We start from the raw sequence: 57,671 nt of genomic DNA, 5'->3' as shown, positions 1-57,671 counted from the left end.
GCGCCACCGGGCTTGCGATAGACCCACAGGCTGACATCGGTCAGCCAGCGCAGCGGGCGGCGCAGCGAGAATCGGGTGCACAGTGCCATCAGGCGCTGGCTGAGGCGGATGGCCCGCCGTTCCCCGAACAGCTTGTGGCCGGCGATGCGGAAGGGGCCGAAGCCGATGCCGAAAAAGTCGCGGTAGCGGAAGCCGCGCGCCTCGAGTTTGGCGGTGACGGTACGGAAATCGAGAAAGCGGCCGATGGCGAAGCTTTCGCGGCGCGGGCCGAGCAGCGGCGTGAGCAGGCTGCGCAGGGCGCGCCGGGCAAGCGCCACGGGGTCGGAAAAGACCGGGTTCCAGGCGTTGCGGAAGCTGATCAGCAGCGTGCCGCCGGGCTTGAGCAGGCGGTCGATCTCGGCCAGCACCGGGTCGTAGTCTTCGAGATAGCTGATCACGCCGAGGCAGACCACGGTATCGAAACTCGCTGCCGGCCACGGCGTATTGCGGCAATCGCCCTGCTCCAGGCCGGAGGCGTCGAGGCCCTGCGAGCGCAGCCGGGTCCGGGCGTGCGCCAGCATGTCCTGCGAATAGTCGAGGCCGACCGCGTCGAGGCCGCTGCGGCGCAATTCGCAGAGCACCGGCGCCGTGCCGCAGCCGAGGTCGAGAATGCGGTCGCCGGGGCGGGAGTTGATCAGCACGTAGGCGACGGCGAAGTCGCGGCGGGTGCGGAAATTCTCGTCCTCCAGGCATTCGGTTTCGGTCGCGTACATCGCATTCCAGCGGTCGGCCGCGTCGGCACGCGAAAAACGCCGGCGAACCGGGGCCATGGCGAGATCGCTATCCGGCATCACCGTCCGGCTCCCGGTACGTTGGTTGACAATGGCATGGCGACGATCATGGCGCTCCCGCAGGCGGTTCGGCCCGGGCGTTCGCCCGGAACGGAGGGGTTCAGTCTGCCTCGGCGCATGCATTACAGTTGGGATGGCCGTTGATCCGAATGGGCCAGCGGCCCGTCTGTCGATGCTTCAGGCATGTTCCAGCGTCATCCAGAAACCCAGCCAGGAAAACTCTTCCGGCGAGATATTGCCGAAATGGCGCGCCGCTTCGGGGTAGATGTGCTCGACCTTGTCGGCGGCCAGGCGGCCGGTCGGGGTCAGCGTCTTGAGGCGCAAGCCGACCTTCTCGGCCAGTTCGCGGTACTTGTTGACCCGCCAGCGGTTGGGGCAGCCCTTGTGGCTGTACATCAACCGGTACACCAGCGGCCGGCGGGTCAGGAAGTCGAAGTCGGCGTGGCGGTCCAGGCCGTGGCTCTTCAGATCAACCTTGTGGATGGAGAGGCCGCCCGGCTTCAGGTTGCGTTTGATGTCGCGCATCGTTTCCTCGAGGTCGTTGACGTGTTCGAGCACGGCGCGGGACAGGATCAGGTCGTAGCTGCCGCCATTGCCGGCCAGTCCGTCCGGGGTGACGCGATAGGCGATGGCCGCCGGATCGAAGCCGCTGCTCACCAGGTTCTTGTGCTTGAAGGCCGACTGCGCCCGCTCGCGCGGCCCGGCCGGCAGCGTGTTGAGCAGATGGTAGTAGGCGCCGATGTTGTTGGCCGTCAGCCGGGAGAGCGGGAAGCGGTCCACGCAATCGACCTGGCCGGCGCCGTGGGCATAGAACAGCAACGCCATGCACAGCGTGTCGCCCGGCCCGTATTCGAGGATCTTTTTGCCCTGCAGGTAATCGGCCACCGCGTCGCCGGGCAGATCGAGCTGTTCCTGGTAATCGCGGAAGCACTCCAGGAAGTAGTAGACCACCTGCAGCGGCTCGGTGACGGCGTCGCCGCGGCCCGTCCGGCGGGTCAGGCGGGTATAGATTCCCGGCGCGAAGTGGGCGACCTGATTCGACAGGACCTGCCTGGCGAAATGCAGCGCTTCCGTGCTGAGGTTTCCGGTATTCACGAGGCTTCTCCTGGCGGGATGCGGCGAACAGGGAAGATGCTTCCGCAGGCAGTATCCCGCCCTTCCCCATGGTGCATTCGGCACGCTGCATGGACCGCTTGGCGCAGTCCCCGGCACTCAAGTCCTCAGCGCGTATCGATATCCAGGCAGCGGCGGAGGAATCCGGCAAATGGCGCCACCTGTGGCGCGAGCAGCATCTCGTCGTTCTCGCAGTCGCCCGTGCCGCAGTATTCCTCGGTGTGCGCTGCTAGATCGGGCGGCCAGCCCAGCCAGCGGTCGTGGGCGTGGCGCCAGCGGTGGTTGGGCAGGATCAGGCACAGCCGGCCGGCCAGGTAGCCCGGCCGGTAGCGCCGTACGGCCTGCAGGGTGGCTGTTTCGACGGCGGCGCGCCGGACCATGACCGGATCGGCAGCGCGCTGGCGGGCCTCGCTGCGCCGTGCTTCCCGGCGTTGCCGCCCGTCGTCGATATAGGCCCGCAGTTCCGGCCAGGGCAGGGCGAGCAGCGCCCGGGCATGGCGGGCGAGCCGCGTCGATTGCTCGATGGCTTGCAGGCGCAGCTGCGGCAGCGGGTGATACCACGTTGGGCTGGGGCTGCCGAAGAGCACGGTGCGGAGCACTTCGACGTTCTGGGCGATCAACTGGCGGGCGAGTTCGAAGGCGATGGCGCCGCCGGCGCAGTAGCCGGCGATGACGCACGGGCCGGTGGGCTGGAAGGCGCGGATCTGTTCGGCGAAATAAGTGGCCAGTTCGTCGATCGAAGTGAGCGGGGTCGAGTGCCCGCTGAGGCCCGGCGGTTGCAGGCCGAAAAACGGTTGGTCGCCGTCCAGGTGCCCGACCAGGGCTCGGTAGCAGAACACGTCGCCGTTATGGCCGGCCGCCCCGAAGATCGGCGGCCGCCAGCCGTTCGCCTGCAAGGGAACAATAGCCGGCGGATGGGCGGCCTGGCTTTGTGCGGCGGTGAGGAAAGCGAGGATGTCCTGCTTGCGGTCGCGCAGCAGGGCCTGCAGCTCAGGCCCGAGGGCGCCGGGCGGGGCCGAGCAGAACAGGCGCGTGCCGCTGACGCGCAGTTCGATGTCGCGGCGGTGCAGCTCCTCGAGCAGTGCGGCGACGCCGTTCATGCAAGACTCCCCTTTGGCGCAGGGCGTTCACAGTTCGATTTCATCGCGATCACGGGTGGTGTCGGCCGGGTTGTCCCGGCGCGCCAGCCAGACCAGGCCATCCACCGTCTCGGCCAGTCCGGCCACGGTCGGCCGCTCGAACAGGTGGCGCAACAGCAGGTCGAGGCCGGTCGCCTGCTGCAGGCGGTTGACCAGTTGCGCCGCCATGATCGAATGGCCGCCGAGATCGAAGAAGCTGTCGAGCACGCCGAAATCGCTGCGCTCGAGCACCGCATGGAAGTTTTCCAGGATCAGCTCCTCGGTGGCGGTGCGCGGCGCCATGGCGCGCGCCTGGCGGGCCGTGTCGGCGGCCGGGGCGGGCAGGGCCTGGCGGTCGATCTTGCCGGCGACGGTGAGCGGCAGCTCGGCAAGCTGCACGAATTCGGCCGGCAGCATGTATTCCGGCAGCACGGCGCGGATGGTCGCCCGCAGCTGGTCGGCGAGGTCGTCCGGGGCCTGGTCGGCGACCACATAGGCGACCAGTTGCCGGCGGCCCGGCGTGTCCTCGCGGGCGACGACGCAGGCGGCGCTGACCGCCGGATGGCTGGCGATGCAACGCTCGATTTCGCCGGGTTCGATGCGGTGGCCGTGCAGCTTGACCTGTTCGTCGAGGCGGCCGAGGAATTCGAGATTGCCGTCGGGCAGCCAGCGGGCGAGGTCGCCGCTGCGGTAGAGGCGGGCGCCGGGCTCGCTGGAGAAGGGATCGTCGATGAAGCGCCCGGCGTCCGGCCCGGGCGGCCCAAGGTAGCCGCGCGCCAGGCCGCTGCCGCCGATGACCAGCTCGCCGGGGACGCCCGGCGGCTGCAATTGCAGCTGCGGGTTGACGATATGGATGCGCACGTTATCGATCGGCCGGCCGATGGGGATGGTGGCCGGTACGCCGTCGTCCGGGCAATCCCAGCAGGTGGCGTCGATGGTCGCCTCGCTCGGCCCGTAGAGGTTGCTGAGGCCGACCTGCGGCAGGCTGCGGCGGAAGGCGCCGGCCAGTTCCGGCGTCAGCGGCTCGCCGCCGCAGAAGACGTGGCGCAGCGGTGACACGCCGTGCACGAAGGACGGCTCGGCGAGCAGCATGCGCAACTGGGTGGGCACCAGCTGCAGGACGGAGATGCGTTCGCGCCGGACGGTCGCCGTCAGGTAGGTGGGATCGCGATGGCCGCCGGGCCGGGCCATGACCAGCCGGGCGCCGACCAGCAGCGGGGCGAAGAACTCCCAGACCGCGGCATCGAAGACGAAGGGGGTTTTCTGCAATACGGCGTCGGACGGCAGCAGGGGGTGCGTGCGCTGCAGCCAGAACATGTGGTTGGCCAGCGCCGAGTGCGGGATCAGCACGCCCTTGGGGTGGCCGGTTGATCCTGAGGTATGGATGACGTAGGCCAGATGGTGGGCTGCCACCGGGCTGCTCACCGCCGTTGCCGGCTGGGTGGCGATGTCCGGCCAGTCTTCGTCGAGCCAGAAGGTAGCCGGGAGCGTGTCGGGCAGGCGCTGGCGCAGGTCGGCCTGGCCGAGCAGGACGACCGGCTGCGCCTGGTCGAGGATGTCGGCGATGCGTGGCGGCGGGCAGTCCGGGTCGATGGGCAGCCAGGCGCCGCCGGCCTTGAGGATGCCGAGCAGGGCGACCACCATGTCGAGCGAACGCTCGGCGTGCACGGCGACCAGGCGGTCGGGGCCGACGCCGTGCTGCTGCAGGTGGCGGGCCAGGCGGTTGCTGCGCATATCGAGTTCGCGGTAGCTCAGGCGCTGCTCGTCGGCGACCACCGCCACGGCCTCGGGGCGCTGTTCGGCCTGGGCCTCGAACAGCCGGTGCAGCAGGGCGCCGCTCGGGTAGGGAACGGTCGTCGCATTCCAGTCGCCGAGCAGGCGCCGGCGTTCGTCGGCGGTGAGCAGCGGCAGCGCGTCGATGGCCCGGTCGGGGTCGGTGACCGCTGCATCGACCATGATCAGCCAGTGGCCGATCAGGCGCCGGATGGTGTCGCGTTCGAACAGGTCGGTGCTGTATTCGACCGCACATTCCAGACTATCTTCGTTTTCGGAGAAGAGCAGCGTCAGGTCGAACTTGGCGGTATCGCCGGTCAGCTCCTGGTGGCCGGAATAGACGGCCGGCAGCACTTCGCCGGCGAATTCGCGCAACACGCACATGACCTGGAACAGCGGGCTGCAGGCCGGATCGCGTTGCGGCGCGAATTCGGCGACCAGGTGCTGGAAGGGCAGTTCGCCATGGGCGTAGGCGTCGAGCGCCGTCTGCCGCTGCTGGCGGAGCAGCCGGCGAAAGCTCATGCCCGGCACGAAGCGGCCGCGCAGGACGAGGATGTTCAGGAAGTAGCCGATCAGCGCTTCGGTTTCGCTGCGCGCCCGGCCGGAGAAAGGTGTGCCGACCAGGATGTCGTCCTGCCCGGTGTAGCGGCGCAGCAGGGCCATGAAGGCGGTGTCGAGGACCATGAACAGCGTCGCCTGCTCCTGGCGGCCGAGGGCTCTCAGGCGCTCGGCCAGCTCGCCGGGGACGACGAAGTGTTCGGTGGCGCCGCGGAAACTCTGCACGGCCGGGTGTGGATGGTCGGTGGGCAGGGCCAGCCGGGTCGGCGCGCCGGCCAGGGCGATCTTCCAGTAGGCGAGCTGGCTGCGCAGGAAATCGCCTTGCAGGCGCTCGCGCTGCCAGCAGGCGAAATCGCCGTACTGGATGGGCAGCGCGTCGAGCGCCGGCTGCCGGCCGGCGGCATGGGCGGCGTAGAGCTGGCGGACTTCCTGTTGCAGGCGCTCGAGGCCCCATTCGTCGGCCAGGATATGGTGCATGACCAGCAGCAGGCGGTGTTCGAGGTCGCCCATATGGACCACCGTCCACCGTAGCAGCGGCGGTCGGGCCAGGGTGAAGACATGATGGCCGGCCAGCTCGGCGATGCGGCGCCATTCGGCTTCGCGTTCGTCCGGCGGCAGCGCCGACAGGTCGCGCTCGGCCAGTGCGATGCCGACCTTGGGCAGCGCGATCTGGACGGCATGGCCGGCGCGTTCGGAAAACGCCGTGCGCAGGATTTCGTGGCGATGCACCACGTCGTGCAGCGCGGCGGCCAGCGCCCGGCCGTCGTAGGGGCCGCGCAGGCGGATCATGTCGACGATGTTGTAGGCCGGGTTGCCCGGTGCCAGCTGCTCCATGAACCACAGGTGTTCCTGGGCGTAGGACAGCGGCAGCGGCCCGTCGCCCTGCCGCCGCGGGATGGGCGGCGGGCCGGACGCCTCGGGGTTGGCTGCGAGCAACGTGGCGAGTTGGGCGATGGTCGGGTGGTCGAACAGCATCTCGATGCGCAGATCGACCCCGAAGGCGTCGCGCAGCCGTGAGACAGCCTTCAGGGCGAGCAGCGAATGGCCGCCCAGGTCGAAGAAATCGTCGTCGATGCCGATAGTGGCGACGCCGAGCAGCTCGCTCCAGATGCTGGCCAGGGTCCGTTCGACGGCGTCGCGCGGGGTGCGCCGCGTGTCGTCGGCCGGGACGGTAACGGGTGGGGCGGGCAGGGCGCTGCGGTCGAGCTTGCCGTTGCGGGTCAGCGGCAGTTGGTCGAGGCGCACGAAACGGGCCGGCAGCATGTGCTCGGGCAGCCGCTGGGCGAGGAATTCACGCAGCGCCTCGGCCGCCGGTTCGGCCGTCGGATGGGGCACGAACCAGGCGACCAGGCAGTACTCGCCGGCCCCGGTTTCGCGCACCGCCACGGCGCCGGCGGCGATGTCGGGATGGGCGACGAGATGGGCCTCGACTTCGCCGGGTTCGATGCGGAAGCCGAGCAGCTTGATCTGGTCGTCGCAGCGCCCGACGTACTCGAGAACGCCGTCGGCACGGTAGCGGGCGAGGTCGCCGGTACGGTAGAGGCGGGCTTCGGGCTGGCCGGAAAAGAGGTCGGCGATGAAGCGTTCGCGGCTCAGTTCCGGCTGGTTCAGGTAGCCGCGCGCCACGCCGACGCCGCCGATGTACAGCTCGCCGGTGATGCCCGGCGGCAGCGGATGGAAGGCGGCGTCGAGGACGTAGAGACGGGTGTTGGCGATCGGCCGGCCGATGGGGACCGGGCCGCTGTCGGGATCGTCGGGGCGCAGTTCGTAGGTGCAGCAGCCGACGACGGTTTCGGTCGGGCCGTATTCGTTGATCAGGCGGGCATGCGGGGCGTGACGGCGCCACGGCCGCAGGTGCTCGGCGAACAGTTGCTCGCCGCCGATGACCACGGTGTGCGCCACCTGCGCCATTTCGGCCGGGCCGAGCTGGTGGGCGAGCAGGTCGAGGTGGGCCGGGGTGATCTTGAGCAGGCTGCGCCCCTTGCCCTGGCGCAGGGCGGCGACCAGATGGCGGGTGCCGTCGCCTTCGGGGAGCAGCTCGACTTGGCCGCCGACGAGCAGCGGCGGATAGAGACTGGTCACCGTCAGGTCGAAGGCGATCGACGAATGGACGATGGCCGAGGCGCCGGCTTCCAGGCTGTAGGCGCCGATCGCCCAGCACAGGTAATTGACCAGGCCGGCATGGACGATCATGGCGCCTTTGGGCTGGCCGGTGGAACCCGAGGTGTACATCACGTAGGCCAGGTTGGCCGGGGTCGCCGTGGCCGGCAGGTTGCCGATCTTTTCCTGGGCGATGCTTGCCCAGTCGGCGTCGAGGCAGACCGCTTCCACCGCAGTGGCGGCGAACAGCGGCCGACAGCGGCGCTCGGTGAGCAGCAGGCGCAACTCGGCGTCGCGCACCATGAAGGCCAGGCGCTCTGCCGGGTAGGCGGGGTCGAGCGGGACGTAGGCGGCGCCGGCCTTCCATACGGCGAGCAGGGCGATCAGCAGGTCCGGCGAGCGGCCCAGGCAGACGCCGACCAGGTTTTCCGGCCCGATGCCGCGCCGCCACAGGCTGTGTGCCAGCTGGTTGGCGCGGGCGTTGAGTTCGCGGTAGGTCGTCGCCTGTCCGGCATGGACGACCGCGATGGCGTCGGGCGTGCGCGCCGCCTGCTGTTCGAACAGCTCATGCACGCAGCGATTGGGGAATTCCGTCGGCGTGGCGGGCCAGTCGTGGGCGGCGGTGTCGCCGCCCTCTCTTTCCGTTATCACAGCGACCATCCGATGATCTCCTTCATGATTTCGTTGCTGCCGGCATAGATGCGCTGGACGCGGCTGTCGGCCCACATCCGGGCGATCGGGTATTCGGTCATGTAGCCGTAGCCGCCATGCAGTTGAAGGCACTTGTCGACGACGCGGCACTGGCAGTCGGTAAGCCACAGCTTGGCCATCGCTGCCGTCACGTCGTCGAGCCGGCCGGCCAGGAAGCGGCCGATGCAGTAATCGAGGAAGACGCGGCCGATCATGGCCTCGGTGCGGCATTCGGCGAGTTCGAAGCGGGTGTTCTGGAATTCGATCAGCGCCTTGCCGAAGGCCATCCGCTCCAGCACGTAATGGGTGGTGATGGCGACCGCCCGCTCGGCGGTGGCGACCGCGTCGACGGCGATGCCCAGCCGCTCGTAGGGCAATTGCGCCAGCATCTGCGCGAAGCCGTGGCCTTCCTCGCCGCCGAGCAGGTTGGCGGCCGGCACCCGCACGTCGTCGAAGTACAGCGGGCAGGTGTCCTGGCCGTGCATGCCGATCTTTTCGAGCGGCCGGCCGCGCCGGTAGCCGGTCAGGCCGGTGGTCTCGGCGACGATCAGCGCCATGCCGCGGCTGCCCGGCGCGGCCGTATCGGTCTTCACCGCCACACAGACCAGGCCGGCGTGGCGGCCGTTGGTGACGAAGGCCTTGCTGCCGTTGATGACGTATTCGTCACCGACGCGACGGGCGGTGGTGGCGATGCCCTGCAGGTCGGAGCCGGCTGCCGGTTCGCTCATGGCGATGGCGCCGACCAGGTCGCCGCGGGCCATGGCCGGTAGCCAGTGCCGTTTCTGCGCCTCGCTGCCGTAGGCCAGCAGGTAGTGGGCGACGATGCCGTGTACGCCGCAACCGAACTGCACGCCGGCGCCGAGCAGTTCCTCGCGGACCACCGCCTGGTGGGTGAAGTCGCCGCCGCCGCCGCCGTATTCGGCCGGGATGTCCGGCAGCAGCAGGCCGGCCCGCCCGGCCGCCGGCCAGGCCTCGGGATCGGGCCCGTTCTGCCGTTGCCAGCGCGCCTGGCGCGGGACGAACTCGTTCTCGACGAAGCGGCGGACGCTGTCCCGGAAGATACGCTGGTCCTCGCGCATCCAGGCCGATTGGTAGGGGGCACCCATCGTCAATGGACCCATGCCGCCGGTGGCGTCGCCTGGCCGCCGACGACCAGCGCGCCGACGAAACCGGGACCGGGCTGGAAGCTGTGCAAGGCCCAGCCGCAGACTTCGCCGCCGAGCCGGCCGACGCGCTGCAGGCGGGCCGGCGTGCCGGGTGCCAGACTGACGTCGAAGGCGTCGAGCGGATGGCGCAAGCCGTCGCCTGTGGCCTTGACGAAGGCTTCCTTGCGCGTCCAGGCGTTGAAGAAACCGAGCAGCTTGTGGCGCGCCGGCAGGGCGCGGTAAGCGGCCTGCTCGCGGCGCGAGAAGAAGCTGGCGACAAGGTGGTCGGCCATCGGCATCGGCCGCAGGCGTTCGATGTCGACGCCGACCTCGGCTCCTTCGGCGAAAGCGAAGACGGCCAGGCCGTCACAATGGGACAGGTTGAAATGCAGGTCGGCGGCGGCACACGCGCCGGCCAGGGCCGGCTTGCCGTAGCGGCCGCAGGCCAGTTCGACCGCCTGCGGCGGCAGGCCGAGACGGCTGCCGAGCAGGCAGCGCAGGGTGGCGTGGGTGGCGACGTAGCGCCGGCGCAGGCCGGCCGTGGCCAGGCGTGCCGCCTTCTGCCGTTCTGCCGTATTGAGTGTGGCGACGGCCGCCGCCAGTGCCGCGCCGTCGATGTCTAGCTGCCGGGTGACCAGTTCGACCGCCGCTGGCCGCAGCATGCTCCGCGAACCGCTCGTTTCGCCTTGCGCCATGTCGTTCTCCTGTTGCCTGCAGACGGGCTGCCTCCTGGCCCGTTCCGAAGGGGAAGTTTCGCGTACCGGATGCCCGGCGACGACGGTGCCCCGGGTGAGCCATCCGGCCTAGCGCTGTTTATTTCACTTCAACGGCGCGGCGTTGCTGGCCGGGACGCTTGGGCAGGATGATTTCCAGGATGCCGTCATGCAACGTGGCGCTGATCGCGCTGGTGTCGATGCCGGCCGGCATGGGCAGGCTGCGCGAGAAATTGCCGGAGGTGATTTCGCAGCGCACGAAGTCCTTGCGCCGCTCGACCTGCTCCCGGTTCACCGTGCCGTGGATGTTGAGCGTCTGTTCGCTGGCCGAGACGCGGATGTCCTTTTTCTCGACTCCCGGCAATTCGGTGCGCACCAGGATTTCCTTGTCGCGGTCGATGATGTCGAGCTGCGGCGTCCGGGTGATTTCGTCGTGCCCCGCGAGGGTGCCCCAGAACGGCCAGTTCATCGGGCGCATCCAGCCGTTCGCCACGAAACGTTCGAAAAGGCGTTCCATCTCTTCCAGTGGGTTGAACATCGGCACCCTGGCGGGGCCTGCTCCTTCGCCGGCTACAGGCGACGGAGTCTGGGCGATGGCGATGTCGTTGCGGGTTTCGCTTGCCATGCTGTTTCTCCTCGGATAAGTCGCAGAGATCGGACCAATTGCAGAGCATGATCCGGGCGGGCTGCGCTTTCCGTATGCTGTCCCACACAGCCGCGCACGGAAGCCGGTGGGTTCAGCGCGGCGCCGATGCGCTGACTGTCATTGGTGAAATACGTTTTTCCTACATTGATCGGGAGATCGACACCCGACGATTTCCCTTTTGCCCATGTCGACATTTTTTGCAGGGTTTTTGGTCATGCGGCAGGGCATCGCATCTTTCGGCACCGTCTCGAACGTCTTCCGCCATCCTGGTAGCAGAGGGTATGGCGGACCATCGATGCGCCCGCTATCCATACTCCACGCGAAAGTGCCGGATAGCTTGGTGGCCGTGCATCTCGGTGAAATCGGGCGACCGTGTTTTGGCAACTGAACCGGTGTCGTCGACTGTCGGTCGAGCGTGTATTTGTCGCTGATCATCCGGCAGGTGAACGTTCGGATGTCCTTGATGCAGTACGTTTTTTCTTACATCGGTCAAGACATCGTCAGCAGACGATTTCCTCTTTTCCCATGTCGACAATGTTTGCAGAGTCTGCGCAGTAAACCAGCGCTCGGCGGAGTCTTTCACGCAGAACAAGGCCTTCTTCGACGTGGCATGGTTAATGCCATGAAGGAGCCAATCCGCCGGGATCCAATGCACATGTCACAGTGTTCCGGGGCGTCTGAGGGAGTCGCAAAATGCCCGTTCTTCATTCAATTATTGATGTGTTTCCGAGGCTGTATGCTCCCGCCACGGGAACAAAGCGATTTGCGGCAGCCGCTTGTATCGGGGCTTTCATGTTGGCACTGGCCGTTGCTAGCCCAGCCAGTGCGCAAATGACCGATACGGCGGAACGATGGGTGCCCGGCAGGCTCCTGGTGCAACCCCGCCCCGGCCTCTCGGACGAGGAATTCGCCAAGATACTGAAAGTCCATGGCGCCAAATCGGTTGGCCGTATCCCCGGGATCAACGTGCATATCGTGCAACTGCCGCCCAATGCTTCGGAAAAGGCCGTTGCGGCACAGCTGGCCCATAACCCCCATATCAAGTTCGCCGAGCGGGACATGCTTCTTAAGCCCGAGTTGACCGCCAACGACACTTATTACTTCAGCGAATGGCATCTCACCACGATCGGGGCTCCGAGTGCCTGGGATATCAGCAACGGCAACAGCATCACCATTGCCATTGTGGACACCGGCGTCGAGGCCAGCCATCCCGATCTGGCCGGCAAGCTGGTAGCGGGCTGGAACTATGCCGACAACAATTCAGACACCAGCGACGTGTTCGGTCATGGCACCAAGGTGGCCGGCACAGCAGCCGCTATCACCAACAATGGTATCGGGGTCGCGGGCGTGGCGGGTGGCGCCAAGATCATGCCGATCCGCGTCACCAACACGTCCGGCCTGGGCTCCCTCAGTTACATGGCCTCCGGCATCGTCTGGGCCGCCGACCGCGGCGCCCGGGTTGCCAACCTCAGCTTCGAGGCCGTTGGTGGTTACTCCACCACGCAAAGCGCAGCCCAGTACATGAAGAACAAGGGCGGGCTGGTGACCACGGCTGCAGGCAATGGCGGCACGCAACAGACTTTTGCCTACAGCGACACCAACATTGTTGTCGCAGCCACCGACGGCGTCGACAACCGGGCCAGTTGGTCCAACTACGGCGATTTCATCAGCCTGGCTGCGCCCGGAGTGTCCATCTATACCACCGCTCCCGGCGCCGGTTACGGCGCAGTGAGCGGTACGTCATTTTCGGCGCCGATTACAGCCGGAGTGGTCGCACTGATGATGGCTGCCAATCCGACGCTTCCTGCCGCCAAAATTCAGAGCCTGCTCTATTCCACGGCCCTTGACCTCGGTAGCGCCGGAAAGGACATCTATTTCGGCTATGGTCGGGTAAATGCCGGAGCCGCTGTGCTCGCCGCCAGGAACACCTCCATCAGCGATACCGTCGCCCCGACGGTCAGCCTGACTGCGCCCGCTTCCGGCGCGACTGTTGCGGGGCTGGTGTCCGTCAATGTCAGTGCCAGCGACAACGTCGGCGTGAGCGGTGTCGATCTGCTCGTCAATGGCACCAAGCTGGCCAGCGATTCGGCTTCGCCCTACGGGTTCACATGGGACAGCAGCAAGGTCCCCGATGGCAATGTCACATTGACGGCGGATGCCTACGATGCGGCCGGCAACCGGGCATCGAGCTCGATCACCGTCAAGGTAGCCAATACCGCCGATGCGGTACCCCCCGTCGTCGTTATCAGCCAGCCTGGCGATGGCGCGAAGGTGAGCGGCAACGTCAATATCGTCGCCACCGCCAGTGACAACGTCGCAGTGGCCCGCATGACGCTCTACATCGATGGCGAGAGCAGGGTCACCGCCAGCGGCGCCAGTCTGTCCTACAACTGGAAGACACGTAGAGACTCGATGGGCACGCACACCATCAGGGTCGACGCAACAGACCCCAGCGGCAACACCGGTAGCCGGATCATTCAGGTCGTGAAGTAGATGACCCCCAAGAATTTAAATAAAAAATAGTTCATTCCCCCGTTACGCAATTCAAGGGGCTCCAAAACGGAGCATCAGGGAGGTTGCGTCTATCCAATTTTCCTATCAGGAGCAGCACCATGACTTCATGCTTGAAAGTGAAACCCGTTGTCGCATTGCTGGGCGCGGCAACCCTTAGCCTTGCGGCACCGGCGGTCTTCGCCGAGACTTGCAATTTGACCAGCCAGATAGGGGCTACCCCGTGTGCGCTGGGGGCAGCCATTTATGAAAATCCGGATAATTCGGTCATCGTCGGCTCCGGAGTCGTCAATCCTTTCCTGACCGTGCAGCAAAACGGCACGGAGTCGGGATTCAGTACCGACGCCCTCACGAATAACCTGCCCCTCAACGTCAAGCGGGCAGAAGGTAATGGCCAGTTCACGCGAACCTTCTCCACGTCGGATCTGGGTACCGTTGTCCGGAACGGCATCACCTATTACCAATTCTTTCTCGACATTAACGAGCCGTCCGGCGGGGCCTCGAGCCTGCTCTCCCTGGATTTGCTGAAAATCTATAACGCTGGGAATGTCGGTTCGATCAACCTTGGAACGGGCACCACATTTACTACTCTGGAAAACCTCTACGGACCTGCGCTGTATAGCCTTGGCTCCGACAACGTATTGCTCAACTACGACGTATTCGGCAAAGGCAGTGGCGCCGGAATTGACATGGACGTACTGATCAACGCCAGCCTCTTTCAAGGCGCGGGGCGATTGGTATTTGCCACCGCCTTCGGGGGGAGTGCAGCGAGCGGGGATGGCTACGAGGAATGGTGGTACCGGGCTGGCAGCGTCCCGGATACTTGCCCGCCGGGAACGACCGGCGATCCACCGTTCTGCGTGCCGGTCTCACAAGTACCGGAGCCGGGTAGCCTGGCCTTGCTTGGTCTTGGATTGATGAGTTTCGTTGCCGTCCGGCGCCGCCGGGGCATTTAACGGGGTAGCGGCTAAGGGCCGGAATGACCGCACATCGTTTCAATTTCTTGTTGCGGGCATTCCAGCCTTCTTCATTTCACCATTGCGAGCGGTGCTGAAATGCGTACCGATTAGCTGCGAATGGAAATTGGCGGCTCAGCGCGGCGTGATGGTGCCGGCCGGCGCCGGCAGGTACACGAATTTCCAGTCGGCAAAGCTGGCGAGGTTGGGTGCCCACTCGAGAACGGCGGGGAAATTGGCCTGCTTGATCGGTTTTCCCGGCGACAGGCTATAGACGCCCATGATGCCGCCCTGCGGCGCCTGGACCAGGCCCCATTGCGCCGAGCCGGTCAGCGGGTCGCGGTAGGGGCGGCGCAGGTAGCGGCGGATGGCGGGCGAGCGCGGGTCGACCAGCAGCGCCTCCAGGCTCGGTGGGTAGACGCCGCCGGGCGGTGCTTCGTAATACTGGCGAATGGCGTTGCGGTACTGCAGGCCGACGAAGAGCAGTTCGGCTTCGAGGCTGCGCTGCCGGCTCTGGTGCCAGAAAGTCCCTGCCGCGGCCAGCCCGGCCCCGAGCGCGGCGATGGCGATGAGCAGGGCGAGCAGGACGACGCCGCCCTGGCCGCCGGCAAGGCTACCAGCTGTTGTAGAGCGTGCCATCCCTGGCCTTGCCCGGCGCGCCGCTCCGTATGTCGAAGACGCCGCCCTGCTGGGTGCCGGTGGGCGCCACGATCACCCAGCCGGTGTTGCTGTCGGTGAGCGGATCGGGCGGAATGCGCCGCAGGTATTTGCGGGCGACCAGTTCCTGCAGCGACGCCGGGTAGCGGCCGTTGTCGCCGTAGAACTTGTCGATGGCGTCGCGCATCTGGTGCAGGTTTTCACGGAGCACGGTTTCCTTGGCCTGCTCGACGCGGCCGAAGTAGCGCGGCACGGCCAGCGCCAGCAGCAGGGCGACGATGGCCATGCTGACCAGCAACTCGATCAGCGTGAAGCCGGCGCGCCGCCGGCCGGCGCGAAGGTTACCAGTCATGGTACGGAATGCCGTTGATGCCGGTGTCGGGGCTCAGCGAATAGACGTCGTAGACATCGTCGCCGGGTTGCGGCCGATCGTAGGGGCTCTTGTAGCTGCGCTTGCCCCAGCTGTCCTCGGCGCGTACGCCGGGCGCGGCGAAGGGATCGCGCGGCAGGCGGCGCAGGAAATGGATGGTCCGCCGCTCCGGGCTCTTGTTGTCGATGGCGCCGTCGACCAGCAGGCCGAGCGTGCGCGGATAACCTGCGTCGCCGGGGCGCACCGTGACCCGGCCGTCGTCGGCGGCCTGTTTGTAGGCGTCGAGTGCCTCGCGGATCTGGCGCAGGGCGGTGCGCAACTCGATCTCCTGGTTGCGCTTGACCGCCAGTTCGGCCAGCGGCAGGGCCATGGTGGCGAACAGGCCGACCAGGGCGAGGACCACCATCAGTTCGATCAGCGAAAAACCTTGCCTGCGTTCCATACTTCACTCAAGGCGTTACGGTGACGCCGGCGGTGGCCGGCGCAAAGTCCGGCCCCGGCGCCTCGCCGGGCAGGGCGGTGATCGGGCTGTCCTGGGCCGGGCCGAGGGCGCGGAATTCCAGTTCGAGCACGTCGCCCGAACCCTTGGCGCCGCCTTTGCCCGCCCGGGTCTGGGTCACGAACAGGCTGCCCGATTCGGCCTCGACGCGCTGCCCGCTTTCGACCACGGCATTGCCCTGGGCCATGAAACGGCCGGGCCGGGCGCTGAGCAGCTCGAAGACGTCGGTGTTGTAGACAACCTGCACCGGCAGCCGGTTCACGGGCTGGGCGCTGGCCACCTTGAGCGTCATCCGGAAGCGGCTGCCGGCCTTGGCCGCCGGCGGCCCGCTCCAGTGCAGCACGGGCGGCCCGGGCGGCGCCGGCGCAGCGGTCGGCGGGGCGACGCTTTTTTCCGCCGGCGCTGCCAGCTCGGCCGCCGTCAGGGTCAGGGCCGGCGATTTCAGGCGCGGGTCGTTCTCGGTGCCCGACCAGAATTCGGCCGGCACCTGCGGCGGCGGCGCCAGGCCGCGCACCAGGCGCGGGGTGATGACCAGCAGCAGCTCGGTCTTGTCGTTGCTGTCGCGCTGGCTGGAGAAGATGCGGCCGAGCACGGGCAGGTCGCCGAGGCCGGGGAAGCGGTTGGCGGCGGTGACATCCTGGGCGTTGATCAGGCCGCCCAGCACCTGCGTCTCGCCATCCTTGAGGCGGAGCACGGTCGAGGCGTTGCGGCCGCCGATCTGGTAGGCCGAGGTGCCCGAGCGGCTGACCACTTCCTTGGTTACCGAACTGACTTCCAGGGCCAGCTTGATCGAGATTTCGTCGTTGGGGAAAATGACGGGTTCGACTTCGAGCTTGAGGCCGACGTCGATGTACTGGACGTTTTCGGAGACGAAGCCGGTGGCGGTGGCGGTGGTGGTGATCACCGGCACCCGGTCGCCGATGCGGATCAGCGCCTTCTCCCGGTTATGGGTGCGGATGCGCGGATTGGCCAGCAGGTTGGTATCACTGACCACGCGCTGCAGGTTGAGCACGGTGTCCGAGATGGTCGCCCCGGTGTTGCCCGGGCCGAGATGCTGCAGGTCGGCCAGCGTGAGCACCGTGCCGGAACGGGGCAGCGGCGACAGCACGAGCTGCTCGGGGAACTTGACGCCGAGGTTGAGCAGGCGCGACCGCTGGATTTCCAGCACCTCGAGTTCGAGCATCACTTCCGGTTCGCCGACATCCTGGATGCTGACCATGCGCTCGACCAGGCGGATCATTTCCGGCGTGTCGCGCACGATGAGCAGGTTCAGCTTGTCGTCGGCGAAGACGTTGCGCGCCTTGAGCACGGTCTTCAGCATGGTCACCATCTGCTTGGCCTCGGTGTTGGCGAGGAAGATGTTCTTGACGATCAGGTCCTGGTGGTCGCCCTGCTTGGCCGTGGTGTCCGGGTAGATGAGCAGGGTGGTGTCGTTGAGGATGCGCCGGCGCAGCTGGTTGGTGCTCAGCATCACGTCGAGCGCCTCCTCGATCGAGACCTGGTGCAGGAAGACGGTGACCGGCAGGCTGGGCGGCATGTCCTTGTCGAGGACGAAATTGAGCCCGGCATAGCGCGAGATCGCCTCCAGCACCTGCTTCAGTTCGGCGCCGCGGAATTCCAGCGACACCTGCTTGGCGAAGCTGCGGCGCAGGGCCGGATTGACCGGGTCGTAGCGCTGGCTGCGCTCGTCGATCTGCCGGCGCAGGGCCAGGGCTTCGGCATGGCGCGGCTTTTCGCGCAGCACCAGATCGGTCTTCTCCCCGGCGCCGGCCAGGTCGCCGGCGGCGAACAGCGTCTGCGCCTCGGCCAGTTGCTCGGCCAGGCTGCGTTCCTGGACGACGGCGGCGAGGCCGCTCATGGCCTGGGTATTGTTGCGGTCCAGGGCGAGGACGCGGCGGTAGAGTCCGACGGCCTCGTCGAAGCGGCCGTTCTGCCGCGCGTACTGGGCGTCGGCAAGCAGGCGGCCGATCAGGCGGGTCTGGGCGTTGAAATAGTGGATGCGGTATTCGCGATTGCCCGGCGCTTCCCGGGTGGCGGCCTCGAAGTAGGCGAGGGCCTCTTCCAGCCGCCCCTGTTCGAGCAGCGTGACGCCCTCCTGGTGCGTGCTCTGGCCGGCGCAGCCGGCGACCAGCAGCAAAGCGGGCAAGGCCCGCCAGCGCCAGCTGACGGGCGAAATTTCCGTGGTCATCATGTAGCGGCCCCCATGGGAAGTGCCTGCTCGATTTTCAGGGGCCGATAGAGAAAAAATACCTCATCGTTCTTGAGCCGGACGACCCGGTAGACGCGGTCAATGGTGTCGCCCGGCCGTACTGCCAATACCTCGTTGTCGCGCAGCAGGAAGACGACTGTGGCCTTACCCGGTTCGTCGACCTTGCCCAGGTAGCGGAAGGGCAGCGGCGGCGCTTCCGGCGGCGGCGGGGGTGCCGGCGTTTCGGCGGCGGCCGGGGCTGCGGGAGTGGCTTCCGGCGGCGGTTCCCAGGTGCGCTGGGCGAAGATGTCGGGCGCTTCGGTCGCCGCCTTGGGAGGGGCCGGTGCGGCCGGCCCGGTGTCGGCTGGCGGCGGGCGGTTCGCCGCCGGCGGCGGCCGGTCGGGGCCGGCGGACGGCTGGGCAAGCCACCAGGCCACGCCGGCGGCGATGACGGCGAGGAGGACCGGGATCAGCAACAGCCAGCGGCGGCGCCGGCCGGGCGGCAACGTGATCTTCATCCCAGCGGCGCGAAATAGAAGGACAGGCGCAGGCTGGCCTCGACCTGCGGCTCGCCGGCCTGCTGGCGTTGCAGGGTCAGCTCGTCGAGCACCGGCGCCGCGGGCAGCGCCAGGACATCGCGCAGATAGCCGCGCAGCGTGGGATAGGCGGCCTTGAGCGGCAGGCTGACCTCGAGCCGGCGCTGGCCCTCCTTGTCGCTGAGCTGGTAGGTGGCCTGCTCGATGCTCAGGCCGTGCTGCTGGGCGATGGCGGCCAGCGCCTTGAGCGAGGCGGTGGCCGAGGTGAAGCCCGGCAGGGTTTGTCCGGGAGCCGCTTCCGCTGCGGCCGGCGCCGCCCTCTCGGCTGCCGACAACTGCGCCTTCTCGCTCTCCAGGCGGGCCAGTTCGTCGGCGCCGGGGGCCACGCTGCCGGTGTAGTACGACAGGCAGAAGAGCAGCAGGCCGATGCCGGCGATGCCGGGGCGGCCCAGCCGGTCGAGCGCCGCGCGGTTCATGGCGGCGCCTCGCGCAGGCGGGCGAGCACCGTGAAGCGCACCGGTTGCCGGGGATGCTCGCGCACCACCTCGTATTTGGCCAGGTAGGCTTCGCTGAAGGCCGGCGCCGTCTGCAGGCGCTGCGCGTAGTCGAGTGCCGCCGGCAGGTCGCGGGCTTCGCCGGTGACGGTCACTTCGCGCAGACCCGGGGTCAGGCCGAGCAGGGTCACCGTCTCGTCGGCGGCGCCTTCGAGCGAGGCGAACAGCGTCTCCCAGCGCGCCGCCGAAGCGGAAGCCGGCGGTGCCGGGGCGGCGCTTTCGGTGGCCGGCTTGGCCGCTTCGGCGAACAGGCGCCGGCGTTCGGCCGCCTGGCGCAGCTTGGCGACCTGGGAATCGGTGGCCTCGATGTCCCGGCCGAGGTCGGCCGACATGCTGAGCAGCACGCCGCTGAGCAGCAGGCTGCCGACCAGCAGCGCGATGCCGGGCAGCTGGCGGCCGGGTGGCGGGCGCTGGTAGTCCAGCCAGAGCGGCGCCCGGGCGGCCATCAGTTCAGCCCCCAGGCGTGCAGGGCAGGGCCGGACAGCAGGCGTTCGACCCGCCAGGCTGGCGGTTCCGGCGCCACCGCCTGGCCGCTCAGGTCGCACAGCCACAGGCGGCCGCCCGCCGGGCCGTCGGCCAGTGCCTCGGCCTCGGCGAGCAGACCGGGCAGGGCGGCGGGTTCCCAGGCCCGGCTGCTCACCGCCTGCCAGCCGCCGTCGCCGAGTGTGGCCAGCGTGATGCGACCGGGCTCGACCAGGGCCAGCGTCCCGTCTTGCCCGCCGATGGCCGGCCGGACCCGGTTGAAGATGCTCATCAGGCCGGGCTGCACCGAGCCGAGCATGGCCCGCCCCTCGCAGGCGGTGCGCAGCGCGGCGAGCAGGGCGGTCGGCACGGCGCTGGCCAGGGCGAGGTCGCCGTCGCCCGGGCTGATGCGGAATTCCCAGGCGCTGGCCAACTCGCCGAACAGCTTGCGGAAAATGACGCGAGCCAGGTCGTCCTGCTCGCCGAGGGCCAGCTGCTTGCCGCGCGGCAGCACGGCGTAGCGCACGTAGTGGCTGGACAGCGCAACGCTCAGCGTGCGCGCCTGCCAGTCCGGCTCGTCGAGCAGCAGTTCGAGGGCTTCGATGCCGGCCTGCCACGGCGGGCCGGCCGCGGACGGGGCGAGCGGCACGCTCCGTTCGGCCAGCCGGCGGCGGCGCCAGAAGCCGAGACGCACGGCGTCCAGGCGGTCCGGGGCGAGGCCGACAACGAGGCGTTCACGCGACAAAGGTGACACGATTGATCTCCTCGAGCGTGGACAGGCCGTCCCGGACGAGGTCGAGGGCCGCCGCCCGGATGTCGCGCATGCCGCTGCGTTCCGCTTCCTCGCGCAATTGGCGTAGCGGCGCCTCGGCGACGATCAGCTCGCGCATGTCGTCGTCCAGGCGCAGCAACTCGACCACCGCCCGCCGTCCCTTGTAGCCGCTGCCCCGGCAATGGGGGCAACCGCTGCCCTGGCGGAAGTCGAAGCCTGCAACATCGCTCTCCGTCAGCCCCGAATCGGCAATCAGTGCGGCATCGGGGTGGGCCGGCACCGTGCATTGCGGACAGTTGAGGCGGACCAGGCGCTGGGCGAGGATGCCGTTGATCGCCGAGACGAAGCTCTGCGGCGCCACCGCCATGTGGCGGAAGCGGCTGATCACGTCGAAGGCGTTGTTGGCGTGCACGGTGGAGAACACCAGGTGACCGGTCAGTGCAGACTGGATGGCGATCTGCGCCGTCTCGGCATCGCGGATCTCGCCGACCAGGATCTTGTCCGGGTCGTGGCGCAGGATGGAGCGCAGCCCCTTGGCGAAGGTCAGGCCCTTCTTCTCGTTGACCGGGATCTGCAGCACGTCGGGCAGTTGGTATTCGACCGGGTCCTCGATGGTGATGATCTTGTCGCGGCCGGTATTGACCTCGCTGAGCACGGCGTAGAGCGTCGTCGTCTTGCCGCTTCCGGTCGGCCCGGTGACCAGGAACATGCCGTAGGGCTCGCGGGCCAGGCGGCGCACCTGGCGCATCATCTCCGGCCGGAAGCCGAGGGCGTCGAGGGTCAGGCTGCTCATCTGGTCGGTCAGCGCGCTCTTGTCGAGGATGCGCAGCACGGCGTCCTCGCCGTGGATGCTGGGCATCACCGAGACGCGGAAATCGACCTCGCGCTGGTTGATGCGCACCTTGAAGCGGCCGTCCTGAGGCACCCGGCGCTCGGAAATGTCGAGTTCGGCCATGACCTTGATGCGCGAAATGACCTGTTCGGCGGTCTGCACCCCGGCCGGCTCGGCGATGGGGGATAGCACGCCGTCGAGCCGGTACTTGACGCGCAGCCCTTCGCCGGATGATTCGAGGTGGATATCGCTGGCGCCAGCCTTGTAGGCATCGTAGAGGGTCGAATTGGTCAGCCGGACGATGGCGCTGGACTGGCTGTGGATGCTGTCCAGGCTCAGCGACTCGATGCCCTCGTCGCCGGCCGCTTCGTCCGGCGCGGCGGCGGGAGCCAGGGCGTCCATGGCCAGCATGCCCTCGCCGTAGTCGGCGAGCACGGCGGCGATGTCGGCGGCGGCGGCGAAGGCCAGCGTGAACGGACGCCCCAGGTAGGCATCGGCCCACGGAATGAGATGCGCTGCAGACTCCGGGTCGGCAATCAGCAGCAGGCCTCCCTCTTCCTGCACGGCGAGGCAGCGATGGATTTGCGCCTCGGCGTAGGGAAGGATGTCGAAGGCCGGGGTCAGCGCCGCGAGGTGGTCGCGGGAGAGCAGGTGGGCGCGGTCGTTTATTACACGGTCGTTCATCACAGGGTCCCGGCCAGTTCGAAAATGGGCAGGTAGAGCAGGACGACGACGAAGGCGATGAACAGCCCGATGGTCAGCATGAGCAGCGGTTCAAACAGCTTGAGGAACCATTCGCTCCAGCGGGCGATCTCCTCGTCGTAGAAATCGGCGATGCGGATCATTTTTTCGCCGACGTTGCCGGCCTTTTCGCCGACTTTGAGCAGTTCGGCGGCGACCGGCGGCGCCAGATCGTATTTTTCCATCGCGCCGGACAGCGCGATGCCGGCCCGGATGTCGAGCACGACGTGGTCGAGCGCCACCCGGCCGTCCTCGTCGAGCAGTTCGCGCGCCAAGCCGAGCGCCGTGGTGATCGGGATGCCTTCGCGCTGCAGCAGGCCGAGGGTGCGGAAGAAGCGGGCCAGGGCATAGATGCGGAAGCGGCTGCGCAGGCCGTGCAGCCACTTGAGGCCGAGCAGCCAGTGCAGCACGCCCTGGCGGTGGCGGGTCTGGCGCACCAGGTAGGTGGCGAGCATGGCGAAAAAGACCAGGCCGAGCAGGATTTCCAGGCCGTAGGCGTCGAGCAGGCCGCCCCATTCCATCAGCAGGCGCGACATCAGCGGCAGGTTGCTGCCGAATTCCTCGTAGATGCGGGAAAAGCGCGGCACGACGTAGGTCATCAGGAAAACCACGACCAGTCCGCCGACGCCGAGCAGCAGGGCCGGGTAGATGGCGGCCGAAACCACGCGCTTGCGCGCCTGGTCCATCTGCGTGCGGTAGTCGATGAAGCGGCCGAGGCTGCCGGCCAGGTCGCCGGTCTGCTCGCTGGCCGCGGCGAGCGCGATGTAGAGCGGCGGGAAGATGGCCGGGAAGGCGCGCAGCGCGGTCGAGAAGGGCTTGCCTTCGCGCAGCTGGCGGATCAGCACGTCGATCAGCTGGCGCCGGGTGCCGTTCAGTTCCTTGCGCGACAGCGTGGTCAGCGCCTCGATCAGCGACAGCCCGGCTTCGAGCAGCGAGCGCAGTTCCTGGCTGAAGAGGACGAGGTCGAGCGGCGGCTCCTTGCGCCGGCGCTGGGCGAACCAGTGCCATTGCTGGCGGATCGACACGATGTCGATGCCGCGTTCGCGGGCCTGGGCACGGGCGTCGTCGAAACTGGCGGCGTCGAGTGCCAGGGTGACGACCTGTTGCTGCTGGTAGGCGACGATACGGAAGCGCATGTCGGCCGCCTGCTTACCAGTTGGTGATGTCGGCGTCCTCGCCGCTGCCGCCCGGCGTACCGTCGCGGCCGTAGGAGTACACGTCGATCTCGCCGTGTTCGCCGGGGGACTTGTAGAGGTAGGGTTTGTTCCACGGATCGACCGGCAGCCCCTTCTTCAGGTAGGGGCCGGCCCACTTGGCGACGCCGGCGGGCTGGACGACCAGCGCGTTGAGTCCTTGCTCGCTGGTCGGGTAGCGCCCGACGTCGAGCCGGTACTGGTCGAGCGCCTTTTCCATGGCGTCGATCTGGGCGCGGGCCGCCTTGGTCTCGGCCTTGCCGAGCTGGCCGAAATACTTGGGGCCGACGTAGCCGGCGAGCAGGCCGATGATGGCGACGACGACAAGCAGTTCGAGCAGGGTGAAGCCGCGCAGCCGCCGGGCCTCCCCGACTGGCGGGGAGGTCTGGTTAGATACGAAGGGCGGAGGCTCAGGCATGTTGATTCCTTCTGCCGGAGACGATCGCAGCCTACCGGCGTGTGTTCACATCCATGCCCTAGAAGCCTTGCAGTGCTGCCGCGGCATTGTTGAACAGATTTGCACCTCTGCCGTAGTAGAGCGGTGTTTCGTAATACGCAATCGATGTCTGCCCGGCCCAATTGGAGTCCCACTTGTACGGACCCATGCGCGGATAACCGTTTTTGCCGTTATAGGCATTCAGCCCGGTATAGGTGAACAGCTTCTCGAAATTTCCACCCGGCTTGGCGCGCCAGACCTCGAAGATGGGGTTGTGCGAAGTCAGGTAGCCCGCCCGGTAATGCAGGATGTAGCGATACCAGACACCGGCCGGCATGATTGGCTCGGTATGCAGGGTGGGGCTGTCGTACCGGTCGGGATTCGATCCGCCATGGGATTGCCAGGTCGATGGCGGGTTCGAGTTATACGAGGCGCGCCAGTAGATGGTGCCCGACGTGGAGCCCGTCAGGTACATGGCATAACACGGACCCGTCGCCCCGGACTCCGCGGAGTGCGATTGGGCCACCAGAGTCGACCCGCTCCACGAGGTGGGGAAGGTTTCTCCCGGCTTGCGCATCACGGCAAAGGCCATCCACGTATCGACACCCACCGGGAAGTCGTAGCTGGAACTTTGATAAAGCAGTTCCGAGCGGTGCGTCGATCCCCAGGCATAGGGCGCCGCCTGCATGATGCGGTGGAGGTCCACCTTGCGCCCGGAGCCGTTGGGGTCGGTCACCGGCCCGAGGATGACGTTGCCGTTCCAGGTCTTGGCCGTGGTTGCCGTATAGGAACCGCAGCCGCCGCTGCCGCCGTCGAGCAGCAGACAGGCCGAGCTATACGAAGCCATGGGCAAGGGGGTTGCTGTCGGGGTCGTAGTAGGCGTCGGAGTCGGCGTAGGCGTTGGGGTTGGCGTGGTTGTGGTGGTCGTAGGAGTGGTTGTGGTGGTAGTTGGTGTAGTCGTTCCTGTCGACGGGGTCGTGGTGGTCGAAGTTGCCGTGCCCGCCTTCGGGCCGAACAGCATGGCCGAGGTTCCCGCTTCGTGGGCACCGATATCCGGTCCCGCACCGACAAAGTTGTCGTTGAAGTTGGGGATGCGCACACCCTTGTCGTAGCCCGGGCTCGACGGCGCCAGCTGATAGAGGCCGTTGGCTTCGCTGACCGCGCCGTTGCCGGATTGGTAGATCGGCGTGCCGCGGATGCCGTTGGTCTCGGTGGCGCCGCTCAGCGTGCCGTTGTACAGGTCGTAGCCGAAGTCGTCGCTGCCGTCGCCGCCGCGGATGGCGGCCGAACTCGATTTCCAGGTCTGCAGGATGTTGTTGCGCGACACCGTGTTGGTGATCGTCAGACCGGCCGGGACGATGCCTTCGCCGGCGCCGAGCGGGTAGGTCGAGCCGGACTGCGTCAACTGCAGCAGCGTGTTGTGGAAGATGTAGCGGCGGCCGCCGCCGATGGTCGACGACTGACTGCCCGACTTGGCGAAGCCGTTGCGGGTGTCCTGGTCGGGCGAGGAGAGCTTCAGCATCTTGCTGCGGTTCTGGACGTTGCGGAAGATATAGACCGGTCCGGTAGCTGCCACCGTCGTCGCCACGCCCAGCGTCGTGCTGTCGATGTAGTTGCCCCAGATGCGCACGTTGCGGTCGGCGCCTTCCGCTTCGATGCCGTCGTCCCAGGTGTTGCGGATCAGGTTGCCGTTGATGTCCGAATCGTAGTTCGGGAAGCCGACGGTGCTGAAGTTGCAGCAACCGCCGATGGCGTCGTTGTAGTAGTTGCCGCTGCTGCCGCCGACGATCTGGTTGTAGCGGATGACGTGGTTGCCGCCGCAGCTTTCCAGCGTGATGCCCTGCGGCCCTTCCGGGTGGCCGAGCGACCAGCTGTTGGCCGTGTAGCGCGGATCGTGGATGGTGTTGCGCTGGATGATGACGCGCTCCATGTTCTGATTGGAGCAGACGGCATGAACACCCGAGTCGTAATTGACCCCGAGGTTGCCCTCGCTGCTGCTGCCCTTCAGGCGGCCCCAGCCGCTGATGTCGTTGTCCTCGATGATCACGTCGTGGGCGCCGTCGAGCAGGCGGATGGCGTCCTGGCGGGCGCCCTTGAGGTTGAAGCCGCGCAGGATCACGTACGGCGCCGAGATGGTGACGTTGTAGGTCTGGCTATTGCCGCCATCCAGCGTCGAACGGGTGCCGGAGGGCGAGGTGTACAGCACGTAGCCGCTCGCGGTACCGCCCGAGGTGATGGCCAGGGTCTGCGAACTGCTCGGCACGGCGACCGTGCGGGCGATCGGGAAGGCTTCCTTCCAGGTTGCGACGCGCACTTCGGCCACCGGGTTCTGGCCCGGCATGCCGACCTGGATCGCGTAGCTGGTGCCCGGCGACAATTGCACCAGGCTGCCCCGGCATTCGCCGTTGCGGCTGTCGTACCACAGCGGCAAACCGGTCTTCCAGGTGGTTTCGCCGAACTTGTGGAAGCGCACCGCACAGCCGGCACTGCCCGGATTGGACGTCGGTTTCCAGTAGACGCCGATCGATTCGAAAGTGGCGACGGCCCGCGTATTGGTCGATGGCAGCGTCTGCGGCGGCTCGGTCCCGGTCGGGGTCGGTTCCGGTGTGGGAGTAGGCGTCGGCGTTGGCGTGGGGGTTGGTGTGGGTGTCGGGGTCGGCGTAGGAGTCGGCGTCGGCTCGGGAGCCACGGCACCGACGCTGACGACGCCGGCGGCGTTGATGTTCACGGTCTGGCTGCCGACCGGGATCTTCCAGACGCCGTCGGTCTTGGTGGCGCTGGCGGTGACGGTGGTGCACCCGACATTGAGCAGGGTGACGAATTCGGCGGTCGGCGTCTTCGCCGTGCTGGCGAAACGGCCGTGCCATTGCTGGGCGCCGCTGCTCGGCGCCACGGCAAACTGGCTGGTCTGGGTAAAGCGTACGGCCGGTCCGGCGAGCTGGGTGACGCACAGCTTCTGGGTGCCGTTCTGGATGGAAATCTGCCGGTCGTTAACCGCCGTCATCTGGTTCACGGCGTGGATGTTCCATTCCCACTGCCGGCTCGTCGCCGAGGCCAGGTTGTCGTACACCAGGATCAGGTTGGGGCGCAGATAGACCAGCGAGCGCACCGCCTTGCTCAGGTTGCCGCCGTAGGCCGCGGTGGCGTCGCCGCTGACGATGTCGTAGGCGGGCGACGTGGAGAACTGGGTCAGCTTGCCGCTGCCCATCCTGCCGTTCTGTTCGTAGAACTGCTGGCCGAGGCCGCCGTCGTAGGTAATGGCGTTCTTGGCCTGGGTGGTCTTGTACCAACCCTTCCAGTGCGCCGAGTTGTAACTGTCGTAATAGCCCGATTCGATGGCCAGGCGCTGGCCGCCGGCATTGACCACGAAACTGTTCTGGTCGGCGTGGCTATGGTTGTAGGCGCCGTAGGGCGGGGGGCTGGACTTGAAATAAACCGAGGTGCGCGCCGTGTTGGACAGGTCGCTGTGCATGGCCACCTGGCCGGCGGCCGGCATGGCCAGCGCGTTCGGCGTGCCGGCCGGGAAGGGCGCCGGTTCGGTGAAATCGGCGGGCGGCGCCATCAGGTATTCGATGCGGGTCTGCAGTTCGCCGGTCAGCCGGCTGGCGTGCCAGCGGCCGAGCGGGGTCGGGGCGAAATAGGTGTAGCCGGTACCGTAGCGCGCCTGGTGCTCGCTTTCGTTCATTTCGAAGCCGTCGCCGAACACCGTCGTGCCGCCGGCCATGCCGGGCGGCGTGAAATAGGTGAACTGGCGGCTCCAGTTGCGCACCCAGGCCTTCTGGGCGAGGTTGATGCCGGTCGCGTTACGCAACTGGTACCACATCGGCAGCAGGTCGCCGATATCCCAGAAGCCCTGCGCATTGGCATTGGCGAAGCTGCCTTCCTCGGTGCCCCAGGGATTGGTCAGGTTGAGCGCCAGCGGCAGCGTGTTGGGCAGCCAGGTCGCGCTGGCTTCGCTGAGGTCGCCGGCGAGCTGCGTCGAGATCACCGCCAGGGCGGTCAGCGTGCGGTTGCCCTGCGAATCCCGGGGATTCTTGGCGATCCGGGAGCGCGAGCCGATGATGTCGTTGTACATGTCGCCGACGCGCACGCGCAGCATGCTGAGGATCTGCGTGCGCTGGGTCGAGGTGAAGCGCGGATAGAGCCAGTCGTAGCCGGTGGCAACGGTCCACGTCAGCATGCGCGCCGAGGCATCGTTGCCGGCCTTGGTGTAGTCGGTGGCGCCCTTGGGGTCCCAGGCGGTGAGATTCATCACGCGGCGTACGCCCTCGCGGCAATAGCTGTCCTGGCCGCTATAGACACAGGCCTGGATGGCGGCTAAGGCCGATTTGCTGAAATTGTAGGCGTCGGTCGGACCGGAGCCGGAGCTGGGCAGCGCCTCGGTAAGGCGGCCGTTGACCTCGGTGAGCAGCGCATTGACGGCGGTCTGGCGCTGGCTCTTCATGGTGGCGAGGGCTGTCGTGTCGGGCAGGCTGCGCGGGTGGGCCTTGGCGGTGACGGTGCTGAGGATGGCGCTGGTCTTGGGCACCAGGAAAGGCTTGGCGGTGGCGCCGACAATGAACTTGCGGGTCACGCTGCTGCCGCCGCCGGCATAGCTGACCGTCCAGCTATAGGTGCCGGCCGGCAGGTTTTCGTCCCAGTTGGCCCAGTTCTGCGTGGCCGGCAGCGTCCGTGCGTGGCCGTCCGGATAGATCAGGTTCAAGGAATAGGAAGCGCTGGTGCTGACATCGGGCCAGCTGAAGTCCGGCGGATTCTGTTCGACCACCGCGCAGTCGCGCGGGCGGATATCCTGGGCCAGCGGGTCGCTGCTGACCATCCAGTCGGCTTGCGGATTGGGCACGCAGGCCGACGAAGTCTGGGCGGCTGCCGGCAGGGACGGCAACAACCCCACAATGATCAGGCTGATCAGAAAAAGGGCCTGGAGAACCACCGGAGCAACCCGATGCAAAGTTTGAATCTGGACCGCAGAAATTGATTTACTCAAGATTTTTACCTTCGACGTGTCGAGAATCCACACCACAGCGTTGGCGGAGATAGTCATTTCAGGGGGGACTCGGAAGCGGCAGCGGAGCGTGCCAGCTTCCCTCGAGGGCAAGTTCGACAGCCCATTTGTGCAAGTTATCCGTGGCCGGCATAGGCCAATTGGCCTATATCCCCCGCCGAACCGCCATTTAGAAGGATTTCGTCGGCGCCCGCCCCGGCCGATATGGTCCGAATGGAGCAGGCAAGCGGGCCGCTGGCACACGCGGCTTAAAAAAATCCCGATCTAGCCTAGGGATCAGTCCGGCAAAACTGCGCTGTCCTGCCGCCGTGCATACTTTTCGAGGGTGTCGCCGTGAATCCACAACTCCGTGCCTTATGGGTGCCGTTGGCCGTCGCCATGGTGGTCCTGGCGGGCTGCGGCAAGGATATCGACGCCGCCGCGGGCGGCCAGGTAGCGGCCACGGTCAATGGCAAGGCCATCATCTTTCACCAGACCATCGATGCGCCCCATGCGAGCGATAGCGGGCAGCCGCCGGCGCCGCCCAGCCAGGAAGCCGTAGACACCCTCGACCGCCTGATCGACCAGGAACTGCTCGCCCAGCGGGCGCAGGAAATGAACCTCGACAAGGATCCGACGGTGATGGTCGAACTCGAGGCCGTGCGCCATCACATCCTCGCCCAAGCCTACGTCAATCGGGGCATGCGCGTGGTCGAGCCGAGTTCCGAAGAGGTCAACCGCTTCTACCAGGACCATCCCGGCCTTTTCGAGCAGCGCCGCATCTATTATTTCCAGGAACTGATCACCCATGTCGGCCACGAGCACCTCGAGGCTTTTCGGCAACTGGTGGCCATCAGCGGCAAGCTCGACGACATCGCCAATTGGCTGAGCGAGAACGATCTGCCCTTCCAGCGCGTCATCTCGATCAAGACGGCCGAGCAGTTGCCGACCGGGCTGCTGCCCCGGCTGGCCATGATGCAGAACGCCCAGATGACCATTTTCGAAGGCAGCGACAGCCTGAACATCGTGCAGCTGATGACCTCGCAGCCGGCGCCATTCAGCCTCAGCGAGGCGACCCCGGCCATCGAAAAGATGCTGCTCGCCGAAAAACGCCAGGCCTTCATGCGCGAAAAGGCCAGCCAGCTGCGCGAAAAAGCCGATATCCGCTACCTCGGCCCCTTCGCCCGTGAAACCGGCGCGACACCGCCGGGGGCCTCGGCCGCCCCGACGGCGCCGCAGCCGCCGGCCAAGGATGTCACCCATATCAACAAGGGCCTGTCGAGAGTCCTCTGATCCTGCACGTCACCTCGGATGAAAGGAAACACAGCATGAAACCGTACCTGAGAACATTCTCGCGCTGGCTGGCCACCCTGGCCTGCCTTGCCTGCCTGGGACTCTCCGGGCCGTTGCTGGCCGCCGACGACACCCTGGGGCCGGGCGACAGCATCCGCGTCACCGTCTTCGAGAACCCCGACCTGACCACCGAGGCACGCATCTCGGCCAACGGCTTCATCCGCTTTCCGCTGCTCGGCAATGTCAAGCTCGACGGCCTGAGTTCGGTGGCGGCCGGCGAACGCATCGCCCAACTGCTCAAGGACGGCAATTTCATCCGCGATCCGCAGGTCAACGTCGCCCTCGTCCAGGTCCGCAGCCGCCAGGTCTCGGTGCTCGGCCAGGTGACGCGGCCGGGCCGCTACGCGCTCGACGAGACGAGCACCACGGTCACCGACATGCTGGCCCTGGCCGGTGGCATCGCGCCGACCGGCGATGACGTGGTGACCCTGGTCCGCCAGCGCAACGGCAACACCGAGCGGCGCGACATCGACCTGGTCCAGATGTACCGAAACGGTGACATGGCAGCCAACGTCGAGGTCGAGAACGGCGATACGGTCTTCGTACGCCGAGCGCCGATGTTCTACATCTACGGCGAAGTGCAACGCGCCGGCAGTTACCGGCTGGAGAGCGACATGACCGTCATGCAGGCCCTGTCGTTGGGCGGCGGCGTCACCGTGCGCGGCACCGAACGCGGCATCCGCATCGCCCGCCGCAATGCCGACGGCGTGCTGGCGCGCAGCGAAGTCCAGCTCGGCGACCATGTCCAGCCCAATGACATCATCCAGGTCAGGGAAAGCCTGTTCTAGGCTCCCCGCCACTGCCAGCGAGCCCTGCCGCCATGAATCCCTATCTCCTGCTCGCCGCCGTCCGGGCCCGCTTCCGCATCCTGCTCTTCGTGCTTGGCACGACCGTGCTGGTCACCCTCGTGGTCAGCCTGGTGATGCCCAAGACCTACCTCGCCAAGGCCGCCGTGCTGGTCGACAGCAAGGACGACCAGCTGATGCACACGGCGACTCCCGAGGTGAATCTGCGCGAACGCATCGCCTACCTGCAGACCCAGGTCGACATCATCAACAGCCAGAAAGTGGCCCGCAAGGTGGTGGACAGCCTCGAGCTGGCCAAGCTGCCGGAATCGCGCGAAGCCTTCGCCAAGGCCACCGACGGCGACGGCTCGATCGAGGATTGGCTGGCCATGACGCTGCTGCTCGACCTGAAGACCGACACCACGCAGAGCAGCATCATCCAGATCGCCTTCCCGTCGCCCGACGCGCAGTTCTCGGCGCTGGTCGCCAATGCCTTCGCCAAGGCCTACGTCGCGACCGCCCTCGAACTGCGCGTCGCGCCCACGCGCCAGACGGCGGCCTGGTTCGACGAGCAGATCCGCGAACTGCGCGGCAACCTGGAGCGGGCCCAGGGCCGCCTGACCGCCTACCAGAAGGAAAAGGGCCTGGTCGACGAGCGCTACGACGTCGAAAGCCTGGCCCTCACCGACATCGCCGGCGAGGTAGCCAAGGCACAGTCCCGGCGCGCCGGCGCGCCCGGCCCCGACGTGCGCGAAAGCTCGGCCAGCCAGAACATCCGCAGCGAGCTGATGCGCGCCGAGAGCAAGCTGCAGGAATACACGGACCGGCTCGGCACCAGACACCCCTCGTACCTGCGGCAGCTGGCCGAAACCCAGCGCCTGCGCGCCATGCTGCGGGCCGAAGGCGGTCCCGACGCACCCGGGCCGACGGCGCAGAACAAGCGGCGCGTCGCCGAACTGCGCGAGGAGCTGGAAACGCAGCGGGAGCGCGTGCTGCAGCTCAAGGAATACCGAGATCAGCTCGCCGTCCTGACGCGCGACGTCGATATCGCCCAGAAGGCCTATGAGACGGCCATGCAGCACTCGGTGGAAAATCGCGTCGAGAGCCGCGCCAACCTGACCAACATCAGCGTCCTGCACCCCGCCGTGCCGCCGTTCAAGGCGACGCGCCCGATCATGCTGCTCAACCTCGTCCTGGCCGTGGTGGTCGGCACCCTGCTCGGGTTGTGCATCGTCTACCTGATGGAGATGCGCGACCACCGGGTCCGTTCGCGGCGCGACCTGCGCAACGAATGGCCGGTCCCCGTCCTCGCCGAACTGTCCTCGTGGCAGCCGGAAACCGGCCGCCTGCCCGGCCCGGCCAACGGCCTGCCCGCTTTACCCAATCCCGGCTGAGGAACAACCATGGCCCACGACAACGTTCTCCCCCTGGAAGGTAGCAGCCGCGTCATCGCGCACGACGACCACCAGCTCGGCGCCATCCTGGTCGACGAAGGCAAGCTCAAGGTGGCCGACCTCGACCGCATCGTCGACCTGCAGCATCGGCGCGGCCTGCTTTTCGGCGAAGCCGCCCGCCGCCTCGGCCTGCTCGACGACGAGGATGTCGAACAGGCGCTGGACCGCCAGTACGGCCTGCCGCAACTGCTGCCCGGCGACGCCGGGGCGAGCACCGAACTGATCGCCGCCTTCCAGCCGCGCCACCGGTGCACCGAGGAATTGCGCGGCCTGCGCACCCAGCTGCTCTTGCGCTGGCTCGATCCGGCCGCCGGCCGCCGCTCGCTGGCCATCGTCAGCCCGGGGCGCGGCGAGGGGCGCAGCTGCATCGCGGCCAACCTGGCCATCATCTTCTCGCAGCTCGGCATGCGCACGCTGCTGATCGACGCCGACCTGCGCAATCCGCGCCAGCACCGGCTGTTCAACACACCCAACCGCATCGGCCTGGCCGCCGTGCTGGCCGGGCGGGCCGATACCGACACCGTGCTGCTGCCAGTGTCCGGCTGCCCGAAACTCTCGCTGCTGCCGGCCGGCGCCGTGCCGCCCAACCCGCAGGAACTGCTGTCGCGGCCCCGGCTGGCCGGCCTGCTCGACGAACTGGCGGTCAAATTCGACCTCATCCTGCTCGACACCACGGCTACGCAATTCTGTGCCGACGCCCGCAGTGTCGCCTTCCGCGCCGGCAACGCCCTGGTCCTGGCACGCCGCGATCACACCCGGATCGAGGCCACCGACGGCATGCTCAAGGGCCTCGCCGAAACCGGCACGCACGTCGTCGGCACCGTCATCAACAGCTTCTGACCGCGAAATCTCGGCTGAATCGGCCGCCGCCGGACTTCAGCCTCATTCGACTGCTGACATTCAAGCGACTGCTCCACTTCGAGACCGGGCGAACTTAAACCTGCAGCGCCGGGTCTTTTGAAAACGAGCCCCGGAGCCTGTGAGGTATGAACGTTGAGGCACGTAGCGAATGGCAAAATATCAGTTCCAGTTGTATGTCTCGGGCCAAACGCCGCGCTCGCTGCGCGCCGCATACAATCTGCGGCGGATTTGCGAGCAATATCTCGGCGCCGACGGCATCGGCTATGCGCTTGACCTGATCGACGTGCTGAAGCATCCCGAGTTGGCAGCAGCCGAGCACATCTTTGCCACCCCCACCACGCTTCGTGTTGCACCGCTTCCTCTCAGCCGGGTGATCGGCGACCTGTCGGATCCGGCCAAAGTGCTGGTAGCCCTTGGCGTCGAAGAATTCGGCGAACCCTTTCCGCGCTTTCCCCGGTCAAAGGATGAGCCAACATGACTACACGCCGAAAACACAAGGAAACCTCCGGCAGCATCCCGCGGATGCCGACCGGCATACCCGGTTTCGACCTGCTCGCGATGGGTGGCCTGTCGAAAGATCGCATGACCATGATCGAAGGCACGCCGGGCAGCGGCAAGGCCATCTTCATCGCGCAATTCCTGGCCGAAGGCATCCTCCAGTACGATCAACCCGGCGTATTCGTCACGCTCGAGGAACAGCCCGGAGACGTTCGCGGTGCCATGCTTTCGCTGGGCTGGGACGTCGCCCGCTGGGAAGCCGAAGGAAAATGGGCGTTCATCGATGGCACGGCCGCCGACGAGGAAGACGTGACGGTAGGGGAATACGACCTGGGCGGATTGGTCGCGCAGATCAACGCCGCCGTGGGAACGATAGGCGCCAAACGCCTGGCGATCGACGCGGTTGGCGCCTTGTTCACGCGTTTCAGCGACCGGGCACGCGTCCGCTTCGAATTGTTCCGCATCAGCCGCATGCTGAGGACCATGGACGTGACCTCGGTGATCAGCAGCGAGCGAACCGCGGATTACGGAGAAGGCGGCTACCGGTGGGGCGAGGAATTTGTCGTCGACAACGTCGTCATTCTGCGCAACGTGCTCGAAGCGGAAGTGCGGCGGCGCACACTGGAGATCCTCAAAATGCGCGGCGTCGCGCATCGGCGCGGCGAGTTTCCCTTCGTCATCACCGATGGCAGCGGAATCGAAGTGATGCCCTTGTCGGCCATCCACCTCGAACACAAATCCTCGAACGTGCGCGCCACATTCGGCAATGCCGGCCTGGACGACATGTGCGACGGTGGGCCGTTTCGCGACTCGACCACCCTGGTATCGGGCCCCACCGGCGCCGGCAAGACCCTGGTGGCCACCGAGTTCGCCTGCGGCGCTGTGACCAACGGCGAGCGCTGCCTGTTTCTCGGCTTCGAGGAAAGCCGTGACCAGTTGGTGCGAAACGCCGCCGGCTGGGGCCGCGACTTCGCGAAAATGGAAAGCGAAGGGCTGCTGCACATTGTCTGCGAGTATCCCGAATCGATGAATCTGGAAGACCGGCTGATCATGATCAAGGGTCTCATCGGCAGCTTTCGTCCACACCGCATCGTGCTCGACAGCCTGACCTCGCTGGGGCGGCTGGCTTCCGAAAAAAGCCTGCGCGACTTCATTCTCGGTTTGACCGCGTACATCAAGCAACTGCAGGTGCCGGCCTTGTTTACCGCGACCAGCGAGCCCATCTTCGGCGCGACCTCGCGCATCACCGAGACCCAGCTCACCACCTTCACCGACTCGATCATCCTGTTGCGCTACATGGAATACGTCGGGGTCATGCGCCATGGCGTGACGGTGCTGAAAATGCGCGGTTCGCGCCATGATACGGCGATCCGGGAATTCACCATCGACAGCACTGGCCTGCACGTCGGCGAGCAGTTCCGCGAGCCGTACGACTCGACCCTCTTCAGTTCCCGGACATTGGCAGCGGACGGGATCGGCATCGAGAAATCCGCTGGTGAGCACAATGAGTAAAGCCGGGTCGGGTCGCGGCCGGAGCGGCGCGCGCAACAGTACGCTGCACGATCTCCGCACGCGGCTGGCGGCCAGCGAGGCACGGCTGCGCAACATCATCGAGCGCAGCCCGGATGCTTTCGTCGTTGTCGATCAACAGGGCACGGTACAGTTTGCCAACCATGCCGCCGAGGAACTGTTCGCCGGGCACCCGTCCGGGCTGCTCGGCCAGCCCTTCGGCTTTCCGCTCACGGCCGGCGAGACCACCGAGGTCGACATCGTCAGTCCGCAAGGTACGGAGCGGATATCGGAAATGCGTGTGATGGACATCGACTGGGCGGGCCAGCAGGCGCATGTCGCCCTGCTGCGCGATATCACCGAACGCAGCCATGCCCTGCACGCCCTGCAGGAAAGCGAAAAGCGCCTGACCTTGGCGATGGAAGCCGCCGGGCTGGGCTTCTGGGACATCGATCTGCGTACCGATTTCGTGACCTGCAACGACCGGCTGCTTGCATTGCTCGGTTACCGCCCGGGCGACATCGCGCCGCGGCTCGAGGCCTGGGAAAATCTGACTCATCCGGACGACTTGTTGCCGACGCGCCTGGCGTTCGAGCGGCATTTGCGCGGCGAGACTTCGGGCTTCCGGGCGGAGTGCCGGCTGCTCGCCAAGCCGGGCCGCTGGCGCTGGGTGCTTGCCCAGGGCGAGGTCGTGGAACGGGACCTGGGCGGCGAGCCGCTGCGCGTGATCGGCGTCGTCGAGGACATCGACGAGCGCAAGGCGGTGGAAGACCGGATCCGCCAGGTATTGCAGCACGACCCGCTGACCGAATTGCCCAACCGGTCGCTGCTCTACGAACTGGCCGAACGTGAGTTGGCCAGCGCGCGGCGCAGCCGCAAGGCATGCGCCTTCCTGTTCGTCGACCTCGACCGTTTCAAGCCGATCAACGACACCTATGGGCACGATGTGGGCGACGCCGTGCTCAGGGAAGTCGCGCGGCGGCTGTCTGGTTGCGTGCGCGCCGAGGATACGGTGGGGCGCCTCGGCGGTGACGAATTCCTGGCGGTGGTGTCGCACATCGGCGGCGTGGAAGACGCCGCCACGGCCACGCGCCACATCCTCGACCGGCTGGGCCAGCCCTACCACACGGACGGGCTCGCGCTGACGGTGCTGCCCAGTATCGGCATCAGCCTGTTTCCGCAGGATGGCGACAGCGTGGAAGACCTGATCAAGAACGCCGACACGGCCATGTACCACGCCAAGGACAGCGGGCGTAACAACTTCCAGTTTTTCAAGGCGGCGTTCAACGAACGCGTGTCGCAGTCCCTGAAGATTGAAAGCCGCTTGCGCAACGGCCTGGAGCAGCACGAGTTCGTGCTCTTCTACCAGCCGGTGTTCGACACCGCAACGCGCACCGTGGTGGGCGCCGAGGCGCTGCTGCGCTGGCCATGCACGGACTGGCAGCCGGAGCAGTTCATACCGGTGGCCGAAACGGCCGGCTTCATGCAGACCCTCGGGGAATGGGTGCTGCAGGAGGTATGCCGCCAGCAGCGCGAATGGCGCGACCGGGGCCTGCGCATGGTGCCGGTATCGATGAACGTCTCGCCGGCCCAGTTCCGCAAGACCGGCTTCGCACGCAGCGTGGCCGATGCGCTGAAGCGCGAGGGCATCGGCGCCGAAGACCTGTGGGTGGAGATGACCGAGAGCACGATCATGCGCAACGCCGAGGACGCCGTGACCGTCTTGCGCGAACTGAAGGACATGCACGTCAAGGTGGCGCTGGACGATTTCGGCACCGGCTATTCGAGCCTGAGCTATCTTGCCCGGATGCCGATCGACATCCTGAAACTGGATCAGTCCTTCGTCACCGACATAGGGCACAAACCGGCCGACCTGGCGATCGCCGAGGGCATCATCGCGCTGGGGCGGTCGCTGGGTCTCGAAGTCGTCGCCGAAGGCATCGAATCGGATGACGATCTGGCATTCGTGCAGGCCCACCACTGCCGGCACGGCCAGGGCTTCCATTTTTGCCGTCCCATGCCGGCGGACGAATTCGAGCAATGGCGCCGGCAGCGGGCGGCCTGAGCGCGTACCTGCACCATCCAGTCACGGAAAACGGTGACCCTATTGCTGCTTGGGCAGGTTGAAAACAACGGCCCCTTGAATCTTCGATACCCCGGACGCCGCGTAATCGGCCATCAACCGGTAACAGTGAGACTTGAGCAAGCTTTCGAGTTGTTCGATCAGGTCATTCGGTGCAGAAACGGAGACCGACAGCGACGACTGTCCAGTGTTCTGGTCGCGTACCACCTGGAAGTACACCGAGTCACTCTGTATGGTCACCGGGCTCCGGAAAATCCCTTTGATCCTTGATACGATCCCCATGGTAATACCCCCCCTTAAGTAGTTCGTCTGCAGTGTGAGATGCAAAGGTCATTCGAGCCGTTAAGGGGAATTTTCGAAGTATTTTGCTGAACTAAATATCAGCTAAACCCGTAACTTCGGTCGGTGATTGACGTGATCGTTGTCGGAAATCAGGCGACATTGCCATCGGCAATCGCTGACATTCCGGAAAGCGGCAAACCGGGTATGGCTGGACGACCGCTCGGCACAAGCAAACAGGCCGTTTGGGGTCGATAGCTATCGTTCATTACGGCAACCAGGCGACATCGGGCCGGAGTCGGCCAGGAGCGGTAACGGCCTGCTCATCGATGCCATGCCCGCAATGCGCAACAAAAGAGTCGCTGGACTTCGTCATATATTTCGACAATACTCGAATCATGGAAGCGACTTAAAAACCAAGGCAACGGGGAGTCAAACATGAACTGGATGATCACCGCGTTTCAAGGAGGCCTCGATAGCCTGGCATCCTATCTGGCAGCTCATGTGCTGCTCTGCCTGGTGCCTGCTTTCTTCATTGCCGGGGCGTTGTCGGCCTTGGTGCCGCAGCAGTCCATCATCCGTTTTCTCGGGCCGGATGCGCCCAAGTGGAAATCCTATTCCGCCGCCGCGGGTGCCGGCAGCTTGCTGGCGGTTTGTTCCTGCACCATCCAGCCGCTGTTCGCCGGCATCTACAAGAAAGGTGCCGGCCTTGGCCCGGCCATTACCTTCCTGTTCTTTGCGCCCGCAGCCAACATCCTGGCCTTGGCCTACACCGGCGTCGCGCTGGGCGCCGACTTCGCCATTGCCCGCATCCTCCTGGCGCTATCGTTTGGGGTCGGCATCGGGATGATTATGGCCATCGTCTTCCGCGAGACGGATGTTGCCCGGATGGCTGATACGCAAACTTTCGCCGAAGGGGGGGCTATTCCAGGCAAGACGCTGCTCTTTGTCGGTGCCCTGGTCGCCTTATTGATTTCCGGCACGTTGAAGCTGGATTTCCTCAAGGCCGTGTTGTTCAGCGCCGAGCTTCCCTGGCATGGGGGAGTGGCCGTGCAACAATCCCTCGACCGGTGGGTGCCGGTCAATGAGGCCATCGGGGCCGAAGGCCTGAGTTTGCAAGGCGCCCTGTTGATCGCCTTGCTGGCGGGTATCGGCATTTTCGCCTGGCGCGGATTGGGCAAGGTCGACGAAGGCTTCAATCGCTTTACGCCCGTGGCACTTGGCCTGACCATGCTCACCCTCGTGTTTGCCGCGCTGGGCGTCAAGGTAGTCGATGCCGGCATCGCGCTCACCGTGACCGGACGAACCCTGGCAGTGACGCTGTTCTGTCTCGCGCTCATTCCGTTGGCTCGCCGCTTCGACGACTGGGATGTTCAGCAATGGCTGTGGGAAACCTGGCGCTTCGTGAAGATGATATTTCCGCTGTTGGTCGTTGGCGTATTCCTGGTTGGCGTCATCCGGGTTTTCATTCAGCCCGAGTGGATTCGCACGGTAGCCGGTGAAAACACCGTGCTGGCCAACCTGGCAGGTGTCGTGTTCGGGGTCTTCATGTATTTCCCAACCCTGGTCGAAGTACCCATTGCCAAGATGTTCCTGTCGCTCGGCATGCATCCGGGGCCGCTCATCGCTTACCTGATGGCCGACCCGGAACTGTCGCTGCAGAGCATCCTCATCACCACAGCCATCATCGGCAAATTGCGGGCGTGGACCTACGTTGGGCTGGTCGCCCTGTTCTCGACCGTCTCGGGATTGACCTACGGCGCCTGGGTCAACGGCATGTCGCTATGGATGCTGGTCGGTGTCATTGGCGGCTTCGTCGCCCTCATCATCGTCGCGCTGCATTTGATTGAAACCGCCGCAAGGCATAACCAGGGAGCACATCATGCTCATCAAGATATTGGGTAGTGGCTGCGCCAAATGCAATCGCCTGGAACAACTGACCCGCGATGCCGTGGCCGAACTGGCTATTGAAGCGACGTTCGAGCATGTGAAGGACATGGACAAGATCATGGCCTATCCCATCATGACGACGCCGGCGCTGGTGGTCGATGAATCGGTCCTGGTTTCAGGGCGGATGCCGAGCAAGGATGAACTACTCGGCTGGCTGAAGGCGCACTGACAATCGGATAGCAATTGCTCAAGGCAATGTCCATATTGCCTTAGGCGTTTTGCACGCTGCTGCGGCGAAATTTCATGCCGTAGTACTGACTGGAAAATGCTACGTACGATGGCTGCGCCCCAGCTAATCGCGATCGCGCTTATTTTTCCAAGCTTGACGCTTCACGGGCATCGGTTGTTGCCGATGCCCGTATCTCAAGCTTAACGGTTCGGTCCTGGCCCCATACCGCCACCAGGCCCCATTCCGCCCATGCCGCCTCCGGGACCCATGCGTCGACCTTGCCCGGCACCTTGGGCCGGCGGTGCGTCCGGTAAGGTCACGCCTTGTTCCTTGGCGCGCAACTGCATCTGCTCATGATGCTGCAGTCGGACTTGCTCACGCTCTTCGGCTGTTTTGGCTGCCCGCAACTTGTTACGATGTTCAATGCGTTCCTGATTGGTCATCAATTGGCTGCCATAAATCGGAGCATCTGCGGCAAAGGAAGCTGATGAAGCCATCAAACCCAATGCGATGGCAGACAAGGCAATTTTCAAGGTGTTCTTGGTCATTTTGCTCTCCCTATAGGCTGATTCATCTACGCTAATAATTAGCTCCAACTACATGACGAGGTATTTTTCCATCCCGTCACTTCAGTTATAGCTGCTATTGCAGATAACTTTGGTTTTGCAACAAATAGTTGCAATTGGCACAAAGGTGAACGGCTGTAGTCAGCTGTTAGCCAGGCGGCAGACGCTGACAATGGGCCTGTCGAACGACAGCAACGGGTCGATTTGAGCCGGTCAGATCGAATGTGAATTGCCTCCGACCCGGCAGGGCGGCTGGAGCCGCCCCATTGCCTTCAGCGCGGCCGGATCAGGTGGCGGAGCAGGAAGCCGGCGGCGACTGCCACGCCGAGCGACATGCCCGGGTTTTCGTTGATGTAGTTGCGGCAGTTGGTCAGCAATTCGGCGCGCCCGACGTTCAGCCGCTCCTTTCTCCGGGCCAGGTCCTCCGCGGTGCGGCTGGCGGCGTCGGCGATGCGGTCTACGGTCTGGTGGGCGGTGGCGGTCAGGCCGCCGGCGGTTTCGGTGATGTCCATGATGAAACTCCTTTCATGACGGTTGAAGCCGGGCGGCCACCCGGCCGGGAAATGCCTAAACCCGTGGCCGAAAAACCTTGCGTCAAGGCGCTTCAGGCTGTCCGTTCCGGCCCCGGCGTTGGCGCTTCATCGCCTTCGGCCGGCTCGGCGAACCAGCCGCACAACGGGCACACGGAACCGGGCGGGCAGTCGTGCTCGTGGGCGCATTCGGCCTGGGTCTGGTCGGTGAGGACCATTTCGCGCACCGCTTCGCAGCGGGCGACGGGCGAATCAAATGTCGACATGGCAAGCTCCATTCGAAAAGAACGGCGGCGTCCCGCGACCGGACTGCGGACATTGGCGATCCGCGCCGGGTCTCACGGTGCCGCCACGCGGCTGGCCGGGGAACTGCCTTCCTGCCCCTGCCAGAGAGTCTGGTATGCCGCCAGCAGTTTGGGTACCTCGTGGTGCCAGGCCAGTTCGTTCAGCACGCGCTGCCGGCCGGCCGTGCCCATGCGCTGGCGCAGGGCCTCGTCGTCGAGCAGGAAGACAAGCTTGGCGGCGAGATCGACGCTGTCGTCGGGTTCGGCGTAGAGCGACGACTCCTGCGCCGAGAAGCGCCCCTCGGTCAGGTCGAACTGGACAATGGGCTTGCCCAGCGCCATGTATTCCATGATCTTGTTCATCGTCGACTTGTCGTTCATCGCGCTGGCGGTGTCGGGATTGACGCAGACATCGGCGGTATTGAGCATGGCCAGCATCTCCTCGTCGCTGACCCGGCCGGTGAAGGTGACGTAGTCGGCGACGCCGAGGCTGGCCGCCAGTTTCTTCATGGCTTCGAGCGAGGTGCCGCCGCCGACCAGGCCAAAATGGATGTCCTGGCGCCGGTGCACGTAGACGATGTGGTGCACGGCGTGCAGCAGATGGTCGATGCCTTCCTGCTTGCCCATCACGCCGACGTAGCCGACCAGGTAGCGGCGGCCGCGCTTCAGTTCGTCGTGCGGCGGGCCGATGCGCAGGCGCTCCAGGCTGGGCCCGCTGCGCACCACGAAAACGCGGTCGGGCGACATGCCGCCGCGTTCGATGGCGATGCAGCGATACGACTGGTTGGTGGCGATTGACACGTCGGCCGTCTTGAAGGACCAGCGCTCGAAGCGCAGCAGCAGGCGGTAGAAGGTGTCGCGGCGGCCGAACTTGGCCTCGTAGAGTTCTGGATTGATGTCGTGGTGGTCGAACAGGAACTTTTTGCCGAAGGCCTTGAAAAAAATACCGATCAGGAAGAACAGGTCGGGCGGATTGCAGGCGTGGATGACGTCGAAGCCGCGGCCGACGAAGACCTTCCAGCTGAGCAGGAAGGTCTGCAGCAGCGCCGTCGTGTATTCCAGCGCGTAGCCGAGCGGCCCTTCGGCCTCGACCGGCAGGTGGTAGCGGTGGATGTGGATCTGCTCGACGATCTCGAACTTCTTCTCATAGCCGCGCCCGGTCGGGCAGATGATGGTGACCTGGTAGCCGGCGGCGCGCAGCGTCGTCGCTTCCTGCCAGACGCGGCGGTCGAAGGGGCTGGGCAGGTTCTCGACCAGGATCAGCACGCGCTTGCCGGCGCTGGGCCGCAACTTGTCGGTATTGGTTTCGGGCCGCGCCTGGGTCCGCCCGCCGCCGAGGCCGGACGAATTGCCGGAAAGCGCCGGCTGGCGGTCGCCGCGAAGGTAGATGTTGGCCATATTCGTTCTCTCCTACCAGCAGATGCCTTCGTACACCCCGGCCACGCTGCGCGAATCGCTGATGCGCACCAGGTCGACGATGTTCTGGTGCGCGTCGAGGCGGCTGGCGATGTCGCGGAACTCCGCCTCGGCGTTGCCGATCACGATGGTCTCGGCGTGGGCGAGGATCTCGTCGATGTCGGACACCATCAGGCGCGAGATGTGGGGGATGTGGTTCAGGATGTAGTCGCGGTTGGCGCCATGCACGCTGGCCAGCCGGACGTTGCGGTCGTAGATGCGCAGGTCGTAGCCCTTGCCGATCAGGCGTTCGGTCAGCTCGACGACCGGGCTTTCGCGCAGGTCGTCGGTCCCCGGCTTGAAGCTGAAGCCGAGGATGCCGACCTTGCGGCGTCCCTTGTCCATCACCGCCCGCACGCCGCGCTCGATCTGCGCCTGATTGCTGGGCAGGATGGCGGCCAGGATGGGCAGCGCGATGTCCAGGGTCTGCGCCTTGTGCAGCATGGCGCGCAGGTCCTTGGGCAGGCAGGAGCCGCCGAAGGCGAAGCCGGGCTTCAGGTAGTTGGGCGAAATGTTGAGCTTGGTGTCCTGGCAGAAGATGTCCATCAGGCGGTGGGCGTCGATATCGACGCCCTTGCACAGGTTGCCGATCTCGTTGGCGAAGCCGATCTTCAGGGCGTGCCAGGCGTTGTCGGCGTATTTCACCATCTCGGCGGTCTCGATGTCGGTGCGGATCACCGGCCCCGGCATGTCCGCGTACAGGCTGGCCAGGATGTCGCCGCTCGACTTGCCGAGTTCGCCGATCACCGTCTTGGGGGGATGGTAGTAGTCGTAGACGGCGGTCCCCTCGCGCATGAACTCCGGGTTGATGCAGACCCCGAAATCGGCGCCGGCGTGCCGGCCGGAAGTCGCCTCCAGGGTCGGGATCACCACCTCGCGCATGGTGCCGGGCAGCATGGTGCTGCGCACGACGACGATGGGCGCATTCTCCTGGTTGCGCAGCACCTCGCCGATCTGCTCGCAGGCGCGCTGCACGTAGCGCGTGTCGAGGCCGCCGTTGGGCAGGCTGGGCGTGCCGACGCACAGGATCAGCATGTCGGAATAGGGGATGGCGGCGGCGACATTGACCGTGGCGCACAGACGGCCGTTGGCCACCTGCTCCTCGATGATCTCGCCTATGCCCTGCTCGATGATCGGGCTGCGCCCGGCGTTGATGATGTCGACCTTGGTCTGCTCGGGGTCGATGCCGATCACTTCGTGTCCCTCCTGGGCCAGGCAGGCGGCCGACACCGCACCGACATAACCGAGACCGAGAACGCAGATTTTCATGGCCAACCTCCCTGTGACGGCGTGTGCGGCCCGGGCGGACGCGCGATGGGTTCACGATGCGAGCCTTGTTTGAAGGCCATGCCCGGCATCGGCGGCCGGCCGCTAGTCCGAGCGGCGCATGGCTGCCAGGGGGGAGGCGCTGATTGATTCGGACAGGGCATTCCCGCGTCCCGTGGGGACGACGAAGCAGCCGGCATTTCCCTCAGCACTCGATGCGGGTGCACAGGTAGGTATTGCTGTTGAGAATGGCCGACCAGCGGAAAGTCGTGGTCGGCTCCTTTTCGTCGAAACGGCGCGACACCCAGCCGAGGATGGGCGACCGGCTGCCGCGGTGCAGCGTCAGGCGGCTGCCCGGCAGGCTGGGCAGCCGCAGCAGCAGACTGCGGTCGGCGATGGACAGGCGGTAGCCATCGGCCGTCGCCTCGATCCGGCACTGTTCGCTGCAATGGAAGAACAGCTCGACCAGGTGCCAGCCGCGCATGTGGAAACGGTCTTCGATGTCGATGCGGCGCGCCGCCTTGTCGAGCGTGATGCGGCGCTGATGCACCACCGGATCGGCCAGCCGCCGGTAGCCGTCGTGCCAGCCCTCGCAGATGTCCTTGTCCGGCGTGCTCTGCCAGTCGCTGCACTGGGCGTTGGCGTGGCGCAGCCACATGAAGTTGCCGCCGGGAACCGACTGGTCCTCGTCGTCCACCCGTGCCGTGTTGTGCGCCGCCGTGCCGCGGAAATAGTGCCGCCATTCGGCCTCGGTATGGTAGGCGTAAGTGCCGGGGTCAATCAGGAATTCCCGGCCGCCCACGGACAGCGTGAAGGACAGCGCGTCGGCATGGCCGTGGGCAGCCAGGCGGCCGAAACCGAGCGGCCCGGCGTCGGCGACCAGGCGGATCTCGTCGGGTGACTCGAAAGCGCAGCCCAGGATGTAGTAGCCGCCCTGCGGGAAAGCCTGGCGAACGGGCAGGCTCGACTGGCCGGGAGGAAGCGGCGGCAGGGCGGCGAAGCGGGCCTCGGCGCCGGGGCCGAGCAGCCAGCGCGTCCGCTCGTCGAGGACGCCGGCCTTGGTCCGCAAGTCGCTGCGCCCGAACAGCACGGCGCCGGTGGCGAGCAGCGAGCGGCAGCGGGCATCGGGATCGGCACCCGGCGACAGGCCGAGCACCACGCCGTCGTCGGCATCGCCGATCATGGGCAGATGGCCGCCGACATCCATCAACGAGGCGAGGAAGGCCAGCATTTTCTCGATGATGTCCTGGTAGCCCGATGAAAATTCGATGTTCGCGGCCCGCCCGACGAGCAGCGGCACGAGCAACAGATCGAGCACGAACAGCTGGTAGGCCGTGCTCTGCTCGCGGTTCACGCCGTCCGGCGCGTTCTGGCGCACCGCCTCGTGCTCCAGCACGGCCCGCGCCGTGCCTTGCCACTCGGCGGCGGCCGGCCAGTGCGGCCAGGTCAGCGCCGCGACGAAGAGGCCGGCCGCCTCGCCGATCAGGTGGTTGTTGGCCGACGAATCGTGCGAGAAATAGCCGCGGATGAAGGCGGCGTGGTGATAAACGGAATCCAGCCAGCGGCGGCGGAAGGCGGCACCCGCCGCCGGCCCGAACAGCGGCGAGGCAGCGCCGCCCAGCAGGTGCCAGGTGGCCGACCAATTAAGCAGGCGCAGGGCGGCTTCCAGCGCGCTGGTCCAGTTCGGGCCGCGGCCGGGCGGGCATTCCGCGAACCAGCTTTCCAGGTGATAGACGATGGTTTCGAAATAAGCGGTCTCGCCGCTCAGCGCCCAGGCCTGGCCCAGGGTCACCAGGTGCAGGTGGCGGTTGGGCTCCCACAGGTACTTGATGTCGCCGACCCGGCGCGGGTCGCGGTAGTCGAGCAGCTTGCCGAAGCTGGCCGGCGCCTCGACGCCGCTTTTCGGGTCGCGGTTCCAGGCCGGCGGCGTGCCGAGATCAATGTCGTGCAGCGCGAAGATGTCGAAACGGCCGGCCACCAGGCGGTCGGCCGCCGCCAGGCAGGGTGCCGGATCGGTGTCCGGCGGCAGGTCTAGCCAGGGGCGGCCGCGCCGTCCGAGGTCGGGGGCCGGTGCAACGGCCTGGCCGCGCCACCCGAGGCGCTCGCTTTCACTTTCCAGCCGGCGCAGCAGGCGGTGGCCGACTTCAGCCGGCGACATGCAACGCAGGCGGTTGAGGCGCCACAGCAGCCAGCCTGGCAGAGACGGCAGCGCCCGCCGGGCCTGCCGCAGGCGCGGGTATTTGATGATGCTGCCGGAGGGCGAGGGCACGGGTCCCTGGTCGCTGCTGCCATCCATCGCTTCCTCCTTCCCCGCGGACTTCTTATGGGCGGCTGGCTGCGCCGCTGCAGCGCGGGCTGGCGAACTCGGTGTAGAGCCGCGTGAATTCCTGGGTCAGACGCTGCACGGAGTAGGCACTGGCCACCCGCTGCCGGCTGGCGGCACCCATCCGCGCGACCAGGCCGGGATCGGTGGCGAGGCTGGCGATGGCCCGGGCGATCGAAGGAACGTCGCGCGGCGGCACGAAGTAGCCGTGCTGATGCTCGATCACGACATCGGGGATGGCGCCGACCGGAGTCACGATGGCCGGCATGCCGGCTGCCATGCATTCGAGCAAAGCGTAGGGCAGACCCTCGGAATAGCTGGGCAGTAGCAGCACGTCGTTCTGCGCCAGCAGGGCCGGCTTGGCGTCGCCGACTACCGGGCCGACGAAGTGGATATAACGCTCCAGACCGAGCTGGCAGGCCTTGTTGCGCAAGGCAGCGGCATCCGGGCCGGCGCCGGCGATGGTGAGCTGCGCGGCGACCCCGTGCACCTGGGCCATGCGCAGGCCGCTCAGGGCCTCGTACAGGCCCTTTTCGCGGCACAGACGGCCGATGTAGAGCAGCTTCAGCGGCCGCCCGGCGAGCGGCGGCCGTTCGAGACCGAGATAAGGCCGCGGATCGATGGCATTGGCGAGGTGCATGACAGGCTGGCCGGGTACCAGGCGCTGCCAGCTCTCCAGTTCGCTGCGCGACAGCACGACGACGAGGTCGGGCAGGCGCAGTGCGGCGCGCAACAGCGGTGCGAAGATGCCGGCGGCGGCCGAAAAGCGCTGCAGGTTGCCGCCATGCACCTGGCACAGGACGGGCACGCCGCACAGGCGCGCCACCAGCATGTAGGCGAAGTCGCGCCAATATGCGCGGCGATTGAGCGAGGTATTGACGTGCATGACCTCGATCTTGCCGGCGAGCAGCGTCGCGGCTAGCGCGAAGGGGCTGTCGGCCAGGCGCAGCACGCGGGCGAGAGCGTTCTCGGTGCGCCCCTCGCTGCCCACCTGGAAATGGTGCAGTTGGAAGCGGCTGCGCAGGCTGGAGGAAAACAGCAGGTTGAGATGGGTGCTGACACCGCTGATCGCCGACCGGTCCGGGCCGAGGATGAGGACGGCGGGAGGGTGCTCGGTGTCGGAATGGGACTGGGCCATGATCAGAGCCGCCAGACCTGGATGCCCGACTGGCGGAAGGGCACCGGGTCGAGTAGTGCCTTGACGTCGATCAGGCAGCCGCCGGGTGCGATCTTGTGCAGGTAGTCGGACGCCGGCAGGGCGACGAACTGGGCATGGGCGACGGCGAGCACCAGCGCCTCGGCGGCGGGCAGGGCATCCCACGGGGAGAGGCGGATCCCGTATTCGTGCCACACCGTCTCGGGGTCGGCATGCGGATCGTGCACGCAGGCCTGGACGCCGAACCCGGCCAGCTCGCGGATGATGTCCACGACCTTGGAATTGCGGATGTCGGCGCAGTTTTCCTTGAATGACAGGCCGAGGATATTGACCTGCGCGCCCTTGACGTTGCGCCCGGCGTGGATCATCTGCTGGATGGTCTTGCGCGCGATGTAGGCGCCCATGCCATCGTTGATGCGCCGCCCGGCGAGGATGACCTGCGGGTGGTAGCCGACGCGCTCGGCCTTGTGCGTCAGGTAGTAGGGATCGACGCCGATGCAGTGGCCGCCGACCAGGCCGGGCCGGAAGGGCTGGAAATTCCACTTGGTGCCGGCCGCCTGGAGCACTTCGCTGGTATCGATGCCGAGGCGGTGGAAAATGATGGCCAGCTCGTTGATGAAGGCGATGTTGAGGTCGCGCTGGGTGTTCTCGATGACCTTGGCGGCCTCGGCGACCTGGATAGTCGAGGCGCGGAAGACGCCGGCCGGGATCACGCTCTCGTAGAGGGCGGCGATCCGCTCCAGGGTGGCGGCATCGTCGCCGGAAACGACCTTGGTGATGTTGGTGAAGCGGTGTTCGCGGTCGCTCGGGTTGATGCGCTCCGGCGAATAGCCGATGTGGAATTCGCGTTTCCAGCGCAGGCCGGAATGCTGTTCGAGCAGCGGCATGCAGATTTCCTCGGTGGCGCCGGGGTAGACCGTCGATTCGTAGATCACCGTGGCGCCCGGCTTCATGTACTCGCCGACCAGCGCGCTGGCCCCTTGCAGCGGGCCGAAATCCGGCCGGTGGGCGCTATCCACCGGCGTCGGCACGGCGACGATGATGAAATCGGCCAGCCGCAGCTGCTCGGGTTCGCTCGTGAAATGCAGGAAGATGGCCTGGTCGAGGTCGGCGGTCGTCATCTCGCCGGTGGCGTCGACATGGCGAATCAGGCTATTGATGCGGGCCGGGGCAATGTCGAAGCCTATGGTCGGCCGGCTGCGGCCGAAAGCGACGGCAACCGGCAGCCCGACATAGCCGAGGCCGACGACGGCGACCGTCGCCAGGCGTATATCGACTGCTTCCGCTTCTGCCGCCTGCTCCGTGGCCGCTGCGCTTTCGCTGTTTTCCTGGGTGAGCAACATGCCGATCTCCTTGCCTGCGGGCGAAGCGCCGCTTTGTCGGCGCTTCCAGGAGCCGATTTTCAGGATGCCTTGTGATCCAGCACCGAGCCGGCATGGTCCGAACGGACTATGGCTATCCGTTCAGTCCAGATGCACATAGGTTCCCGGCGCGTCGAACAGCGGCACGATGCCGTATTCGGCTGCTCCGATCGGCGGGGCCGCCTTCTTGCCGGTCGAGTGCTCGACCAGCCACTGTTGCCAGGCCGGCCACCACGACCCCTCGGTCAGCGGCGCCGTGTCGTACCAGCGGGCCGGGTGCATGTAGGGGTGGTTGGCATCGTGGAAGGTCATCCGGTAGCTGCGCCGCGTCCGCCCCGGCTCGCTGATGATGCCGGCGTTGTGGCCGCCGCTGGTGAGCAGGAAGGTGATGTCGGTGTCGGTGTATAGATGCACCTTGTACACCGAGCGCCACGGCGCGATGTGGTCCTTCTCGGTGCCCACCGCGAAGATCGGCACGTCGATGTCGGTCAGCGCGATGCCTTCGCCATCCACCATGTAGCGCCCCTCGGCCAGGTCGTTGTTGAGGAACAGGCTGCGCAGGTACTCCGAGTGCATACGGAAGGGCAGGCGGGTCGAATCGGCGCTCCACGCCATCAGGTCGAACATCGGCTGGCGCTCGCCTTCCAGGTACTCGTCGACCACCCGCGACCAGATCAGGTCCTTCGAGCGGATCAGGTTGAAGGCGGCGGAGAGCTGGCCTTTGTCGAGGTAGCCCTGCTCGGCCATCATGTTCTCGAGGAAGGTGAGTTGCGCCTCGTCGATGAAGAGCAGCAATTCGCCGGCCTCCTCGAAATCCACCTGGGCAGCGAGCAGCGTGACGCTGGCCAGGCGCCGGTCGCCGCTGCGCGCCAGGGTGGCGGCGACCAGCGAGAGCAGGGTGCCGCCCAGGCAATAGCCGACGGCATGGACCGGACGTCCGGGCAGCAACTTCTTCACGGTGTCGAGTGCTGCCATGATGCCCTCGCGGGCGTAGTCGTCCATGCCGAAATCGCGCTCGTCCTTGCCCGGATTGATCCAGGAGATCATGAACACGGTGTGGCCGTGCTCGATCAGGTAACGGACCAGCGAATTCTCGGGCGACAGGTCGAGGATGTAGTACTTCATGATCCAGGCCGGTACGATGAGCAGCGGTTCGGCATAGACCTCGGCGGTCTGCGGCGTGTACTGGATCAGCTCCATCAGGCGGTTGCGGTAGATCACCTTGCCCGGCGTCAGGGCCACGCCCTGGCCGGGCAGGTAGCGCTCGGCTCCCACCGGCTTGGCGCCGCTGCGCTGGCGGAAGAAATCCTCCATGGCATTGACCGCGCCCTTGACCAGATTGGCGCCGCCCTGTTCCAGCGTCAGCCGGAGAACCTCCGGGTTGCTCCACGGGAAATTGGACGGCGAGCAGGTGTCGGTCAACTGGCGGGCGAGGAAGGCCAGCAGGTCGCGATGGTGCTGGCTGACGCCCTGCACGGTCGAGGTGGTCAGCTGCCACCATTCCTCGCCGAGCAGGAAGGCCTCGGCATAGACGTTGAACGGCCAGCGGTTCCAGCCGTCGGCCCGGAAGCGGGCATCGCCGTGGCGCCGCTCGGCGCAATTCTCGGGATTGGCGGAGAGGACGCATTCGCTCATGAAATCACGCAGATAGACGCTTTTCTCCACGGCATTGAGCAGCAGGTCCCGCTGCTTGCCCGGCTGAGCCGCCAGGTGGGCGACCCAGTCGATCCAGGCGAGCATCAGGGCGGTCGGCGCGACGCCGCCGGTCAGCCGCCCGACCCAGGAATGCATCACGCGGTCGACATCGGTGGTGCGCAGCACCGGGCCGATCTTGGGCGCAATGCGCTTGACGCTGTAGCCAGTACCCTCGCCGCTCAGGGGCAGGGTGTGGGCCGGCACCTCGCCGCTGGCCAGCGCCAGATAGCCGCTGGCCCCGGATTCGGCGAAAGGCGCCGGGCTGGCCCGGCGGGTATCGGATGGACGATTCATCGGCAATGCTCCTCTAGGACGGATACACGATCCCGGAGGCAGCAAAGGCCATTCCCATGCCGGCGGCGCCGGCGGTCGGAACGCCCCTTGCTTGGGCAGGAGCATGGAATCGCACAGCAGCAGTACCGTTTACCGGGGGATTTTCGCCGACCGCCAGGAAGCCGGCCGCCGGCTGGCCGGCGCGCTGATGCGCTACCGGGACGAAAAGCCGGTGGTGGTGGCCCTGTTCCGCGGCGGCGTGCCGGCCGGCTACGAGATCGCCCGCGCGCTGGGCGCGCCGCTCGATGTGCTATTCGTCCGCAAGCTGCGGGCGCCGGGCGTTTCCGTGCCGGACCCGAGCCACGCCTCGCCGGGCGCCGTCGCCGATGGCGCCACGCCGCAGCGCTTTGTCGACCCGGCAGTCGTCGAGCGCCTGCATATCGACCAGGACTACCTCGACAGCGAGACGCGCATCCAGCTCAAGATCATCGAGGAGCAGCAGCGCCGCTATCGCGGCCAACGCCTGCCGCTGGAACTGACCGGACACACCGTCATCGTCGTCGACGACGGCATCGCCACCGGCAACACGGTGCGCGCCGGACTCCAGGCGATCAGGGCGGGCGAGGCGCGGCATTGCGTGCTCGCCGTACCGGTCGCCCCGTTGCGTACGCTGCTGACCCTGGTCGGCGAGGTCGAGGACAGCGTCTGCCTGCTGATGCCCAATGACTTCCAGTCGGTGGATTTCTACTATGCCGACTTTGCGCCGATTCCCGATGAAAACCTGTTCGAAATGCTCTACAAGGGCTGCAGCCCGGCCGGCCAAGCCGCTACCGGCCGCGGCCTGCGCTGGGAAGGCTAGTTGTGTTATTAGCTGCTGGCTGATTTATTCGAAACTGTCATTCCCGCAGAGGCGGGAATGACGAATAACTAGTAGCTAACAACTAATAACCAACTACTGCTTGTTCTGGTCCTCGAAATCGCGGATCTGGCGCTCGGCCTCGTCCTTCGTGATTCCATAGGCTTCCTGGATCTTGCCGGCCAGTTCGGTGCGGCGGCCGGCGATGACATCGAGCTGGTCGTCGGTGAGATTGCCCCACTGCGCCTTGACCTTGCCCTTGAACTGCTTCCAGTTGCCTTCGACGATATCCCAGTTCATGTGCGACTCCTTCCATGCGATTGCCGGCCGGCGGACGCCGGGCCGGACTGTGAAAACGCCCTAGCGAATGACACGGATGATACGGGCGCTGGCCTCGGGCTGCATGTCCGTCGCGTCGCTGTGCGAACCGGACGTCGAGTGACCCTTGTTCATGCCCGCCTTGGCATCGGCCTTGGCTGCCGTTTCCTCGGCCTTGGCCTTCTTCACGCAGACGTCCTTGGCGTTGCCGGACTGGTCGTCGCAGCGTTCCTTGGCCACATCGTAGGCCGCTTCGGCCTTCGCCGCCTCGACGTTGTACTCGGCCTTGGCGCCGGGTTTGTAGCGGGCGTCCAGTTCGGCCTCGGAAACCTTCTTCTCGCCCTTGGCCTCGGCGACGCAGATGTCCTTCTGGTTGCCGGCCAGCGAATCGCAGCTCGCCTTGGCCGTCTTGTAGTTGGCCTCGATACGTTCCTTGCTGGCCTTGTAGTCGCTGCGCGACATGCCCTCCTGGGCTGTGGCGCCGAGGCTGACCAGCAGCCCGAGGAAGAGCATGCTGGCGGTTTGGTCGAACGAATTCATTGCGCTCTCCTTCAGGACATGGACCGCCCCAGTCTAGGAGTCCGCCAACTGCTGTCTGTCCGCTGGCGCACAGACAGCGCTGGGGGAGTCCCTAGCATTCGACCTACCGTCCATATCACGCAAGGAACAAGACATGAAATCACCTCTCGCCATCTGCCTGGGCCTCGGCATCATGCTGGCCCCCATGGTTGCCGGAGCGGCCGACGCTGATACCGACCGCAGTTCGGCCCGGACCTATGTCAAGGACTCGGCCATCACCGCCAAGGTCAAGGCGCGGCTGGCCAGCGACAAAATGAGCAGCCTGGCCAAGATCAAGGTCGATACCGACCGTGACGGCGTGGTTTATCTGAGCGGCACGGTCGCCAGCCAGAGCGAGGCGGAGCGGGCCATCACCGTCGCCCGCGAAACCGAGGGCGTACGCACCGTGCAGAGCGACCTGAAGGTCAGCCCGTCGAAATGACCGGTTCTTGATCCCGCTCCCGCCGCCGGGCGGGAATGCAACTTGCCCGCCTGAACGGCGAACGAGCGCCGACCCGCGCCGCCGGCGCTTTCCGGCCTGCGGCGGTCGGCCGACCGAGCCGGGAGCCCTCATGGCACGCGTGATCTGGAAAGGCGCAGTAAGCTTCGGACTGGTACATATCCCGGTCGCCCTGGTGCCGGCCACCGTGCAGCGCGGCATCGATTTCGACTGGATCGACCGGCGCAGCATGGACCCCGTCGGCTACAAGCGGATCAACAAGACGACCGGTGCCGACATCGCGGGCGAAGACATCGTGCGTGGCGTGCAGTACGAAAAACACCGCTACGTCGTGCTCGACGACGACGAAATCCGCGCCGCCTACCCGGCCGCGACGCGTACCGTCGATATCGTCGCCTTCGTCGACGCCGATGAAATCCCGCCCATCCATTTCGACACCCCGTACTACCTCGCCCCGGAAGCGCGCGGCGAAAAGGTCTACGCCCTGCTCAGGGAAGCGCTGGCCGACAGCGGCCAGGCCGGGCTGGCCAAGGTGGTGCTGCGCAACACCCAGCACCTCGCCGTGCTGATGCCGCTTGGCCCCGGCCTGCTGCTCAACACCCTGCGCTGGCCCGAGGAAGTCCGCGATCTCGCCGAACTGGCCCTGCCCGAAGCCGTCACCCAGGCCAAGCTCGACCCGCGCGAACTGGACATGGCCCGCCGGCTGATCGCCGACATGCGCGAGGACTGGGAGCCGTCCCATTACAAAAACGAGTTCGCCGCGCAGATCATGGCCCTGGTCGAGCGCAAGGCGCGCCAGGGCAAGCTCGAGACGGTGGGCGAAGCGGCGGAAGAAGGCGAGGAGGGCGCCGAAATCATCGACCTCGCCGACCTGCTGCGGCGTAGTCTGGGTCGCAAGGGCGGCAAGGAGAGCAAGGCCGCCGCGCCGGCCGGCCAGGACAGCTCCGGCGGGCGGCGCAGCCGGAAGAAGGCCGGCTGAGGCCGGCCCCGGTCGCACGGAAAAATCGGCATGGCTACAGCACGCGGCAAGGTCCGCGACAAAACTGGAACGGCGCCCGCCGAGGACTCTTTCCGTCTGCAGACGGAAACGGGGCACAAAGCCTCCCGCAGCAAAACCGAACCGGCACTGGCCGAATACCGGCGCAAGCGCGATTTCACGGCGACCCGCGAGCCGGCAGCCGGCCGGGCGCGAGGCCAGGCCATGGCGCCGCTCTACGTCGTGCAGAAGCATGCCGCCCGCCGCCTGCACTACGATTTCCGCCTCGAACTGGGCGGCACCCTGAAAAGCTGGGCAGTGCCCAAGGGGCCCAGCCTCGATCCGGCAGTGCGCCGGCTCGCCGTGCATGTCGAGGACCATCCGCTGGCCTACGCCGATTTCGAGGGCAGCATCCCGGCCGGCCATTACGGCGCCGGCGAGGTCATCGTCTGGGACCGCGGCGTCTGGGAGGCGGCCGATGCCGATCCTGCGGCCGCCTACCGCGCCGGCAAGCTCAAATTCCACCTGCTCGGCGAGAAGCTGTCCGGCGGCTGGACCCTGGTGCGCAGCCGGCTGCCCGGCAGCGGCGGCAAGGAGCAATGGCTGCTGATCAAGGAAAACGACGCCGCGGCGCGCCAGGCGGCCGACTACGACATCGTCGCCGCCCGCCCGGACAGCGTGCTCGGCCATGCCCCGCTGCCGGAACCGGATGCCAAGCCCGACAAGGCGGTGGCGGCAGCGCTTCCTGCCCGCCTGGCGCCGACCCTGGCCACTCTGGTCGCCACACCGCCGGCCGGCGACTGGCGCTACGAGGTCAAGTTCGACGGCTACCGCCTGCTGGCGCGGGTCGAGGACGGCGAAGCGCGCCTGTTCACGCGCAACGGCCTGGACTGGACTGCCAAACTGCCGGAAATCGCCGCCGCGCTGCGCGCCCTCGACCTGGCCCCGTCCTGGCTGGATGGCGAGATCATCGTGCCCGACGCCGCCGGCCGGCCCGATTTCCAGGCCCTGCAGAACGCCTTCGAGCGCGGCCGCAGCGCCGACATCGTCTATTGCCTGTTCGACCTGCCTTACCACGCCGGACTCGACCTGCGCGCCGTGCCGCTCGAACAGCGCCGCGCCCGCCTGGAAAGCCTGCTCGCCGGCAAGGACGACCGCCTGCGCTTTTCGACGGAGCTGCCGGCCGGCGGCGGCGACCTGTTGCGCAGCGCCTGCGCGCTCGGCCTCGAAGGCATCATCGGCAAGCGCGCCGGCAGTTCCTACGTCTCGCGGCGAAGCGCCGACTGGATCAAGCTCAAGTGCAAGCTGCGCCAGGAATTCGTCATCGGCGGCTACAGCGCGCCGCAAGGCGGGCGCAGCGGTTTCGGCGCGCTGCTCCTCGGCGTGCACGAGGCAAGCGGCGCCCTGCGCTACGCCGGCCGGGTGGGAACCGGCTTTTCGGAGGACCAATTGCATGCCCTGCACGCCCGAATGCAGCGCCTGGCGCAGCCGACGCCGCCTTTTTCGCCGCCGCCCGGCCGGCAGGAGTCGGCCGGCGCCACCTGGCTGGCCCCGGAACTGCTGTGCGAAGTCGAATTCGCGGCGTGGACGCGCGAGGGCCTGGTCCGCCAGGCGGTGTTCCGTGGCCTGCGCGCCGACAAGCCGGCGCAGGAGATCGTCCGCGAACGCCCGGCCGCCAATCCCGGACCCGCCGGCAAGCCGGGCCAGGGCAAGGTGGCGGGCATCGCCATCAGCCACGGCGAGCGCGTCATCGATGCGGAGAGCGGCACCACCAAGCGGGCGCTGGCCGAGTTCTACGACAGCATCGCGCCACACCTGCTGGCGCAGCTTGCCGGCCGCCCGCTATCGCTGCTCCGTGCACCGGAGGGCATCGCCGGCGAGCAGTTCTTCCAGCGTCATGCCGAGACCCTGGCCATTCCCGGCCTGCACCGTATCGCCACGGTGACTGACGACGAGCCGCTGATCGGCATCGACAGCCGACGGGCGCTGATCGGCGCGGTGCAGATGGGCACCGTCGAATTCCACAGCTGGAATACCGATTTCCGCCACATCGAACGGCCCGACCGCATCGTGCTTGACCTCGACCCGGACCCTGCGCTGCCTTGGGCGCGCATGGTCGAGGCGACCCACTTGGTGCTCGTCCTGCTCGACGAACTGGGCCTGGCCGCCTACCTGAAAACCAGCGGCGGCAAGGGCATGCACATCGTCGTGCCGCTCGCTGCCCGCCAGGAGTGGGAGCCGGTCAAGGCTTTCGCCAAGGGCATCGCGCAACACCTGGCGCGCCATCTGCCGCGCCAGTTCGTGGCCAGCATGGGACCGAAAAACCGCGTCGGGAAGATTTTTGTCGACTATCTGCGCAACCAGCAGGGCGCCAGCACGGTGGCCGCCTATTCGGTGCGGGCGCGGCCCGGCCTGCCGGTGTCGGTGCCGATCAGCCGCGACGAACTGGAAACGATAGACGGTGCCGCCGCCTGGAACGTGCACACGCTGGCCGCCCGCCTCGCCGGGCTGGCGACCGACCCGTGGGTGGGCTACGCCCACCGCCAGCGCCTGACCGACGCCATGCGCCAATCCCTGGGGCTGGCATGAGGCGGCAGGTGGCCGCCGGGCTGCTGGCCTGCTGCCTGATCGTCGACGGCTGCGCCGTGCCGCCGGCCGCCAGCGTGCCCATGCCCGCTCCGCCGGCCGGGGGGCAGTCCGGCAGTCCCGAGGCGGCTGTGCGCCGTCATCTCGCCCGTGAGGACAGCCAGGGCCTGCTCGCCCTGCATCTGGCCGAAACCCGCAAGGCGATCGCCGCGCCGCTGACCCTGGGCAACCACGCGCACCTGCTGGTCGACGGCCCGCAGACCCAGCAGGCCATGCTGCGCGCCGTTTCCGGTGCCCGCCGGCAGGTCGACCTGGAAACCTACCTGCTCGAACCGGGCGGCATCGGCGACGAACTGGCGGCGCTGCTCGTCGCCAAGGCCGCGGCGCAGGTCCGGGTCCGCGTGCTGTACGACGGCGTCGGCTCGATCGCCACGCCGGAAGCCTTTTTTGCGCGCCTGCGCGACGCCGGCATCCCGGTCTGCGCCTTCAATCCGGTCAGCCAGCCGAGCGCCGATGCCCGGCTCAGCGTCAACAACCGCGACCACCGCAAAATCCTCATCGTCGACCAGCAACTCGCCTTCACCGGCGGCATCAACATCAGCGGGACCTACACCTCGTCGCCCTTCCGCCGGCGCTACAAGGCGCCCAGTGCTGCCCCCGACCTGAAGACCGGCTGGCGCGACACGCATGTCGCCGTGCGCGGGCCGGTGGTCGGCCAGTTCCAGACCCTGTTCGATACCACCTGGCAGGACCAGCACTGTCCGCCGGGCGGCTTGCCGGAGGTTCCGCATCCAGCCACCCGCAGCGGCGGCATGGCGGTGCAGCTGGTGGCCGCCGACCCGCTGGCCGAACGCAGCGAACTCTACGTCGCGCTGCTCGCCGCCATCGCCCACGCCCACCACCGCATCTGGCTGACCTACGGCTACTTCGTGCCCGACCAGCGCATCGTCGACGCCCTGGCCGACGCCGCCCGGCGCGGGGTCGATGTCCGCCTCGTGCTTCCGGGATTCAGCGATTTCTGGGCGCCCCTGCATGCCGGGCGGGCGCACTACGCCGACCTGCTTGCCGGCGGCGTGCGCATTTTCGAATACCGCAATGCACTGCTCCACGCCAAGACAGCGACCGTGGACGGCGTGTGGTCGAGCGTCGGGTCGACCAACCTCGACTGGCGCAGCTTCGTGCATAACTACGAAGCCGATCTGCTCGTTCTCGACAGCGATTTCGCGGACGAGATGGAAGACCTGTTCGCCGCCGATCAGGCGGCTTCACAGGAAATCACGGCCGGCGCCTGGGCCCGGCGCAGTGTGGCCGACCGTCTGCGCGAATGGCTGGCCCAACGCTGGGAATACTTGCTTTAAGCCCTGCTTCAAGCTGCTTGGTGGCCACCGTTCAGGCCGCGCGCCGGCGGGTTCCGGACTCGCTTTCCTCCTCCGAGCTTTCCTGGCCTTGCCGGCCACGCTCGCTGCCTTCCTCTTCCTCGCCGCGCATCTCCTGCTCCATCGATTCGCCCTGCCGGCTCATCGCCTCGCGACTCTGCCGGGCGGCGCTGCGGAACTCCTCGCCGCTTTCACGCAGCGACGTAGTCGAGGCTTCAGAGAGCATTTCGGTGGCGCGGGAGATCTCATCCGCCTGCTGCCGCGACAGTTCCTTCAGCTCCTCGAGGCTCTGCGTGGCCTGCTGCTGGAATTCCTTG

General features: G+C 66.7%; 47 protein-coding genes and 1 pseudogene (1 of these 48 running past the window's edge). 16 read left to right on the top strand and 32 right to left on the bottom strand.

All coding sequences use genetic code 11. The features are described from left to right. The 7 genes from LZ012_RS16740 to LZ012_RS16710 form a co-directional block, all read right to left on the bottom strand. On the bottom strand, positions 1-830 hold the 5' portion of the coding sequence (locus LZ012_RS16740) for a class I SAM-dependent methyltransferase (protein ID WP_275712037.1). Its footprint begins 4 nt before the window's first position; only the first 830 of its 834 coding nucleotides appear in the window; it begins with the start codon at positions 828-830; the stop codon falls past the left edge of the window. A 177-nt stretch (positions 831-1,007) separates the two neighbouring features. After that, entirely contained in the window at positions 1,008-1,925 is a 918-nt protein-coding gene (locus tag LZ012_RS16735) for a class I SAM-dependent methyltransferase (RefSeq protein ID WP_275712036.1), read from the bottom strand. Between the two features lie 125 nt (positions 1,926-2,050). After that, entirely contained in the window at positions 2,051-3,043 is a 993-nt protein-coding gene (locus LZ012_RS16730; RefSeq protein WP_275712035.1) for a thioesterase domain-containing protein, read from the bottom strand. A gap of 27 nt (positions 3,044-3,070) precedes the next feature. Continuing rightward, a complete protein-coding gene (locus tag LZ012_RS16725) occupies positions 3,071-8,152 on the bottom strand; it encodes a non-ribosomal peptide synthetase (RefSeq protein ID WP_275712034.1) in 5,082 nt (1,693 codons plus the stop codon). Next, entirely contained in the window at positions 8,140-9,303 is a 1,164-nt protein-coding gene (locus tag LZ012_RS16720) for an acyl-CoA dehydrogenase family protein (RefSeq protein WP_275712033.1), read from the bottom strand. Before LZ012_RS16720 ends, LZ012_RS16725 begins: the two co-directional genes overlap by 13 nt. Continuing rightward, positions 9,291-10,022 carry a 4'-phosphopantetheinyl transferase family protein gene (locus LZ012_RS16715; protein WP_275712032.1) on the bottom strand — a complete coding sequence of 244 codons (732 nt, stop codon included), beginning with the start codon at positions 10,020-10,022 and terminating at the stop codon, positions 9,291-9,293. Before LZ012_RS16715 ends, LZ012_RS16720 begins: the two co-directional genes overlap by 13 nt. A 118-nt stretch (positions 10,023-10,140) precedes the next feature. Next, the gene (locus LZ012_RS16710; RefSeq protein ID WP_275712031.1) at positions 10,141-10,665 is read right to left on the bottom strand and encodes an Hsp20/alpha crystallin family protein; all 525 of its coding nucleotides are present in this window, start codon (positions 10,663-10,665) and stop codon (positions 10,141-10,143) included. Positions 10,666-11,478: 813 nt separating this feature from the next. Here LZ012_RS16710 and LZ012_RS16705 point away from each other — a divergent pair. Next, the gene (locus LZ012_RS16705; protein WP_275712030.1) at positions 11,479-13,179 is read left to right on the top strand and encodes a S8 family serine peptidase; all 1,701 of its coding nucleotides are present in this window, start codon (positions 11,479-11,481) and stop codon (positions 13,177-13,179) included. 119 nt (positions 13,180-13,298) lie between these two features. Continuing rightward, the gene (locus LZ012_RS16700) at positions 13,299-14,153 is read left to right on the top strand and encodes a PEP-CTERM sorting domain-containing protein (RefSeq protein WP_275712029.1); all 855 of its coding nucleotides are present in this window, start codon (positions 13,299-13,301) and stop codon (positions 14,151-14,153) included. 135 nt (positions 14,154-14,288) lie between these two features. On the opposite strand, the gene LZ012_RS16695 is transcribed toward LZ012_RS16700, so the two are convergent. The 12 genes from LZ012_RS16695 to LZ012_RS16640 are packed head-to-tail and all read right to left on the bottom strand — an operon-like array spanning position 14,289 to position 28,323. Further along, positions 14,289-14,792, bottom strand: a complete 504-nt coding sequence (locus LZ012_RS16695; protein WP_275712028.1) for a type II secretion system protein — start codon at positions 14,790-14,792, stop codon at positions 14,289-14,291. Further along, a complete protein-coding gene (locus tag LZ012_RS16690; RefSeq protein ID WP_275712027.1) occupies positions 14,767-15,162 on the bottom strand; it encodes a type II secretion system protein in 396 nt (131 codons plus the stop codon). The genes LZ012_RS16695 and LZ012_RS16690 overlap by 26 nt, the downstream gene beginning before the upstream one ends. Beyond that, complete coding sequence (locus tag LZ012_RS16685; protein WP_275712026.1) at positions 15,152-15,622, bottom strand: type II secretion system protein; 471 nt, start codon at positions 15,620-15,622, stop codon at positions 15,152-15,154. Before LZ012_RS16685 ends, LZ012_RS16690 begins: the two co-directional genes overlap by 11 nt. Before the next feature lie 7 nt (positions 15,623-15,629). Then, entirely contained in the window at positions 15,630-17,870 is a 2,241-nt protein-coding gene (locus LZ012_RS16680; protein WP_275712025.1) for a secretin N-terminal domain-containing protein, read from the bottom strand. Beyond that, the gene (locus tag LZ012_RS16675; RefSeq protein ID WP_275712024.1) at positions 17,867-18,385 is read right to left on the bottom strand and encodes a hypothetical protein; all 519 of its coding nucleotides are present in this window, start codon (positions 18,383-18,385) and stop codon (positions 17,867-17,869) included. The genes LZ012_RS16680 and LZ012_RS16675 overlap by 4 nt, the downstream gene beginning before the upstream one ends. After that, complete coding sequence (locus tag LZ012_RS16670) at positions 18,382-18,879, bottom strand: GspMb/PilO family protein (protein WP_275712023.1); 498 nt, start codon at positions 18,877-18,879, stop codon at positions 18,382-18,384. The genes LZ012_RS16675 and LZ012_RS16670 overlap by 4 nt, the downstream gene beginning before the upstream one ends. After that, a complete protein-coding gene (locus LZ012_RS16665) occupies positions 18,876-19,403 on the bottom strand; it encodes a hypothetical protein (protein ID WP_275712022.1) in 528 nt (175 codons plus the stop codon). Before LZ012_RS16665 ends, LZ012_RS16670 begins: the two co-directional genes overlap by 4 nt. Continuing rightward, positions 19,403-20,173, bottom strand: a complete 771-nt coding sequence (locus tag LZ012_RS16660; protein ID WP_275712021.1) for a hypothetical protein — start codon at positions 20,171-20,173, stop codon at positions 19,403-19,405. Before LZ012_RS16660 ends, LZ012_RS16665 begins: the two co-directional genes overlap by 1 nt. Then, positions 20,154-21,707, bottom strand: a complete 1,554-nt coding sequence (locus tag LZ012_RS16655; RefSeq protein WP_275712019.1) for a GspE/PulE family protein — start codon at positions 21,705-21,707, stop codon at positions 20,154-20,156. Before LZ012_RS16655 ends, LZ012_RS16660 begins: the two co-directional genes overlap by 20 nt. Next, a complete protein-coding gene (locus LZ012_RS16650) occupies positions 21,707-22,900 on the bottom strand; it encodes a type II secretion system F family protein (RefSeq protein WP_275712018.1) in 1,194 nt (397 codons plus the stop codon). The genes LZ012_RS16655 and LZ012_RS16650 overlap by 1 nt, the downstream gene beginning before the upstream one ends. Before the next feature lie 13 nt (positions 22,901-22,913). Further along, positions 22,914-23,375, bottom strand: a complete 462-nt coding sequence (gspG, locus tag LZ012_RS16645; RefSeq protein WP_275712016.1) for a type II secretion system major pseudopilin GspG — start codon at positions 23,373-23,375, stop codon at positions 22,914-22,916. A gap of 58 nt (positions 23,376-23,433) precedes the next feature. Then, entirely contained in the window at positions 23,434-28,323 is a 4,890-nt protein-coding gene (locus tag LZ012_RS16640) for a heparinase II/III domain-containing protein (RefSeq protein WP_275712015.1), read from the bottom strand. 405 nt (positions 28,324-28,728) lie between these two features. On the opposite strand from LZ012_RS16640, the gene LZ012_RS16635 reads away from it, so the two are divergent. The 7 genes from LZ012_RS16635 (at position 28,729) to LZ012_RS16605 (ending at position 36,899) form a co-directional block, all read left to right on the top strand. Further along, on the top strand, positions 28,729-29,667 hold the full coding sequence (locus LZ012_RS16635; protein ID WP_275712014.1) for an EpsD family peptidyl-prolyl cis-trans isomerase: 939 nt from the start codon (positions 28,729-28,731) through the stop codon (positions 29,665-29,667). Between the two features lie 35 nt (positions 29,668-29,702). Continuing rightward, positions 29,703-30,515, top strand: coding sequence for a polysaccharide export protein EpsE (epsE, locus tag LZ012_RS16630; protein ID WP_275712012.1), 813 nt, complete (start codon positions 29,703-29,705; stop codon positions 30,513-30,515). A 32-nt stretch (positions 30,516-30,547) separates the two neighbouring features. Further along, a complete protein-coding gene (locus tag LZ012_RS16625; RefSeq protein ID WP_275712010.1) occupies positions 30,548-31,906 on the top strand; it encodes a GNVR domain-containing protein in 1,359 nt (452 codons plus the stop codon). Between the two features lie 9 nt (positions 31,907-31,915). Continuing rightward, on the top strand, positions 31,916-32,806 hold the full coding sequence (epsG, locus tag LZ012_RS16620) for a chain length determinant protein tyrosine kinase EpsG (protein WP_275712009.1): 891 nt from the start codon (positions 31,916-31,918) through the stop codon (positions 32,804-32,806). Between the two features lie 169 nt (positions 32,807-32,975). Continuing rightward, a complete protein-coding gene (locus LZ012_RS16615; RefSeq protein ID WP_275712008.1) occupies positions 32,976-33,305 on the top strand; it encodes a circadian clock KaiB family protein in 330 nt (109 codons plus the stop codon). After that, the gene (gene kaiC / locus LZ012_RS16610) at positions 33,302-34,837 is read left to right on the top strand and encodes a circadian clock protein KaiC (protein WP_275712006.1); all 1,536 of its coding nucleotides are present in this window, start codon (positions 33,302-33,304) and stop codon (positions 34,835-34,837) included. Before LZ012_RS16615 ends, kaiC begins: the two co-directional genes overlap by 4 nt. After that, entirely contained in the window at positions 34,830-36,899 is a 2,070-nt protein-coding gene (locus tag LZ012_RS16605; protein ID WP_275712004.1) for a putative bifunctional diguanylate cyclase/phosphodiesterase, read from the top strand. The genes kaiC and LZ012_RS16605 overlap by 8 nt, the downstream gene beginning before the upstream one ends. A gap of 39 nt (positions 36,900-36,938) precedes the next feature. Here the strand turns inward: LZ012_RS16605 and LZ012_RS16600 are convergent, their stop codons facing one another. Further along, positions 36,939-37,157 (bottom strand): hypothetical protein, encoded by a 219-nt coding sequence (locus LZ012_RS16600; RefSeq protein ID WP_275712002.1) that lies wholly within the window; start codon positions 37,155-37,157, stop codon positions 36,939-36,941. 477 nt (positions 37,158-37,634) lie between these two features. On the opposite strand from LZ012_RS16600, the gene LZ012_RS16595 reads away from it, so the two are divergent. Both LZ012_RS16595 and LZ012_RS16590 read left to right on the top strand, forming a co-directional pair. Beyond that, a complete protein-coding gene (locus tag LZ012_RS16595) occupies positions 37,635-39,101 on the top strand; it encodes a permease (protein WP_275712001.1) in 1,467 nt (488 codons plus the stop codon). Continuing rightward, positions 39,079-39,315 carry a thioredoxin family protein gene (locus LZ012_RS16590; protein ID WP_275712000.1) on the top strand — a complete coding sequence of 79 codons (237 nt, stop codon included), beginning with the start codon at positions 39,079-39,081 and terminating at the stop codon, positions 39,313-39,315. The genes LZ012_RS16595 and LZ012_RS16590 overlap by 23 nt, the downstream gene beginning before the upstream one ends. A 200-nt stretch (positions 39,316-39,515) precedes the next feature. On the opposite strand, the gene LZ012_RS16585 is transcribed toward LZ012_RS16590, so the two are convergent. From LZ012_RS16585 to LZ012_RS16545, 9 genes are all read right to left on the bottom strand, one after another. Next, on the bottom strand, positions 39,516-39,863 hold the full coding sequence (locus LZ012_RS16585) for a hypothetical protein (RefSeq protein ID WP_275711999.1): 348 nt from the start codon (positions 39,861-39,863) through the stop codon (positions 39,516-39,518). A gap of 290 nt (positions 39,864-40,153) precedes the next feature. Beyond that, complete coding sequence (locus tag LZ012_RS16580) at positions 40,154-40,393, bottom strand: hypothetical protein (protein WP_275711998.1); 240 nt, start codon at positions 40,391-40,393, stop codon at positions 40,154-40,156. A 92-nt stretch (positions 40,394-40,485) separates the two neighbouring features. Next, entirely contained in the window at positions 40,486-40,677 is a 192-nt protein-coding gene (locus LZ012_RS16575; RefSeq protein WP_275711997.1) for a hypothetical protein, read from the bottom strand. 72 nt (positions 40,678-40,749) lie between these two features. Further along, positions 40,750-42,093 (bottom strand): glycosyltransferase family 4 protein, encoded by a 1,344-nt coding sequence (locus LZ012_RS16570; protein ID WP_275711996.1) that lies wholly within the window; start codon positions 42,091-42,093, stop codon positions 40,750-40,752. A gap of 12 nt (positions 42,094-42,105) precedes the next feature. Beyond that, entirely contained in the window at positions 42,106-43,419 is a 1,314-nt protein-coding gene (locus tag LZ012_RS16565; RefSeq protein WP_275711995.1) for a nucleotide sugar dehydrogenase, read from the bottom strand. Positions 43,420-43,621: 202 nt separating this feature from the next. Continuing rightward, positions 43,622-45,712, bottom strand: coding sequence for a heparinase II/III family protein (locus LZ012_RS16560; RefSeq protein WP_275711994.1), 2,091 nt, complete (start codon positions 45,710-45,712; stop codon positions 43,622-43,624). Positions 45,713-45,737: 25 nt separating this feature from the next. Next, positions 45,738-46,877, bottom strand: coding sequence for a glycosyltransferase family 4 protein (locus LZ012_RS16555; RefSeq protein WP_275711993.1), 1,140 nt, complete (start codon positions 46,875-46,877; stop codon positions 45,738-45,740). Between the two features lie 2 nt (positions 46,878-46,879). After that, positions 46,880-48,160, bottom strand: a complete 1,281-nt coding sequence (locus tag LZ012_RS16550; protein ID WP_275712157.1) for a nucleotide sugar dehydrogenase — start codon at positions 48,158-48,160, stop codon at positions 46,880-46,882. Positions 48,161-48,358: 198 nt separating this feature from the next. Continuing rightward, positions 48,359-50,245, bottom strand: coding sequence for a PHA/PHB synthase family protein (locus LZ012_RS16545; protein WP_275711992.1), 1,887 nt, complete (start codon positions 50,243-50,245; stop codon positions 48,359-48,361). A 103-nt stretch (positions 50,246-50,348) separates the two neighbouring features. Between LZ012_RS16545 and LZ012_RS16540 the strand changes: the two genes are divergently transcribed. Next, positions 50,349-51,083: a phosphoribosyltransferase gene (locus tag LZ012_RS16540; protein ID WP_275711990.1), complete on the top strand. Its 735-nt coding sequence runs from the start codon at positions 50,349-50,351 to the stop codon at positions 51,081-51,083. 93 nt (positions 51,084-51,176) lie between these two features. Here LZ012_RS16540 and LZ012_RS16535 read toward each other — a convergent pair whose 3' ends face one another. Continuing rightward, a complete protein-coding gene (locus LZ012_RS16535) occupies positions 51,177-51,380 on the bottom strand; it encodes a CsbD family protein (RefSeq protein WP_275711989.1) in 204 nt (67 codons plus the stop codon). Between the two features lie 60 nt (positions 51,381-51,440). Next, the gene (locus tag LZ012_RS16530; protein WP_275711988.1) at positions 51,441-51,938 is read right to left on the bottom strand and encodes a hypothetical protein; all 498 of its coding nucleotides are present in this window, start codon (positions 51,936-51,938) and stop codon (positions 51,441-51,443) included. A 133-nt stretch (positions 51,939-52,071) separates the two neighbouring features. Between LZ012_RS16530 and LZ012_RS16525 the strand changes: the two genes are divergently transcribed. From LZ012_RS16525 to LZ012_RS16510, 4 genes are all read left to right on the top strand, one after another. Further along, positions 52,072-52,398 (top strand): BON domain-containing protein, encoded by a 327-nt coding sequence (locus LZ012_RS16525; RefSeq protein ID WP_275711987.1) that lies wholly within the window; start codon positions 52,072-52,074, stop codon positions 52,396-52,398. A 130-nt stretch (positions 52,399-52,528) separates the two neighbouring features. Further along, on the top strand, positions 52,529-53,395 hold the full coding sequence (gene ku, locus LZ012_RS16520; protein WP_275711986.1) for a non-homologous end joining protein Ku: 867 nt from the start codon (positions 52,529-52,531) through the stop codon (positions 53,393-53,395). A 30-nt stretch (positions 53,396-53,425) separates the two neighbouring features. Beyond that, positions 53,426-55,981 carry a DNA ligase D gene (ligD, locus tag LZ012_RS16515; RefSeq protein WP_275711985.1) on the top strand — a complete coding sequence of 852 codons (2,556 nt, stop codon included), beginning with the start codon at positions 53,426-53,428 and terminating at the stop codon, positions 55,979-55,981. Continuing rightward, complete coding sequence (locus LZ012_RS16510) at positions 55,978-57,336, top strand: phospholipase D-like domain-containing protein (protein WP_275711984.1); 1,359 nt, start codon at positions 55,978-55,980, stop codon at positions 57,334-57,336. Before ligD ends, LZ012_RS16510 begins: the two co-directional genes overlap by 4 nt. Positions 57,337-57,367: 31 nt before the next feature. Here LZ012_RS16510 and LZ012_RS16505 read toward each other — a convergent pair. Then, positions 57,368-57,671 (bottom strand): annotated as a pseudogene (locus LZ012_RS16505) (hypothetical protein); the annotation flags it as partial.

The sequence above is a fragment of the Dechloromonas hankyongensis genome (genome assembly GCF_022012295.1).
Taxonomy (GTDB): Bacteria; Pseudomonadota; Gammaproteobacteria; order Burkholderiales; family Rhodocyclaceae; genus Azonexus; species Azonexus hankyongensis.
The sequence above is the reverse complement of the archived record's forward strand: the minus strand, read 5'-3'. Positions and strand labels throughout refer to the sequence as shown.

Bases quoted from the DNA above. Each gene is read 5' to 3' on its own strand.
- LZ012_RS16730 (WP_275712035.1), bottom strand. From the start codon at position 3,043: ATGAACGGCGTCGCCGCACTGCTCGAGGAGCTGCACCGCCGCGACATC.
- LZ012_RS16725 (WP_275712034.1), bottom strand. From the start codon at position 8,152: ATGGTCGCTGTGATAACGGAAAGAGAGGGCGGCGACACCGCCGCCCAC.
- LZ012_RS16720 (WP_275712033.1), bottom strand. From the start codon at position 9,303: ATGGGTCCATTGACGATGGGTGCCCCCTACCAATCGGCCTGGATGCGC.
- LZ012_RS16715 (WP_275712032.1), bottom strand. From the start codon at position 10,022: ATGGCGCAAGGCGAAACGAGCGGTTCGCGGAGCATGCTGCGGCCAGCG.
- LZ012_RS16710 (WP_275712031.1), bottom strand. From the start codon at position 10,665: ATGGCAAGCGAAACCCGCAACGACATCGCCATCGCCCAGACTCCGTCG.
- LZ012_RS16705 (WP_275712030.1), top strand. From the start codon at position 11,479: ATGTTGGCACTGGCCGTTGCTAGCCCAGCCAGTGCGCAAATGACCGAT.
- LZ012_RS16700 (WP_275712029.1), top strand. From the start codon at position 13,299: ATGACTTCATGCTTGAAAGTGAAACCCGTTGTCGCATTGCTGGGCGCG.
- LZ012_RS16695 (WP_275712028.1), bottom strand. From the start codon at position 14,792: ATGGCACGCTCTACAACAGCTGGTAGCCTTGCCGGCGGCCAGGGCGGC.
- LZ012_RS16690 (WP_275712027.1), bottom strand. From the start codon at position 15,162: ATGACTGGTAACCTTCGCGCCGGCCGGCGGCGCGCCGGCTTCACGCTG.
- LZ012_RS16685 (WP_275712026.1), bottom strand. From the start codon at position 15,622: ATGGAACGCAGGCAAGGTTTTTCGCTGATCGAACTGATGGTGGTCCTC.
- LZ012_RS16680 (WP_275712025.1), bottom strand. From the start codon at position 17,870: ATGATGACCACGGAAATTTCGCCCGTCAGCTGGCGCTGGCGGGCCTTG.
- LZ012_RS16675 (WP_275712024.1), bottom strand. From the start codon at position 18,385: ATGAAGATCACGTTGCCGCCCGGCCGGCGCCGCCGCTGGCTGTTGCTG.
- LZ012_RS16670 (WP_275712023.1), bottom strand. From the start codon at position 18,879: ATGAACCGCGCGGCGCTCGACCGGCTGGGCCGCCCCGGCATCGCCGGC.
- LZ012_RS16665 (WP_275712022.1), bottom strand. From the start codon at position 19,403: ATGGCCGCCCGGGCGCCGCTCTGGCTGGACTACCAGCGCCCGCCACCC.
- LZ012_RS16655 (WP_275712019.1), bottom strand. From the start codon at position 21,707: ATGAACGACCGTGTAATAAACGACCGCGCCCACCTGCTCTCCCGCGAC.
- LZ012_RS16650 (WP_275712018.1), bottom strand. From the start codon at position 22,900: ATGCGCTTCCGTATCGTCGCCTACCAGCAGCAACAGGTCGTCACCCTG.
- gspG (WP_275712016.1), bottom strand. From the start codon at position 23,375: ATGCCTGAGCCTCCGCCCTTCGTATCTAACCAGACCTCCCCGCCAGTC.
- epsE (WP_275712012.1), top strand. From the start codon at position 29,703: ATGAAACCGTACCTGAGAACATTCTCGCGCTGGCTGGCCACCCTGGCC.
- LZ012_RS16625 (WP_275712010.1), top strand. From the start codon at position 30,548: ATGAATCCCTATCTCCTGCTCGCCGCCGTCCGGGCCCGCTTCCGCATC.
- epsG (WP_275712009.1), top strand. From the start codon at position 31,916: ATGGCCCACGACAACGTTCTCCCCCTGGAAGGTAGCAGCCGCGTCATC.
- LZ012_RS16615 (WP_275712008.1), top strand. From the start codon at position 32,976: ATGGCAAAATATCAGTTCCAGTTGTATGTCTCGGGCCAAACGCCGCGC.
- kaiC (WP_275712006.1), top strand. From the start codon at position 33,302: ATGACTACACGCCGAAAACACAAGGAAACCTCCGGCAGCATCCCGCGG.
- LZ012_RS16605 (WP_275712004.1), top strand. From the start codon at position 34,830: ATGAGTAAAGCCGGGTCGGGTCGCGGCCGGAGCGGCGCGCGCAACAGT.
- LZ012_RS16595 (WP_275712001.1), top strand. From the start codon at position 37,635: ATGAACTGGATGATCACCGCGTTTCAAGGAGGCCTCGATAGCCTGGCA.
- LZ012_RS16590 (WP_275712000.1), top strand. From the start codon at position 39,079: ATGCTCATCAAGATATTGGGTAGTGGCTGCGCCAAATGCAATCGCCTG.
- LZ012_RS16585 (WP_275711999.1), bottom strand. From the start codon at position 39,863: ATGACCAAGAACACCTTGAAAATTGCCTTGTCTGCCATCGCATTGGGT.
- LZ012_RS16580 (WP_275711998.1), bottom strand. From the start codon at position 40,393: ATGGACATCACCGAAACCGCCGGCGGCCTGACCGCCACCGCCCACCAG.
- LZ012_RS16575 (WP_275711997.1), bottom strand. From the start codon at position 40,677: ATGTCGACATTTGATTCGCCCGTCGCCCGCTGCGAAGCGGTGCGCGAA.
- LZ012_RS16570 (WP_275711996.1), bottom strand. From the start codon at position 42,093: ATGGCCAACATCTACCTTCGCGGCGACCGCCAGCCGGCGCTTTCCGGC.
- LZ012_RS16565 (WP_275711995.1), bottom strand. From the start codon at position 43,419: ATGAAAATCTGCGTTCTCGGTCTCGGTTATGTCGGTGCGGTGTCGGCC.
- LZ012_RS16560 (WP_275711994.1), bottom strand. From the start codon at position 45,712: ATGGATGGCAGCAGCGACCAGGGACCCGTGCCCTCGCCCTCCGGCAGC.
- LZ012_RS16555 (WP_275711993.1), bottom strand. From the start codon at position 46,877: ATGGCCCAGTCCCATTCCGACACCGAGCACCCTCCCGCCGTCCTCATC.
- LZ012_RS16545 (WP_275711992.1), bottom strand. From the start codon at position 50,245: ATGAATCGTCCATCCGATACCCGCCGGGCCAGCCCGGCGCCTTTCGCC.
- LZ012_RS16540 (WP_275711990.1), top strand. From the start codon at position 50,349: ATGGAATCGCACAGCAGCAGTACCGTTTACCGGGGGATTTTCGCCGAC.
- LZ012_RS16535 (WP_275711989.1), bottom strand. From the start codon at position 51,380: ATGAACTGGGATATCGTCGAAGGCAACTGGAAGCAGTTCAAGGGCAAG.
- LZ012_RS16530 (WP_275711988.1), bottom strand. From the start codon at position 51,938: ATGAATTCGTTCGACCAAACCGCCAGCATGCTCTTCCTCGGGCTGCTG.
- LZ012_RS16525 (WP_275711987.1), top strand. From the start codon at position 52,072: ATGAAATCACCTCTCGCCATCTGCCTGGGCCTCGGCATCATGCTGGCC.
- ku (WP_275711986.1), top strand. From the start codon at position 52,529: ATGGCACGCGTGATCTGGAAAGGCGCAGTAAGCTTCGGACTGGTACAT.
- ligD (WP_275711985.1), top strand. From the start codon at position 53,426: ATGGCTACAGCACGCGGCAAGGTCCGCGACAAAACTGGAACGGCGCCC.
- LZ012_RS16510 (WP_275711984.1), top strand. From the start codon at position 55,978: ATGAGGCGGCAGGTGGCCGCCGGGCTGCTGGCCTGCTGCCTGATCGTC.